Below are 41,966 nucleotides of genomic sequence, written 5' to 3'. Positions count from 1 at the left end.
GGCATGCGCCGCGCCGCCAGTTCCAGCAGTGCGCCATGCAGGGCGAGCGACAGCGCGCACAGGACGAGCAGGCGGCGGTTGGGTGACAGGAAAGCATTGGACCTCATCCCGCTAGTGTAGCGCCTGGGACCGTCCCTGCCCATCCGTGCGCCCAGGCATCGGCCGCCGCGCCATCATGCAGGCATGGATACCCCTCGCAAGCACAAGCTGCCCCTGCACCAGGTGCGGCGCTATCTCGAACCCGGCCCGGTGGTGCTGGTCTCCTCCGCCTGGCAGGGCCGGCGCGACATCATGACCATGGGCTGGCACACGGTCATGGAATTCTCGCCCTCGCTGGTCGGCTGCGTGATCGCTTCCAGCAACCACAGTTTCGAGCTGGTGCGCGGCAGCGGCGAATGCGTGGTCAACCTGCCCACGACGGCGTTGACGGAAGCGGTGCTGGGCATCGGCTCGACCAGCGGCGCCGACATCGACAAGTTCGACGCTTTCGGCCTGACGCCCCAGCCGTCGCGGCTGGTGGCCGCTCCCGCCATCCGCGAATGCCACGCGCAGTTCGAATGCCGGCTGCACGACGACAGCCTGGTCGAGCGTTATAACTTCTTCATCTGGGAAGTGGTGGCCGCGCGCGTGGCGTCGACCCCGGGCTACCCCGAGACCCTGCATTACCGCGGCGACGGGCACTTCATGCTGTCCGGGCCTACGGTCGACCTGAGCCGCCCCGGACTGAAGTAGGCTTGCCGGCCCTGCAGCTTCGATGACGAAGCGGCAAAGGCTTTGAGGGTTTTGCGCGACAGATAGGGAACAGGGCAGGCGCTTTCCTTGACGCAATACAGGGACTCCGGCACAGTTTCGCCTGCGCGGGGCTCGAACCCGCGCGCCGATTTCACCCAGCCTTTTCCCTACATGCCCATCGATTTCCAGCTTCCTTCCGATCCGCCCGCCCAGGTTCAGCCAGCCAGTGCCCCATCCTTCGACGACCAGTACGCCAGGGCGCGCGCCCTCGCCAACGGCGGCCAGCCGGCGCTGGCGCTGGCCGCCTATTCGGCGCTGCTGACCCGTTCGCCGGGCAATCCCGACGTCCTGCTGGGCCGCGGCATCGTGTATGCCCGCCTGGGGCGCTGGAGCGAAGCCGAGGCCGACCTCGGCGCGGCGGCGAAGGCCTCGCCCGATTATGCGGACGTGTGGGAAGCGCTCGGCAATACCTATCGCTGGAGCGAGCAGCCGGCGAAGGCGCTGGAAGCCTGGAACCGGCTTGTCGCCCTGCGCCCGAACGACCCGGCCGCCTATATCGCACGTGCGCGGTCCCGGCGCGCCCTCGGCCAGTCCGCCGAGGCGAAGGCCGACCTCGAACGCGCGCGCGCCCTCGGCGGCGAGGCCGGCGAGATCGACGGCCTGCTGGCCGACCTGCAGCCGCGTCCCGCAGTGCCCTCCGCCGGCAATCCGGACGCCACCAGCGCCGCCGGCTATGCCTGGGGCGCCAGCCTGGCCTCGAGCTGGACCGACGTCGGCAACGGCCCGCGCTGGAACGACCAGACCGCCAGCGTGCGTCGCTACCTGGCGAACGGCTCGATCGCCTTCGAAACCCTGCGCGCGCACCGCTTCGGCGAGCATGACTACGCCTGGGCGCTGGATGCCTATACCGGCCTGTGGCGCGGCGCCTATGCCAACCTGCGCTACCAGCATTCGGCCGCCAGCCGCCTGTTCCCGGCCAATTCCGGCCGCGTCGAGGTCTGGCAGGCCCTGGGCGGCGGCTGGGAGGCCTCGCTCAGCGACGACGTGCTGGGATTCGATTCGCGCGTCAACATCTATGGCGCCAGCATCGCCAAATACCTTGGCAATTTCTACGTCCAGCTGCGCCACCAGGACATCGTGTCGTCGGGTTCGCACAGCACCGGCGAGCGCCTGCTGGGACGCTGGTACTACCTCGGCGACGCCGACAACTACCTCGAAATGAGCGTCAACAGCGGCCGCAGCGACGATCCCCTCAGCCTGGTCGGCGGGCGCGCCCGTTCGGGCGGCGGCGGTCTTGCCTGGGTGCGCTACTTCAGCCCGCAATGGGGCGGCAAGATCGGCGCGACCTTCTCGCATACCGCCTCGGGTAACGGCGGCGACGAGCGCGGCCTGTCCTTCGCGCTGTACCGCCGATGGTAGCAGTGGCCGACAAGCCGGCCGCCGCACCGTCGAAACACCGCGGCCCGGCCGCCCGCGCCCTGGGCGCCGCCCTTGGCGAAGTGCTCAGCTGCCTGCCGGCCCTGGTGCTGGCCTGGCTCTGCCTGCGCGTGGCCGAGAGCTGGCATGCCGCCGGCGGCGACATGAAAGTCTCGATCCTGTTCGGGCCGGCGCTGGCGAACGATCTGCTGTCGCTGCTCCGTTACGGTTTCCTGTTCGTGCTGGGCGCGCCGCTGCTGGCGCTGGTGCCGGCCCCGCGCTGGCGCAGGGCGCTGCTGGGCGTCTGCTGGTCGCTGCTGCTGGTGGCCCAGGCCGGCCTGCTGCAATACCACTGGGTTGCCGGAGTGCCGCTGGGCGCCGACCTGTTCGGCTATACCAGCGCCGAAGTCGCGACCACGGTCGGCGGCGGCTGGCGCGCCGATGTGCCGCTGGTGGCGGCTCTGGCATGCGCGCTGGCCGTGCTGTGGCTGGCGCTGCGGGCCTGCGGCCGTCCCTGGTGGCCGCGCGCGGACGCGCGCAGTAGCTTGATCTTCGGCGCCGCGAGCCTGCTGGCCTTCGCCTTCCTGCCCGACCATTACGCGCCCACCGCCGCCCAGAGCGAAGCCAGCATCGACTACCTGCTGAACAAGACCGCCTACTTTGCCGACCGCAACCTGGCCCACCTGATGGGCAGCGGCGGCGGCACAGCGGTCGAACACCGCTCAGGCGAGTTGCCCTGGGCCGACAAGGACGCGCGCTATCCCTTCCTGCATCCGGAGCGCACGCCGGACACGCTCGGCCCGCTGTTCGAACGCCGCGCCGGTACGCCGCCGAACCTGGTCTTCATCATCGTCGAAGGCCTGGGCCGCAATTTCTCCGGTCCCGGCGCCCGCCTGGGCAGCTTCACGCCCTTCCTCGACGAACTGGCCGGCCGCAGCCTGTATTTCGAGAACTTCCTGTCCGGCCAGGGCCGCACCTTCGGCGTGCTGACCACGATGTTCGGATCGCTGCCTTTCGGCGAGAACGGCCTGGCCGCGCTCGGCGACAAGGCGCCGCGCCACGCGTCCATCCTGAGCGTGCTGAAGGCCCAGGGCTACCGCCTGGGGTTCTACAGCGGGTCCGACCTCGACTTCGACAACGAAGGCAGGTTCCTGCGCCAGGAAGGTGTCGAGCAGTTCGTCAGCGAGCGCGATTACGGCCCGCCGGCCCAGCGCAGCAACGACTGGGGCTATGCCGACGGCGAGCTGGTCGACATGACCCTGCGCAGGGAAAGCATTGCGGCAAAGGAGACGCAGGCGCCGTCGCTGACGATCATCCAGACCACCAGCATGCACGACCCCTTCACCTTCCCGGACAAACCGCGCTACATGGAGAAGGTGGGGCAGCGCCTGGCCCAGCTGGGCATCGCGCCGAACGCTAACCCGGGCTATGCGGCCCAGCGCGAGATCTTCGCCAGCGTCCTCTACACGGACGACGCGCTGCGCCGCTACTTCGACGGCGCGAAGAAGCTGCCGGGCTATGAGAACACCATCTTCGTGATCACCGGCGACCACCGCCTGCCCGAGCTGCCGATGGACACCCGCATCGAGCGCTACCACGTACCGCTGATCGTCTACTCGCCGCTGCTGAAGCAGCCGCGCGCCATCAAGTCGGTCAGTTCCCAGTTCGACATCGCGCCCTCGCTGCTGGCCTACCTCTCGAACAATCACGGCCTGAAATCGCCGCCGGCCGTGACCTGGCTCGGCACCGGCCTGGATACCGAGGCGGCTTTCCGCAACCTGCACGTGGTCCCGCTCAAGCAGACCAAGACCGAGCTGAGCGACTTCGTGTCCGGCACCGTCTACCTGGCGCAAGGCCGGCTGTATGCGCTGGCCGACGGCATGCGGACCGACCGCGCGCCGGAAGGCAAGGCGTTATCGGTGGCACGGGCCCAGTTCCAGTCCTTCCTGCAGGCGAACGCCGTGGCCGGCCGCTCTCCCGAGCTGGCGCCGCCGGATGCCGTCGACGCGCTGGCAGCCTATGGCGCCACCAGCCGCAATCTGCGCAGCGTGGCGCTGGCGGCCGAGGGCGGCGGTGTGGGCGTCTCCAATGTGCGCCGCGCGGCGGCGCCGGGACCCGACGGGGCGGCGATGGTCGAGGCGACCCTGCACAACGAGTCGACCACGGCCTCGCGCGCCTTCGTGCCGCTGCTGGTGATCAGCACTGCCGGCGGACTCGAAGTCGTCGAAGTCGCCGGCGCGCCGCGGACCATGGAAGCGGGCGCCACTCTGAAGATTGCGCTGCCGGCCAGGCTGGGCAAGCTGCCGCAGGGGACCTATTTCGTGTCCGTGATTCCTTCGCATCCCGAGACCGGGCGCTCGATCGGCATCGGCCAGTACCACGTGGAGATGCCGCTGTGAGGCAAATGCTGCGTACCGCGCTGCTGGCTGCGCTCGTCGCCGGCAGTGCGCATGCCGCAGAGACGGCCGGCCCGCGGGCGATCTGGACCTGGGAAGGCGAGTCCTACGCCATGCTCGAGAGCGAGGGCATGGCTGCCCAGGGCATCGCCTTCCTGAAGACGAAATCGATCGGCACCGTCTACCTGTACGCCGACGCCTGGCGCGGCCGCAACCTGATCGTTTCGCAACCGGAGCGCTACCGCCGCCTGCTGCGCCGCCTGCACGGGTCCGGCCTGAAGGTCTACGCCCTGCTGGGTTCGGGCTACCTGAACACCGAGCGCTATGTGCTGCCGCGCCACCGCGAGGAGGCCGTCGCCATGCTCCAGCGCGTGCTCGACTATAACAAGGCTGCGGCCCCCGAAGAACGCTTCGACGGCATCAACCTCGACATCGAACCTCATATCCTCGCCGAGTGGTCGACCCGCAAGATGGAGTTGCTGGCCAACTTCCTCGACATGTCGGATACCCTGATGCGGGTGAAGGCCCAGTCGGGCCAGGCGCTGCCGATCGGCCCCGCCATCCCGTTCTGGCTGGACGGCATCCAGCTCGACTGGCATGGCAGGCGCAAGCCGGTCAACCAGCACGTGCAGGACATCTACGACTACGTGGCGCTGATGGATTACCGCGACCATGCGGACGGCGGCGACGGCCTGGTCAGCCATGCGATGGACGAGCTGGCGTATGGCGAGACCATTGGCCGCCCGGTCCTGATCGGCATCGAAACCATGCCGAACGAGTTGAAGAAGGTGTCGTTCAATCACCTGGGCGAGCCCGACCTGGAGCGCGAGCTGGCGGCGACCTCGCGCAGCGTGGGCGGCATGCGCTCCTTTGGCGGCTTCGTGGTGCATCACTACGCCTCCTACCGCCGCTGGCTGGGTCTCGACTAGGATCCTCCGTTGGAAGGCCCGCGCACCACCAGCACCGGAATCGCGCAGATACTCAGCACCTTCCAGGTCTCGCTGCCCAGCAGCCGCGCGCGCAGGCCGCCGCGCCCGTGGGAGGCCATCACGATCAGGTCGCAATGGCGGTCGCGCGCGGTGTCGACGATGGCCGCGGCCGGGCTTTCATAGGGCAGCAGCAGGGTCTCGCAGGGGATGCCGGCTTCGGCGGCGCGGCGCGCGATCCAGGCCAGGGCGTCGGCGCCGTTGCGTTCGCGTTCCTTGAGCCAGGCGGCGCGCACCGGGTCTTCGTCGGCCAGGGGCTCCAGCCGTGCGGGCGGCCCGGCATGCAGGCCGAGGATGGAACCGCCGCCGAGCGCCGCCAGTTCGAGGGCGGCGGCGAGGGCACCGCTGCACAATTCGGTGCCGTCGGTGGGAACGAGGATGCGTTGGTACATGATGGTACCCCTGTCAGCGGTGGACCAGCACCGGGATCGTGCCGTGCACCAGCACCTTCTGGGTCTCGCTGCCCAGCAGCAGACCCTTCAACCCATGGCGTCCGTGCGAGGCCATCACGATCAGGTCGCAGCCCAGGCGCCGGGCGGCGCCGATGATGGCGGCCCAGGGATCGTCCTCGACCGCGTGTTCGCTGCGGCAAGGCACGCCGGCATTGCGCGCGGCGTCCTCGATGACGGCCAGGATGCGGCGGGCGCGGGCGCTGCTGGCGGCATCGAACTGCTGGGGCRTGTCTTCCAGCATGCCGCTGTCGGCGGTGACGACGCGGAAGGGCGGCGTCACGGTCAGCCCCACGACCTCGGCCCCGACTTCGCGGGCGAAATCGACGCCGGCCAGGATCGCGCGTTCGGAGGCTTCGGAACCGTCGCTCGGGATCAGGATGCGCTTATACATGGCTTTCCCTCCATGAATGTCCCAGTTGGCTGGTTCATTCAGGATGGTGGATATGCATCCAGTATAGTTTGACCTGAATCAAATGCAAATCCGCCCTCGACGGCCAGGCGTCCGCCGCTCTCGACCGTGTAGCGGCCGCCTTCGAGCTCGGCCGCCAGCGCCACCCGGGCGCCGAGTTCGATCGGCGCGCGGAAGCGGCCGTCCAGCCGGAGCACGCGGCGCCCGCCGGCGCGCTCCAGTTCGGCGCAGCTGCGGGCCAGGGTGTGCATGCCCTGGATGATCGGCGCCTTCAGGCCCATCAGCCGCGCGGTCCAGGGCCAGAGGTGAATCGGGTTCCAGTCGCCCGACACCGAGGCATACTCGCGTCCGCTGGTGGCGGACAGCTGCCAGCCGGCGATCGGCGCCGGCTTCGGCGCTTCCGGTGCGGCGGGGCGGTGGTGGTGGCCCGCGCGTGTGCCGCGCACCACCAGGTAGTTGCTGCGGCAGATAAACACCAGTTCGCCGTCCTGGATCGCGCGGGTGTCCAGCAGGGCGTGCACGGCGCCGTTGGCGGCCGGCGGTTCGACCTTCACCTCGGTCAGCAGTTCCAGCGGGCGGCCGGGCGCCGGCGTCCTCCCGGCTTCCAGCGCATTGTCGACGTGGATGGCGCCGACCACGCGGAAGGGGAAGGAGGCGCCCAGCATGGTCGCCAGGTGGGCGCGCTGGGCCGGCAGGTAGTACCAGGTGAGCGGGATGTGGGTGCCTTCGAAACCGAGGGCGGCGCGGTAGCGGGCCACGCTGGCCTCCTCGATGCGGTCGAGCCGGTAGCGGGTCGGCGCCGCCGTCGCGGCGGAGGAGGGCGCCGGCCGCTTGAACAGCGCGCGCAGCAGGGTCGCCGCGGACATCGGCGGCAGCGGAAGGGACAATGAAAGTTTCGACATGGCTTGTCAACAGTTGTTAGTTATGGCTTTCCGCTGTAACATATCGTTTTTGATATAAAGAATCACCTGTATATACGAGGATGGAATGAAGAAGTACGCGTTTGCCCTGGCTGCCCTGACGGCCGCAGGCCTGGCACCGGCCCAGGAAGTCGTTCGCATCGGCCACGTGGCCGCGATGACAGGACCGGTGGCCCACTTCGGCAAGGATAGCGAAAACGGCGTCCGCATGGCGATCGACGCGCTTAATGCACGCGGCGCAACGATAGGCGGACGCAAGGTCAAGTGGCAGCTGGTGGCCGAGGACGACGCCGGCGAACCGAAGCAGGCGACGGCGGCGGCCCAGAAGCTCGCCGATGCCAAGGTCAACGGCGTGATCGGCCACGAGACCTCGGGCACCACCATCCCGGCCTCGAAGATCTACTTCGATGCCGGCATCCCGCAGATCACCGCCTCCTCGACCAATCCGGCCTACACGCGCCAGGGCTTCAACACCACCTTCCGCGTGGTCGCCAACGACATCCAGCTCGGCCGCGCGCTGGGCCGCTACGCGGTCAAGAACATGGCCGCCAAGCGCGTCGCCGTGATCGACGACCGCACCGCCTACGGCCAGGGCCTGGTCACCGAGTTCGTCAACGGCTTGCGCCAGCAGGGCGTGAACGTGGTGGCGAAGGAGTTCACCAACGACAAGGCGACCGACTTCTCGGCGATCCTGACCCGCATCCGCGCCAGCAATCCGGACCTGGTGTTCTTCGGCGGGATGAACGCGGTGGCCGGTCCGATGCTGCGCCAGATGAAGCAGCTCGGCCTGAACGTCAAGATGATGGGCGGCGACGGCATCTGCTCGGACGAGATGCACAAGCTGTCCGGCGGCACCATGGCCGACGGCCAGGTGGTGTGTGCGGAAGCCGGCGGCGTGGAAGAATCGGGCAAGGCCGGCATGGAAAACTTCCGCGCTGCTTATCGCAAGCGCTTCGGCATCGACGTCCAGATCATCGCACCGTATTCCTATGATGCGACCATGCTGCTGGCCGAGGCGATGAACAAGGCCGGTTCCTCGGCGCCGGCGAAATACCTGCCGGAACTGGCGAAGATCCGTTACAAGGGCGTGACCGGCCATATCGCCTTCGATCCGCACGGGGACATCCGCGACGGCACCATCACCCTGTACACCTTCAAGGGCGGTCACCGCACCCAGCTCGCGGTCACAAAATAAGCCCCCACCGGGCGTCCGCGGGGCCTCAGCGCGCCGGGCTGTCCGCCGGCGCCACGATGCTCTCGCCGATCACTTTACGGGCCGCGCTCAGCACCCGTTCCGACAGCGCCGGGTCGCCCTTGGCGGCGCCGCGCGCCACGGCCTGGGCGCCCACCAGGGTCGCCACCAGGGTCAGCGCGCGGCCATGCGCGTCGTTGCCGGGCTGGGCGGCTTCGAGCTCGCGCTCGAAGGTGCGCACCATGTCCAGGTAACCCGCCGAAAACCGCAGGCTGATGGCGCGGTCCTGGCGGCCGATCTCGCTGGCCGAGGCCGAGATCGGGCAGGCGCCGGCGTAGTCGTCGCGGCAGTCGGCCGACAGGAAATGGTCGACGAAACGCGCCAGGCCCGGCATGCCGTCGCGCCCGTGTTCCTCGAGGCGCACGCGGGTCTGCTCGAGGCCGAACGACAGGGCGGCCATCGCCAGTTCTTCTTTCGAACGGAAGTGTGCGTACAGTGCCCCATGGGTCAGGCCGGCCTCCTTGCTGATCTCCGCCACGCCGACACCGTCGATGCCGCGCTCGCGAATGAGCTTGCTGGCGGCCCGGACCAGGGAAGCCCTGTTTTCGGCGCTTTTTTCCTTGCTGCTTCTCATGTCACTATTATAACTCCCGGGGTGGGCGCGCCGCGTCGCAGAATTGGCGACAGCCTGCGCGGCAAGCGTAATCGGCCCTTCGTCAGCAACTGCTATCCTGTAAAGACGCCAGCGAGCAGGAGGACAGTTTCACGATGGTCATGCAGGATCCCCGGCCCGATGCGCCGTTTCATATCGTGCTGAATGCCGGTTCGGGCCGCACCGACACCGGCCTGCGCTGCGCCACCATCCGCGAGGTGATCGAACGGGCCGGCCGGCGCTGCGAGCTGGAGGTCGTGAAGGACGGCTCCCGCCTGCCGGAAATCGCCGCCGCGGTGGCGGAGCGGGCCGCGCGCGAAGGCGGCGTCCTGGTGGCGGCCGGCGGCGACGGCACTCTCAACGCGGTAGCGCACGAGGCGGTGTGCCGCGGCTGCGTGTTCGGCGTCCTGCCGCAGGGCACTTTCAACTACTTCGGCCGCACCCACGGCATTCCCGAAGACCTGCGCGAGGCGGTGCATGCGCTGCTGCGCGCGCGGGTGCGCCATGTGCAGGTGGGCCTGGTCAACGGCCGCAGCTTCCTGGTGAACGCCAGCGTCGGCCTGTATCCGCGCCTGCTCGAGGAGCGCGAGCACGACAAGCACCAGTTCGGGCGCAGCCGCGTCGTGGCCCTGCTGTCGGCGCTGAAGACGGTATTGGGACGGCACCGCAACCTGCGTATCGCGATCGATCTGGACGGGCATACGCAGCGCCTGAGGACCCCGACCCTGTTCGTCGGGAACAACCGCCTGCAGATGGAACAGGTCGGCATGCAGCCGCTCGACCACGCAGTGGAGGAAGGGCGGCTGGCGGCGATCGCCCCGCGCCCGGTGGGACGGCTGCGCATGCTGGCGCTGGTGCTGCGCGGTGCGCTGGGACGGCTCGGCCAGGCCGAGGACGTGCGGGCCTTCGCCTTCCGCGGCATGACGGTGCGCGCGCCGCTGATGTCCGGGCGCCGCCGCGTCAAGGTGGCGGTCGACGGCGAGGTCTGCCAGCTGGCATTGCCGCTGCGCTTCGAGGCGCTGGAAGGCCGGCTGGCGCTGCTGGTGGCGGATGCGCTGGAACAGCCGCCCGGCGCGGCCTGATCAGCCCTGCAACAAGGCGCGCAGATCCGCCAGCGGCAGCGGACGGCCGAGCAGATAGCCCTGGGCCTCGTCGCAGGACGCCGCGCGCAGGAAGTCCAGCACCTCGGCGGTCTCCACGCCTTCCGCCACCACCGACATCTGCAGCGCGTGGGCCATGTCGACGAAGGCCTTCACGAAATCGAAGGCGCTGATGCGGCCGTCGTCCTGCAGCACGAAGGAGCGGTCCAGCTTGAGCACGTCGATCGGCAGGCGGCGCAGGTAGGCCAGGCCGGAATAGCCGGTACCGAAATCGTCGACCGCCAGCTTGACGCCGAGCGCCTGCAGCTCGGCCAGCATGGCGGCGGTGCGTTGCAGGTCTTCGATCAGGGCGCTCTCGGTCAGCTCCAGTTCCAGGCTCGACGGCGCCAGGCCGGCGTCGGCCAGCGCTTCGCGCACTTCGGCCACGAAGCCCGGCTGGGCCAGCTGGCGTGCCGAGACGTTCACCGACACGCGGATCGGCCTGTCGAACTCGTCGACCAGGCGGCGCGTCTGGCGGCAGGCTTCGCGCAGTACCCAGCGTCCGATCGGATTGATGAGCCCAGTCTCTTCGGCGATGCCGATGAACTGCTGCGGCGGCACCATGCCCTGCTGCGGATGGCGCCAGCGGATCAGCGCCTCCATGCCGACTACCGCCATGCTGCGCAGGTCGACGCGCGGCTGGTAGTGCAGCTCGAACTCCTCGCGCGCCAGCGCCGGCCGCAGCGACAGTTCGAGCGCCATGCGGGCGCGCGCCGCCACCGTCATCTCAGGCTCGAAGAATCGGTAGCGGTTGCGGCCCTCGGCCTTGGCACGGTACATCGCGGTGTCGGCGGTCTGGAACAGCAGCTCGCGGGTGGCGGCGTCGCGCGGGTACATGCTGATGCCGATCGAGGCACCGACCACCACGTCCTGGCTCCCGACCGCCACCGGCAGGGTCAGCGCCTCCAGCAGCTTGGCGGCGATGCGCGCGGCGGCGCGGCCGGCATCGGCCGCGCCGCCGGTGCAGGCGGCCACCACCACGAATTCGTCGCCGCCCAGGCGCGCCACCATGTCGGCCGGGCGCAGAATCCTGCGCAGCCGGGCGGCGACTTCGCACAGCAGCACGTCGCCGTGGTCGTGGCCGAAGGAGTCGTTGACTTCCTTGAAGCGGTCGAGGTCGAGGAACATCACGGCCACCGCCTGGCCGGGCGCGCAGTTCGCGAGCATGTGTTGCAGGCGGTCGTGCAGCAGGGCGCGGTTCGGCAGGCCGGTCAGGGTGTCGTGGGTGGCCAGTTCCTGCAGGCGGCTCTCGGCCTGCTTGCGGCCGGTGATGTCGGTCAGCAGGCCGGTGATGGACTCGAGGCGGCCGTCGGCATCGCAGCGCGTGCTGCCGTTCAGCAGCACGTGCAATGTGTGGCCGGCGGCATGGCGCAGCACGGCGTCGAAGCCCTGCACGGTCGCATGGCCCTGCTGGCCGGGTTCGAACTCGTCCCAGGGAAAGGTTTCGAACAGGCGCGCCAGGCGCGAGCCGACCAGGGTCTCTCGCGGGTAGCCCGAGAGCGCGCACAGGGCCGGGTTGACGTCCAGGATGCGGCCTTCGGCATTCGCCACCACATAACCGGCCGGCGTCATTTCGATCACTTCGCGGAAGCGCTGTTCGCTGTCGCGCAGCTGGCGTTCGGCTTCCTCGCGTTCGGTCAGGTCGCGGATGATCGCCTGGAAGAATTCCTGGTCGCCGTCCTCGAAGCGCGATACGTGCACCTCGGCCGGGAAGGTGCTGCCGTCCTTGCGCCGCTTGGTGATGCGCAGCAGGTGGGTCCGGCCCTGGCGCAGGCTGTCCAGCAGGTGCGGGCCGTAAGTGAAGCCGCTGTCGATCGCGCGCGCCGAGAGGCCGATCATCTCGTCCTCGCGGTAGCCGAAGTGGGCGCAGGCGCGCCCGTTGGCGGCGATGATGCGCAGCTCGCGGTCGGTGATCAGGATGCTGTCGCCGGCCTGCTGGAACAGGTTGCGGAAACGTTGCTCGCTCTTGCGTACCGCTTCGGTGGCGCGGCGCTTTTCGGTGATGTTGTGGAAGTAGACCGACAGGCCGTCCGGGGTCGGGTAGGCGCGCGCCTCGACCCACTCGCCGGTCGGCCCCCAGCAGGCTTCGACGATGCCGGGCTGCCCGCTGGCCATCGCCTGGCGGTAGCAGTCCATCAGCGAACTGCCTTCGAGCGCGGGCGCCACTTCCAGCAGGGGCAGGCCGAGGGCATCGCCGATTTCGATGTCGACGAAACTGGCGGCCTTGCGGTTGGCGTAGATGATGCGCCAGTCGCGGTCGACAGCGAAGAAGGCGTCGCCGATGTTCTCCAGCATGGCGTCCATGCGCTCGCGCGAACGTTTCAGCTCTTCGAGGGCATCGTCGATGCGCAACTGCGCATTGGCGGCAAGGGCAATCGGGGCCGGCGCATTCATGTTGTGGTTCCGTTCGGGGAGCGACTGGGGATGGGGGGCGGAGCTTATGCGCACCAGGTAGAATCTGCGCGGCCGAGTATAATCATTCCACATGGAAACTTCCAGCGGACTGGTGCGTGTTAGCGACAGTTCAGAATCTTCCGACGTCGGCGGAAGGGGAGACGCGGCGGGCAGGGCGCCCGCCGCTCGAGGTGGTCAAGGTTGCTGTTTGTCTTGCTTGCCCTGTTGCTGATTACTTAATCCTCCTTGCTGGCTGTTGCCCGGATTCGCCTGCCCGCGCTGGGAGCTACCCTGGGCCGGGGTGCCGCCCGGCTGGCCGGCGTTGGCCGATTGCAGGTTGCCCGAGTCGGCGAGGTCGGGCGATCCGATGCCGCGATCGCGGCCGCCGTCGTTGAGGTTGCCAGCGGTGCCGGTCCTGCCGGCGCTGCTGGTGCCTACGCCGCTGAGTTCATCATGGTTGCGGCCTTTGGTGCCTTTGCCTTTGTATTCCTGGTTACTGGGCATATGCGCTCCTATTCCGTGCCGAAGCCTCCATGGTAGGCCGCCCACGGCGGCGGACAATCGGAAAACAGGCGGACGGTGCGTAGGATCACTCGGACATGACATTGACAAACCTGCCAGGGCATGGCGCAATCCAGGGTCGGACGAAATCGATGAGCAGTAGCGGCACAGGCAAGGGACGAGGTGCTGGACGGGGTTCGGGCAGGGCCACGCTGGAGCAGGTGGCGGTGCGCGCCGGGGTCTCGACGATGGACGCTTCGCGCGCCATCGGCCAGCCGGAACTGGTGCCCTCGCTGACCACGGTCGAAACCCCGCGCTACCAGGTCGGCTACCGCGCGGCGTCGCTGCTGCTGGACGTCATCGCGGGCAAGACGCCGCCGGCGCGCCGCATCGACCTCGGCTTCACCCTGCGCGAACGCGAGAGCGCCTGAATGAGGGTCCGGAGTCCGTATTACTGAAACACTGTTTCGCGGGGACGACGGTAACGCGCCGCCTACGCCGCCGCCACCGCCAACGGAAAACGCAGCGTAAAAGTACAACCCATCCCCGGACCAGCGCTGCGCGCATCCACGCTGCCGCCGTGCAGCGCGGTGAGCTCCTTCACCAGCGCGAGCCCGAGCCCGAGTCCACCTTGTGACCGGTCGATCGCGGTCGGTCCCTGCACCAGCACGTCGAAGATGGTCGGCAGGACCTCGGCGGCGATGCCGACCCCGGTATCGGCCACTTCGATCACGGCTTGCGTCCCGGCGGCGCGGGCGCGCACCGCGATGCTGCCGCCGGCCGGCGTGTACTTGATCGCGTTATGCAGCAGGTTGGCGAAGATCTGCTCGAGGCGGGTCGGGTCGGCGTCGATCCACAGCGCGCCGGCTTCGACCTTCCAAACGTGGGCGCCGGCATCGGCCAGTTCGCGCGTCGCGCAGCACTGGCGCAGCAGGGCGCCGGCATCGATGCGCGAGCGTTTGAGTGTCACCTTGCCGGACAGGATGCCGCGCACGTCGAGCAGGTCGTCGACGATGCGGGTCAGGTGGCGCACCTGGCGCCGGCCGATCTCGCGCGCGTGGGCGGCCAGCTCCGGCTTCACGCCCGGCAGGTCGAGCACCTGCAGCGCGCCGGCGATCGCCGCCAGCGGGTTGCGCAGCTCGTGGCTCAGCATGGCGAGGAAGGCGTCCTTGGCATGGCTCTGGCCCTCGGCCTCGCGCCGCGCCTCCTGTTCGCTGCGCAGCAGGGCTTCGCGCTCGTCCTGCAGCTGCTGGCGGGCGCCGCGTTCGCGCGCGAGGTCGCTGCTGGTGCGGCGCAGGCCGTCGAGCAGGGTGTCGACTTCGACGACCCGGGTCGGCGCACCGGCCGGTTCGGCGCCGCCGGCCAGGGCCTGGGCCGCCGCGTGGGCCTGGTCCAGCGATACCGAGAGCCGCTTGGCCAGGAACACGGCGATGCCGATCGCCAGTCCCATCACGCCCAGCAGGGCCAGGGCCGCGTACAGGGTGGCGGTGCGCGCCGGTCCCTCGATCTCGGGCGCCGGCACCCCGATCGCGAGGGTCCAGCCGGACAGCGGCGCGCGGGTGTAGACGCTGTAGACGTCGACGCCGTCGTGGGTGGTGTGGCGCAGGATGCCGTTCGGCTGGCGCCGCGAGGCCTGGTACAGCTCGGGGCGCACCGGCTTGCCGACCAGCTCTTCGGCGTTGCGGTTGCGGGCGATCGAGATGCCCCTGGCGTCGAAGATCGTGATCACCCAGTCGCGGCCGATGGCCGGGTCGTCGAACACACGCGCAAAGTAGGCGGCATCGAAGATCTGGCTGACCACGTAGCGCTCGCCGAGCACGCGCGGCACCGGCACGTCGATCGAGACCGTGGGACGCTTCGCCAGGATGCCGAGAAAGTAGCCGGAGACGCGGGTCTTCTGGGCCTCGTAGACATCGCCGACCCATTTCGCCTTGTAGTCCGGCAGCGGCGAGCCCCAGGGCACCAGGGTGTTCAGCCTGGGCGTGCCGTCGTAGTCCATCAGCAGGGTCCAGGACCAGGGCGTGCCGCGGTTCATGGCGCTGGCTTCGCGGTGCAGCTGGGCGAAGTCGGCGCGGCGCAGGGCCTCGGAGTTGACGATCCCGCGCAGCGAAGCGTCGGCGACGGCGATCTCGCGGTCGATCACGAGGGCGGTGGCGCGTCCGGTCTCCTGCACGCCGCGGATGCGCGATGCCCGTTCCGAGTCCAGCAGCCGGCTCAGGCCCACCGAGGCGATCAGCACCACGGGCACCAGGATGGCCGCCGCCATCAGGATCAGGTAAGTACGGGCTTTCATCCGGCTTAAGAAATTGCTAAGAAGCTACATTGTACGTGCACTCCCGTGACCGTGCTCGGCATTTCACGCGCGCGTCCCGGCCCGGCGCTTTGGGATAGCATGAGGCCCGGCACTGACACATCTACCCGGGAGGACGGCATGGCGAAAGTACTGGTTCTGTATTACTCCACCTACGGCCACATCGAAAAGATGGCGGAGGCGGTGGCCGAAGGGGCGCGCGCGGCCGGGGCCACGGTGGCACTCAAGCGCGTGCCGGAGACCGTGCCCGAACACATCGCGCGGCCGGCGCACTTTAAGCTCGATCAGCAGGCGCCGATCGCCACCGTCGACGAGCTGCCGGATTACGACGCCATCATCATCGGCGCGCCGACCCGCTACGGCCGCATGCCCTCGCAGATGGCGGCCTTCCTCGACCAGACCGGCGGCCTGTGGGCGCGCGGCGCCCTGCACGGCAAGGTCGGCGCGTCCTTTACCTCGAGCGCGACCCAGCACGGCGGCCAGGAGACCACCCAGTTCTCCATCATCACCAACCTGCTGCACCTCGGCATGGTGGTGGTCGGCCTGCCGTACAGCTTCGCCGGCCAGATGACCCTCGACGAGATCACCGGCTGCAGTCCCTACGGCGCCAGCACCATCGCGGGCGGGCAAGGGCAGCGGCAGCCCAGCCAGCTGGAGCTGGACGGGGCGCGCTTCCAGGGGGACCTGGTGGCGAAGACGGCGGCGAAGTTGTTTGGGTGATCCCGAGACAGCGCGTTCACGGTTGCGCCCTCGTCTCGGTCCACATGCCGTGGCGCGAGATGACCCAGAACGGCATCAACGCGCTGCTCAACCTGTACTACGACATGAAGCGTCCGGTGACCCGCAAATTCCCGGTCAGCGTGAGCCTGCGCGCATCGCTGTCGGAGGCTGCCGGATGCCGACGCAAGGCCGCCTGAAAGCGCCGGGAGGGCGTTTTTTGAACCCGCACTGGAAGTCTGAGAAGGCGTCAATAGAGATAATGGTCGAGGCACCGGATTCCCTGGCAGCGGCTTCACGAAGGGCGAGCATGTCCATAATGGCTGTGACTACGCGCGATAGATCCAGCCGTGCCGCAACGCCCCGCTGTGTTTTTTATGAGGCTTCGTGTAAGATATCGGCACCCATTGGGGAGTAGCCTGCTTCCGCGTCATGCGGAAGCGCTCGTATCAACATACTCGTCGCCGTTTGACTGCACCGTCGCGACGTGGTACGGGCAGCCGTCTCGGTTGGCAAGACCTTTGGCATTCCGCGTGCTCAGGCTGGGCCGTGCGGGTATGCCATCGTCTCTGCCCGGCCAGTGAGATATTCATGAATGTAGCCGCCACGCTAGCCATCGCGCTTGCCATGTCCACCGACGCCTTCGCCGTCGCCATCGGCAAGGGCGCAGCCCTGCATCGTCCCCACCTCAAGGAAGCACTGCGCACGGGCCTGATCTTCGGCGTGATCGAAGGCCTGACGCCTCTGGTCGGCTGGGCCATGGGGAAGGTGGCGGCCCCCTACGTCGAAGCCTGGGATCATTGGATCGCCTTCACCCTGCTGGGGGCGCTGGGGCTGCGCATGATCTACGCCAGCCTGAGCGCGGACGATGAGGATGAGGAAAAGCCGAGCAGTCACGCCTTCTGGCTGCTGGCGATCACCGGTTTCGCCACCAGCATCGACGCCATGGTGGTCGGCGCCAGCCTCGCCTTCATCGACGCGAATATCGTCGCCACCGCCGGCGCGATCGGCCTGGCCACCTTCGTGATGGTGACCATCGGCGTGATGCTTGGGCGCGGCCTGGGGCACCTGGTCGGCAAGCGGGCGGAGCTGATCGGCGGTTTCGTGCTGATTGCGATCGGTGCGCTGATCCTGTACGAGCACCTGGGCGCGGGTTGATTCAGGCGCCGTGGCCGGCGCGCGACTTCATCAGGCCGCGGATCGACCGGTGGAAGTCCTTCAGCACCAGCGTACCCCAAGGGGTGCCGTCGACCTTCACGCGCGACTTGTTCACGAAGCAGGTGGTCTAGTTGGGGACTTCGCCGCCGACCTTTCCGACGACTTCCACGTGTATGCGGTGGAATCGGAGCCGCGCGAGATCCGCAGGTACCGCGACGGCATCCTCTACCACAGCGCGCCCCGACCTGGTCATGGGCGAGCGGGTGTTCGAGCAGCTTTCCGCAACCCATGCTGGTCGACTACGTGCGGGTCTACCGCCCTTCCGCTTCGGCGCCCTCCGGCACTGGCAGGTAACGCTCGCGGGTCTCGCGCGTGAGCTGGGCGATGGCGCGCAGGCAGTCGAGGGTGGGTGCGCCGGCGTTGGCATCCGCGCCCTTGGCGTACATGCGGGCCAGCCTGGTCGCGACCTCGGCTGCCCCGGGGATCTGGTCGCGGAACAGCTTGATCAGGCCGACCACCGATTCGTGCACGGCAGCGTGCAAGGCGCGCGCGATGTGTGTGCCGCCGGGATCGGTTGCCAGCGATTGCGCGATGGTCTGTTCGAACTGTGTTTCCGCGCGCTGGATGAGCATGCGGAGCTGTCCTGGTGTGAACTGGTGTCGCATGATGGTCTCGTCTTTCCTACTGGTCCGCCAGGCTCTGCCCGCGCTGCGGTTCCGGATACAACTCGGGCCGCATGCGCGCATGGAGCTTTCCCGGCCGCACCCGCAGCGGTGCGCGCGGCGTGTTGGAGCGGATCGGCGTCAACGGTCCCTCGTAGGGAGGGGTGGTGTGGTCGATTTCGGTGGGTTCCGCACCACGGCCTTCGCCGGCCAGGAACTGGGCGATGGCGATCTTGACGATGGCACGGTTGCTGAGTTCGGCCGTGAGCCGCATCTTCCGGTTGTAGTACAGGAAAGTGGCGGTCATGCCGCCTGCGGTGACGATGTCGACCTTCTTCGGCAGGGAGAAGCCGTAGCGCCCGCTGGCCCACAGCTTGACGGCGCAGACGCCGGCGTCGGTTGAAGAAAAAGTAAAGTTCATGCAGGAATCGTAATCCTGCAGTCAGCCGCGCACGGAACGAAATTGTTCCAAACTATTACGAAGGGAACAGTTCTTTCCTGCGGTCAGCGATTCAGGCTATCGCGCCGTCTTCAGCATCGACGGATAGCCGACGTCTTCGGTGGCCTTCTTGAGGTCGGCCACGGTGGCCTGGGCGTCGTCGTAGACGATCACGGCTTCGCGCTTCGCGTAGCTGACCTGGACCTTGCTCACGCCCGGCACCTTGGACAAGGACGCCTTGATCGTGATCGGGCAGGTGGCGCAATCCATGGTCGGCACGTTCAGCTTGACGGTCTGCTGCTTGGCCAGCGCGAAGGGCGCGGCGCCCAGCAGGACGATGAGGGAAACGGCGTTCAGCGTTTTCATGGTCGTGGTCTCAATAGAACAGGGGAGCGATCAGCGGGAAGCCCAGCAGCAGGGCGATGAACACGGCGCAGCCGGCGAAGAGTTTGCGCATGGACGGGCGGGTGGTGGCGCAGGCCGGGTCGTCGACCGCGCAGGCCGCGGCCGGCCGGAACAGCAGCCAGCCGGCCCAGCCGAGCGCGCCCAGGGTGAGCGCGATCGCGTACGGGGTCAACGGCTTCAGCGCCGTCAGGTGGACCATCCAGGCGCCGGTAATGCCGACCAGGACCAGCACCAGCGGCAGCACGCAGCAGGTGGAGGCCAGGATCGAGGCCAGCACGGCAAACGCCATGATGCCCCCGAGTTTGCGGTCGGTCGGTTGGCGCATCGTCGGCTCGCGCTCAGATGGCGCGCGCGGTGATGGTGTACGCGAAGCTGTCCGGCGCCAGCGAGTCGTAGGCCTCGCCATGGCTTTCGGCCTGCGGGTACATCAGGAAGCCGACCTTGCCGGCGCTCGAGCCGGGCAGGCGTACGTCGTGGGCGAAGTTGTAGCCCATCCAGTTGCCTTCCCAGCCGCCGAACAGGGCCTGGCGGACCGGCGCGACCAGCGGGTGGTCCGGATCCTTGATCCAGCTCGGGGTTTCCTGGCGCATGACCTTGGCGACGTCGGCCGGATCCATCGCAACCCAGCCGTGCTGCTTCAGATAGACCTCGGCGCGGCAGTGCTGGGCACCCTGCAGGGACGCCGGCTTGCCGCCCAGTTCGCGGTAGCCGAAGGCGCTCGGTGCGATGCGGATGCCGTAGACGTCGCGCGCCGGCACGCCGGCGGCGCGGCACAGGCCGACGAACAGGCCGTTCAGGTCGGCGCACTTGCCGCCGAAGTTGCCGGTCTCCAGCATGGTCTTGATGTCGCCGGTGCCGCAGCCACGCACTTTCGGTTCGCGGAAGGTGTTCAGCACGATCCAGTCGTAGATGCGCTGGACCTTGCCTTCATCGGTCTTCGCGCCGGAGGTGATCTGCAGCGCGGTCTTTTTCACGATGCCGTCCAGCGGCATCAGGTCGGTCGGCTGCAGCCACAGTTTCAGGTCGTCCGAGGATTCGACGCCCGGGGTGCGGGTCCTCCAGTTCTCGGCGCGGTCGCGGGTCTGGATGCGCGAGACCACTTCCAGCCTGGGCGGTGCGGAGCCGTCGAATTCGGCCACCAGGAAGCGGGCGCCGTAGTGCGGGTCGTTGCCCACCTTCATGCTCTTGGCGTTGCCCGACCAGTTGTTCGACAGCGTGCGCTGCCAGTCGGTGTCGACCGAGGGCAGTGGAATCCAGACCGTCGACGGGCCGGAGGCTCGCTGCAGGTTCACGCGGGTGACCACTTCGTAGCTCTTCCAGTCGCCCGGACGCGGGTCGAAGTGGCGCTCCGCTTCGGCGGCGGTGGTCTGCGCCAGCAGGGTGCGCGGCAGGGCGCCGGCCAGCAGGACGCCGGTGGCGGCCTTGAGCAGGTGTCGGCGGTTCGTCGGTTTGCTGTCTTTCATGGTCGATTCTTCCTGTCTGGATGTCGTTGCTTATTGGCGTTGCTTATTGTCGTCGCTTATGCGTTGTTCCTGGTGCTCTTCATTCTGCCACGAGGGCGTCGATCGCCGCCTTCAGGCGGGTATCGCCGGCCCCGATCTCGCCCACGCTGCGCCAGCGTGCGCGGCCCTGGCGGTCGACCAGGATGGTGGTCGGCATCACACCGGCGGTCCACTGCCGGAACATGTCGCCGGAGCGGTCGCGCAGCACCGGGTAGGCGAAGGGATGGGCGCCGGAGAAGCGCTCGATGGTGTCGAGCGGTTCCTTGTAGTTGACGCCCACCACGGCCACCTTGTCCGGATCCTGGCGCGCCAGCGCATTCAGCACCGGCAGCTCGTCCACGCAGGGACCGCACCAGCTGGCCCAGAAATTCACCACCACCACCTTGCCGCGCAACTGGCTCAGCAACCATTCCTTGCCCTGCAGGTCTCTCAGGCGCAGGGCAGGTGTCGCCTGCATGGCCGGCCAGGGCTTCAGCATGGCATCGGCGGCGCCTGCCGTGCCCGCCAGCAGGCATGCTGCAAGCGCGAAGAAACGGCGGATGGTCCTGGTCTGCATCGGCGTCGCTACGGCTGGGAGAAAGGGCGTCATGATACCAGACTGGCGCCTGCCGGGTTCTGCACGGATAATCGCGCTTTCGCTCATGAATATGGTGTCAAGATGAATAACTGGGTCTTCCTGGCGATCGCCATCCTTGCCGAAACCGTGGCCACCACGGCCCTGAAAGCCAGCGCCGGCTTTACCCGCGTGCTGCCTTCGGCACTGGTGGCACTGGGCTATGGCATTGCCTTCTATATGCTGGCGCTGACCTTGCGTTCAATACCGCTGGGAGTGGCGTACGCGGTGTGGTCGGGGGTCGGGATCGTGCTGATTGCGTTGGCGGGCTGGTTGCTGTACGGGCAGCGGCTGGATGCCGGGGCGCTGGTGGGGATGGCGCTGATCGTGGCCGGGGTGCTGGTGATGAATCTGTTTTCGAAGACGGCTGGGCACTAGGCCTGCTGCAGGTGCCTGTCGTTCCCGCGAAAGCGGGAACCCATACTGAGCGGGCAGGGAACTTCAGCATGGATTCGCGCTTTCGCGGGAATGGCGGGTGCAGGAGGTGGCCGCCGCACTTGATCCTTGTTTTCAAACGTGCAACAGCTCGCCACTCACTGCGGTATTCTCTTCGGCAAAAATCAAGGAGACGTCATGCCCCACGTCCGTTCCCTGTTTGCGCACCTGCACGCATTGCTGCTCGCGCTGCCCCTGCTGGCCGCCGCCGAACCCGCTCCCGCCACCCGCGCCTACCACAATCCCCTGACCGTACGCCTGGCCAGCGGCGAACTGGCCCAGAACTGCGCCGACCCGGCCGTGCTGCGCGACCCGCGGGCCGAGGCGCCTACCTGGTATCTGTACTGCACCAGTGACCCGGTCAGCAAGCGCGAGCGCGACCCGCAGGGCAAGGACGGCGGCTGGCATTTCCGCATGATCCCGATCTACCGCTCGACCGACCTGGTGCACTGGGATTTCGTCGCCGACGCTTTTTCCGACCGCCCGGCCGGACTGGCCGCGCCGACCTCCGGCCTGTGGGCGCCGGAGCCGGAATACCTGAACGGGCGCTACTACCTCTACTTCACCGTCACCGACGTGGTCGACGCGCACAGCCCCGAGAAGGGCTGCGAAAACGACAGCGCGATCGGCGTGGCGACCTCGGATTCGCCCGCCGGTCCATGGAAGGCGAGCACCACGCCGGTGGTGATGCCGCGCCGCGCCGGGCCGGGCTGCAACTTCCACTGGACCTTCGATCCTAAGGTGATCGAAGACGGAGGGCGCAAATACCTCTACTACGGCAGCTATGGCGGCGGCATCTTCGTGACGCGGCTGAGCGACGACGGCCTGCGCGCCATCGGTGTGGCCACGATGGTCGGCGCGCCGGGCCGCTACGAGGGCGCCGAGGTCAAGCGCCACGACGGCTGGTGGTATCTGTTCGCATCAAGTACCGATTGCTGCAACGGCCCGCTGACCGGCTACGCCGTCTTCACCGGCCGCGCACGCACGCCGGAAGGCCCCTTCCTCGACCGCTACGGCAACGACATGGCCAAGGGACGCGCGGGCGGCACGCCGCTGCTGCTCCAGAACGGCAACCGCTGGGTCGGGGTCGGCCACAACACCGTGTTCACGGACGCCGCCGGCCAGTGGTGGACCATCTACCACGGCATCGACGTCAACGAGCCCTTCTTCAGCGCCAAGGACAAGCTGACCCGGCGCCTGGCGCTGCTGGACCGTATCGACTGGGTCGGCGGCTGGCCGGTGGCGGGTGGCGGACTGGCCCCGAGCGACCAGGCGATGGCGGCACCGATCGTGCTCGAGGGCGCGCGCGCCGAGGCGCATCCGCTGGCGGTGCAGGTGGCGCCGCGTGTGCGCCCGCTGTGGCACGACGACTTCCGGGGCAAGGCCCTGAAACCGCGCTGGCACTGGCTGCGCCCGCGCGCCGACGGCGGCTGGTCGCTCGGCGGCAAAGGCTTGACGATGGCGACCCAGGACGCCGACCTCTACGTCGACCGCAACACCGCCAGCGTGCTGCAGGCGGCGCTGCCGGATGGCGACTACCGCGTCGAGGCGGAGATCCGCCTTGATGCGCCCGAGGACTGCTGCGCCACCGCGGTGCAGGCCGGCCTGGTGGTCATGCGCGACGACGACAACTACGTCAAGCTGGTCGAGATGGCGCGCGGTGGGCTGCGCCAGGTCGAGTTCGCGAAGGAAGTCGCGCCCGTCGAGCAGTACCAGCCGCGCTACGGGAATACCCTGGCCGGCACGCCGGGCCCCACCACCTGGCTGCGTCTCGATGTCCACCGCACAGGGGGGCAGGAACGTTATATGGCTTATTCGAGCCAGGACGGGCGCACCTGGACCGGCGGCGGAACCTGGACGCACCGCCTCGGCAAGGACGCCCGCCTCGGGCTCGTCGCGATGGGCGGCGCCGGACGGCACGCTACCTTCGTGCGGGTCGCCGTCGGCAGCCTGTCGCCTTAAAAACACAGGGCGTGAAACCGTTTGTAACGGTGTTCGAAAGCGCTTGCTTTCATGGACGGCGGGTCATTAAATAGACTTCATAAGAACACCGAAGACCAGGAGTTCATCGTGGAATACCCCCGCCCCCAACTGCGGCGCGCCGCCTGGCGCAGCCTGGATGGCCCATGGCAGGCCATGCTCGACGACATGGCCGCCTGCGCCGACCCTCCCGAAGTGAACTGGGACCGCACCATCGTGGTGCCGTATCCGCCCGAGGCGCGCGCCAGCGGCGTCCACGACCGCGGCTACCGGCGCCGGGTCTGGTACAAGCGCCAGATCCAGCTCGACCCGTCGATGACACCGTCGCGCGAGGAACGCCTGATGCTGCACTTCGGCGCCGTCAACTACCGCGCCAGGGTGTGGGTGAACGGGCGTTTCGCGGTCGAGCACCGCGGCGGCCACAGCCCGTTCTCGATCGACGTCAGCCGCCACCTCGACGGTTCGCTGCTCGAGGTGGTGGTGCAGGCCGAGGACGATCCGCAGGACATGCACAAGGCGCGCGGCAAGATGGACTGGGAGCCGGAGCCGCACAAGATCTGGTATCCGCGCACCAGCGGGATCTGGCGCACGGTGTGGATCGAGAAGGTGCCGCGCGCCCACGTGAGCCAGCTGCGCTGGATCGCCGACGTCGCGTCCTGGCAGATCCGGCTCGATGCCGACATCGCCCACGTGCCCGACGGCGGCATCGCCAACGTGACCCTGCGCCTCGGCGACAAGCTGCTGGTGGCCGATCGCTGCCTGCTGACCGGGCCGCGCCTGTCGCGCATCTTCCAGCTGCCCGACCCCGGCATCGACGACGCCCGTGCGCTGTGGATGTGGAGTCCGGAAAGCCCGCAACTGATCGACGCCGAGATCGAGATCCGCTCGGCCGACGGCAACCTGATCGACAGCGTGCAGAGCTACACGGCGCTGCGCACGGTGAGCGTCGAGGGCGACCGCTTCGTCCTGAACAGCCGTCCGTATTTCCTGCGCATGGTGCTCGACCAGGGCTACTGGCCGGACAGCCTGATGGTGGCCTCCAGCGACCAGCTGCGCCACGACGTCCTGCTGATCAAGCGGCTGGGCTTCAACGGCGTGCGCAAGCACCAGAAGTCCGAGGACCCGCGCTGGCTCTACTGGTGCGACGTGCTGGGCCTGTGCGTGTGGGGCGAGATGCCCTCGGCCTACGGCTTCTCGAGCGCCACCGTGCACGGCGTGATGGAGGAGTGGAAGGAACTGGTCGAGCGCGACATCTCCCATCCCTGTATCGTGGCCTGGGTGCCGACCAACGAATCCTGGGGCGTGCCGGAGCTGATGAACGACCGCCGCCAGGTCGACTTCGTGCGCGCGCTCTACCACATGACCCGGGCGCTGGACGGCACCCGTCCGGTGGTCGGCAACGACGGCTGGGAGATGCCCTGCGGCGACCTGGTCTGCGTCCACGACTACGAGCAGGACCCGAAGGTGCTGGTCGAGCGCTACGGCAGCCGCGACGCCGTCGCCTACACCCTGCAGCACGTGCAGCCGGACCGCCGGCGCCTGGTCATCGACGGCTTCACCGGCGTCGGCAAGCCGCTCTTCCTGTCCGAATTCGGCGGCATCGCCGTCATGAAGAACAGCGAGGAGCCGGGCTGGGGCTATTCGGTGGCGAAGGACGGCAAGGAGCTGCTGGCGCGCTACCAGCTCTTGATGTCCGCGATCCACGCCTGCCGTCCGCTGTCCGGTTTCTGCTACACCCAGCTGGCCGATACCTTCCTCGAAAAGAACGGCCTGCTGAGCGAGGACAGGGTGCCGAAGGCGCCCGTGGACGCGCTGGCGGCGGCCACGCGCGGCCCTGACGCCCACCTGCACGACTGGCACCTCGACCCCCTCGGGCACGCGAAACGCTGGCTGGCTCGGCGCGGACCGGATTTCCCGATAGAATGGACGCGCGTCGGAGAAATTGCAGAAGTGATAGCCTATCCGGGCGAGCGCCAGGCCAGCGGCGGCGTATCGAACGGCAGCGGATCGAACGGTCCGGGGCCGGACGATCCACCGGCAACGCCGCCGGCAGGAGCTGGGGGATTCGAGCGCCGGGGCCGTGGTGGCGCGGGAGCGCGGCCGCGGCGTCGGGTAGCCTGAAGGGCAGGCGAGGCAGGCGACGGCGCTACGGTCAAAACAACGAGAAGATTGGAGACGATGTGGCGAGACGAGGCTGCAGCCTCGCCGCCGCCGTCGCGCTGCTGGTGACGCTGGCCGCCGGGCCGGCGCCGGCGTGGGCGCAGGTTGAAGTCAGGATGTGGACCCTGCTGAGCGGGGGCGACGGCGCCCGCATGCGGGCCCTGGTCGATGACTTCAACGCCAGCCAGCGCGAGGTGCGCGTGGTGAGCACGACCCTGAAATGGGGTGAGCCGTTCTATACGAAGCTGATCACCTCCTCGGTGGTCGGCGCCGGGCCGGACCTGGCCACGATCCATTTGTCGCGCCTGGTCAACCTGGCCGGCGGCGGCGTGCTGCGGCCGATCTCGGACGCCGAGCTGGCCCGGGTCGGCCTGAAGGGCAGCGACTACCTGCCGCGCCAATGGGAGAAGGCGCGCTGGCAGGGCAAGACCTGGGCGGTGCCGCTGGACGTGCACCCGCTGGTCCTCTACTACAACAAGAAACTCGCCGGCCAGGCCGGCCTGCTGGGCGCCGACGGCAGTCTCAAGCCCATCGAGGGCGTCGACGCACTCAGCGATGCCTTCCGCGTCGCCACCGAGCGCACGGGCCGCCACGGCCTGACCATGGAGAGCAGCCAGAGCTCGTTCGCGATCTGGCGCCTGTGGCTGACGATGCTGGCCCAGCAGAACATCGCCATCGTCCGCAACGGCCAGTACAGCTACGGCCCGGCCGGCGAAGCCACGTTGGCCCGCATCAGCGACTGGTTCCGCAAGAGCTATGCCCAGGCCGGCCTCGACTACCCGGCTTCCACCAGCCAGTTCATGGGCGGCAGCGCCACCTTCATGCTGAACGGCGTGTGGGAAGTGCCGGAACTGGTGCGCGCCACCAGGGCCGGCACGCTGGGCTTCGACTACGGCATCGTCCCGCTGCCGAAGATGTACGCGAACGCCAGCACCTGGGCCGATTCCCACGCCTTCGCCATTCCCGCGAACGCCGGCAATCCGGCCTCAACGGCCAAAGTGAACGCCGTGCTGCGCTTCGTCGCCTACGTCGGCAAGCATTCCCTCGGCTGGGCCGAGGGCGGCCACATCCCGGCCTACCGCTCGGTGGCGGAGTCGCCGGAGGCGCTGGCGCTGCAGCCGAACGCCCAGTATGCGGAGGCGGCGCATAAGGTGGTCTACGATCCGGATGGCTGGTATATGGGCGCGGCGGGTCCGCTGGAAGCGATCGCCTCCAAATTCCTGCCGGCCGCGCTGTACGGCTACATGACGCCGGCCCAGGCCATCAAGCGCTTCGAACAGGAAGGCGCGCGCCTGATCCGCAAGCAGCCGCCACGCTACTGAGGAGATCGATGAAACCGAACGACTTCGTCCTGGCAAGCGCGCGCCGCGAGGGCCTGCCGGCGACCCTGCTGCTGGCGCCTTTCGTGATCGCCTTCCTGCTGTTTTTCCTGATCCCGGCCGGCATCACCTTCTGGATGAGCCTTACCGAGAGCAGCCTGACCCGTACCAATGCCTTCATCGGCCTGGACAACTACCACACCCTGCTGAACGACCCCTCGTTCTGGGATTCGGTGCTGAACACCTTCTATTTTGCCCTGCTGACCGTGATCCCGCTGACGGTGCTGGGGCTGGTCATGGCGCTGCTGGTCAACCGTTTCGTCAAGGCCCAGGCCTGGCTGCAGGGCGTGTTCTTCCTGCCCTTCGTGCTGCCGATCTCGGTGATGACCCTGATTGCGGACTGGATGCTGCAGCCCTCGTCCGGCGTGATCAACCACATCCTCGGCGGCCAGCGTCCCTGGCTGGCGGATCCCTACTGGGCGCTGCCGGCGGTGGCGATCGGCACGGTCTGGTGGACGGTCGGCTTCAACATGCTGCTGTTCCTGGCCGGCCTGCGCAATATCCCGGCCGATCTCTACGAGGCGGCGGCGCTGGACGGGGCGCGCGGCTTCAAGCTGTTCCGCTCGATCACCTGGCCGGCGCTGCGCCCGGTGGCGACCACCGCCCTGATCCTGCAGATCATCGCCTCGCTGAAGGTGTTCGGCCAGACCTATATCCTGACCTCCGGCGGGCCCTTCAACACGACCCGGGTCACCTTGCACTACATGTACGAAACCGCGTTTACCCAGAGCGACGCCGGCTATGCGGCGGCCATCGCGATGGCGTTCGTGACCATCGTGATCCTGCTGTCGATACTGCAGGCCGGCGTCGTGCGCTTGCTGGCGAGGAGGGAAGCATGAGGGAGAGCATCACGCGCCGTTCCAACCTTGGCTGGACCATCGTCGGCGTACTGGCCGCCGTGCTGCTGGCCGCGCTGTGGGCGGCACCCCTGCTGTGGGCGCTGTCGACGGCCCTGCGGCCCGAGCTGGAGACCGTCTCCGCCGACTTCCACTGGCTGCCGCAGACCTGGACCCTGGACGCCTTCGCCAGGACCCTCGGCGCCGGCAACGTGGTGCGCTGGCTGTTCAACAGCTTCCTGGTGGCGCTGCTGGTAACCGTCGTCACGATGGCGATCAGCCTGATGGCGGCCTATGCTTTCTCGCAGCTGCGCTTCCGCGGGCACACCGTGCTGTTCGGCGTCGCCATGCTGGCGTTCCTGCTGCCGTTCGAGGCGCTGCTGGTGCCGCTGTTCCGCACCATGAACCAGCTCGGGCTGATCAACACCTATGCCGGCATCGTGCTGCCGCAGGTGGTGTCGCCGGTGGTGATCTATGTGTTCAAGCAGTTCTTCGACGAGATCCCGGCCGACTTCCGTGAAGCCGCGACGATGGACGGCGCCGGCCCGCTGCGCGTATTGTGGAGCGTCTACCTGCCGATCTCGGGAAATATCGTGTGGGCGATGGCGATCGTGACCTTCATCGCCGCCTGGAACAACTTCCTGTGGCCCTTCATCATCGTCACCTCGAACGACATGATGACGATCCCGCTGGGGCTGACCCAGACCTACGACGCCTTCGGGGTGCGCTACGCCCAGCTGATGGCGGCGGCGCTGCTGGGCGCGATGCCGGTGGCGCTGGCCTATATCGCTTTCCAGCGCCGGGTCACGCAGGGCTTCCTGGCGGCGAGCGGCTTGAAGGGATGATGGAACAAGAAGAGGAGCGGGTATGGCATCGGTAAGGCTGCGCGGCATCAGGAAGGACTACGGAAACAATCCCGTCATCAAGGGCATCGACCTGGACATCGGGGACGGCGAGTTCGTCGTCTTCGTCGGCCCCTCGGGCTGCGGCAAGTCGACCCTGCTGCGCATCATTGCCGGGCTCGAGGACGTGACCGAGGGCGAACTCGAGATCGGCGAGGTGCCCAGCAACGACGTCGACCCGTCCCGGCGCGGCATCGCCATGGTATTCCAGAGCTATGCGCTGTACCCGCACATGACGGTGGCCGAGAACATGGGTTTCGCCCTGAAGCTGGCGAGGGTAGCCCGGGACGAGATCCGCGAACGGGTCGGGCGCGCCGCCGAGATCCTGCAGATCGCCCACCTGCTCGACAGGAAGCCGAAAGCCCTGTCCGGCGGCCAGCGCCAGCGGGTGGCGATCGGCCGCGCCATCGTGCGCAAGCCCGAGGTCTTCCTCTTCGACGAGCCGCTGTCGAACCTGGACGCGGCGCTGCGCGCCCAGACCCGGGTCGAACTGGCGCGCCTGCACCGCGAACTGGCCACCACCATGATCTACGTGACCCACGACCAGGTGGAGGCCATGACCCTGGGCCAGAAGATCGTGGTCTTCAACGGCGGCCGCATCGAGCAGGTCGGCACGCCGCTCGAACTTTATGAACGGCCGGCCAACCTGTTCGTGGCGGGCTTCCTGGGTTCGCCGCGCATGAACTTCCTGGACGCCAGCCTGGTGGGCGAGCAGGGCGCCATCGCCACGGTCCGGCTGGCGGGCGGCGCCGAGGTCGAGGTCGCCGCCGACGCCGCCAACGCGCCGGTCGGCGCCAGGGTGACGCTGGGCGTGCGGCCCGAACACCTGCGCCTGCAGCGGGCGGAAGGCGGCGCCGGCGGGGAGGGCATCCTGGGCACGGTGGGCCTGGTCGAATACCTGGGCGACGTCATGCTGGCCTATGTGCAGGTCGAGGGCGTCGCCGAGATGGTGGCAGTGAAGTGCAACGGCGGCCAGGCGCTGCCGGCGCTCGGCAGCCGCGTCCTGCTGGCTTTCGACCCGGCCGCGGCCTATCTGTTCGGCGCCGACGGCGCGGCGATGCCGGCGCGCAGCCGCGCCGTGCTGGCGGCGGCCACGGCGGGCTAGGGGCGCGTCATGACGAAGGCGGTGCGCGGGCGGCCGACCATGACCGACATCGCCAAGCTGGCCGGCGTCTCGCAGTCGACGGTCTCGCTGGTGATCAACCACCTGAGCGGGGCCAAGGTCTCGCGCGCCACCCGCGAGACCGTGCTGAGGATCGCCCGCGAACTCGGCTACCCCCTCGAGCGCCACCAGGGCCGGCACGACAATCGTCCGGGGCAGGCGCCGAACCTGATCGTCTACCTGACCGACGAGCTGACCACCAGCCCGCATGCGATGCAGACCATGGATGGCGCCAAGGACGGCGCCTGGGACCAGGACTGCCTGGTCGCCGCGTTCGCGACGCGTGGCGACCCCGGGCGGGAGCAGGCGGTGCTGGCCCGCATGCTCGACCATCCGGCGCTGCTGGGCGTGATCTACGCCACCATCTTCACCCGCGCCGTCACGTTGCCGGCGGCGCTGGACGGCGTGCCGACCGTGCTGCTCAACTGCCACGAGCGCGAGTGCCGGCACCCGGCGGTGGTGCCGGCCGAACAGCAGGGCGGCTACAGCGCCACCATGCACCTGGTCGCCGGCGGCCACCGCCGCATCGGCTTCATCAACGGCGAAGGCTGGATCGAGGCCGCCGCCGACCGCCTGAAGGGCTACCGCCATGCGCTGCTCGATGCCGGCATTCCCTTCGACCCGGCCCTGGTGCGCGAAGGCGACTGGCAGGTGGAGAGCGGCTATGCGCATGCGCTGTCCCTGCTCGACGGCCCCGACCGTCCCAGCGCGCTGTTCTGCGCCAACGACCTGATGGCGCTGGGCGCCCTGGACGCGGCCCGCGAACGCAAGCTGGCGGTGCCGCGCGAGCTGTCCGTGGTCGGCTACGACGACCAGGACCTGGCCCGCTATACCCATCCGCCGCTGAGCACAGTGTTGTTACCAAACTACGAAATGGGCCGCTGGGCGGCCGAGACCCTGATCGCGCTGGCCCGTGGCGGCAAGGTTTCCAACGCCGTTTTCCAGAGTGAGTGCCCTCTGGTGAGCCGCGATTCGGTGGCGCCGCCGGCCTCTTAGTGACGGGCCCAAGCGCGCGCCGCCGCGCCCGGTTTTGCGTTAGCTTCCTGCTAAGAATTATTACTAATTTTTTTTCGGAGACTCGCATGACCACATTCCAGCTGCGGCCCGTGTGCGTGGCCGTCCTCGCCCTGATCGCCCACGCGGCGGCCTGCGCCCAGAGCGGTACCGGCACCCCGCCTTCGCAGCCCGACCAGGCCACGCTGCAGGACCCCGCCTCGCAATCCCAGGACCAGGTGAGCCCGGCGGCCCCGGCCCAGCCGGGCCAGATCGTGCAGGTGCAGGTGACCGGCCTGCGCAGCAGTATCCGCAGTGCCGAGGCGATCAAGCGGAATGCGGACCAGGTGGTCGACTCCATCAACGCCGAGGACATCGGCAAGTTCCCCGACCGCGCCACCGGCGACGCCCTGCAGCGCATCGCCGGCGTGCAGGTGGGCCGCGACCGCGGCGAGACCAGCAGCGTCATCATCCGCGGCCTGCCGGACGTGGTCACGACCCTCGACGGCAACCAGATCTTCACAGGCAACGGCCGCCGCCTGTCCTACCAGGACCTGCCGGTGCAGTCGATCGGCGGCCTCGACGTGTACAAGAGCGCCACCGCCAACCAGCTCGAAGGCGGCATCGCCGGCGCCGTCAACGTGCGGCTGCGCTCGCCCTTCGACGTCAAGGGCTTCAACGCCACCGCCTTCATCGAAGAACGCCGCCAGAAGGTGAACGGGTCGAGCGCGACCAGCGACAAGAACAATCCGAACGGCGGCTTCGCGGTCAGCAACCGCTGGAACACCAGCTACGGCGAGATCGGCGCGCTGTTCGACGTCCAGTTCAACCGCGAGCACTGGGGCTATCCGGTGCAATGGGTCGACCGTCCCGACCGCATCTTCTCGGTCAGCCCGGACGGCACCGCGGTGCGCCTGAACGACGACCAGCCGATCGCCCCGCTGAAACCCGGCGACCGCCTCGGCGAGCTGCCCAACGTCGGCGGCATCTACAACCAGGGCAAGCGCGACCGCGGCAGCATCCACGGCGCCCTGCAGTGGAAGATCAGCCCGCAGATGGAAGCCAGCGCCCAGTACCTCGGCACCGGCTACCGCGCCCGCAGCGCGGTCGACTACATCCTCGGCATCGTCACCTGGACCCCGCGCCTGACCAATGTGGTGATGGCGCCCGAAGGCAGCTATTGCAACACCCCGAACGGCTCGATCTGCCCGATCCAGTCGGCCCATGCCGGCGCCGCCCGGTTCGGCGGCCCCTACGACTGGGATCCCTACACCGCCACCTCGACCTGGGGCGTGAAGGAGCACACGGTCACCCATTACCTGAACCTCGGCGTGCAGTACAAGGACGGCCCCTGGAAGCTGGCATCGAACTACGCCTGGTCCAAGTCGACCTTCGTGAACGATACCGTGATCGTCGACCAGCAGATCCCGGGCGCCAGCATCGACGTCTACACCTATGGCCGCGACGGCCACGGCGGCTACAACATGGTCACGACGCCCACCAGCAGCCAGGCGCTGCGCGATCCGACCCAGTTCGTGCTGCGCGGGATGGTGCAGAACTGGGGCATCTCGACCGGCGAGCAGTCGCAGTGGCGGCTCGACAGCAGCTACCGCCTGGGCGACGGCTTCTTCAGCAGCATCGACAGCGGCATCCGCCTGTCGCAGCGGCGCGCCGGCTTCAAGGGCGCCGAAGGCCACAGCGACATCAACGGGCCCACCCGCGCCAGCCCGATCGGCGCCTTCGGTCCGTCCTTCGAGACCCTCGTTCCAGGGCTGGACCGGCTCGGCGGTCCCTGGGTCACGCCGTCGCATGACTTCCTGATCGACCAGGCCGACGCCGTGCGCGCCTTCTACGGGGCCGCCCCGGGCCGCGTGGTGGAAGACCCGACCCGCGCCTTCAGTCAGAACGAGAACAACACGACCCTCTACCTGCAGGGACGCTGGCAGACCAGGATGGGCGACATCGACGTCAGCGGGACCGTCGGCGCCCGTTACGCCCACATCACGCGCAGCCTGGTGGGCAACAGCCGCATCGGCGACGTGATCAGCCCGATCGACCAGTCCTCGCGCGAAAACAACTTCCTGCCGAGCCTGTCGGCGGTGATCGGCTGGCGCAAGGACCTGCAATCCCACCTGTCCTTCGGCAAGACCCTGACCTATCCGGACTTCGCCTCGCTGAACCCGGCGCTGTCGCTGATCCCGCCGACCGTCAACGCGCCGGGCACGGGCTCGGCCGGCAACCCGAATTTGCGGCCGACCAAGTCGAAGAACATCGACGCCACGCTGGAATATTATTTCCCGAAAAATGGATATGCCCAGATCGCGCTGTTCCACCGCGATATCGACGGCTACCTGCAGAACATGGAGTCGAACGAGACCATCGGCGGCTTGAACTACCGTGTGACGCGTCCGCAGAACTCGGGCTCCGGCAAGCTGAAGGGCGCCGAACTCGGCATCCAGAAGTTCTTCGACTTCCTGCCTGCGCCCTGGAGCAACTTCGGCGCCCAGGCAAACTACACCTGGATCTCGGGCGAGAACCAGACCCTGGTGTCCTCGACCGGCAACACGTTCGCGACCACCCCGCTGATCGGCGTGGCGAAGAAGAACTACAACTTTGCTCTGCTGTACGAGGGCAATGGCATCACCGGCCGCCTGACGTCCACCCACCGCGGCGACTACGTCGAGCAGATCGCCGAGCCGCGCTTCGGCCAGGACCGTTACGTGAAGGCTGCAACTTTCGTGGACCTGAGCTTGTCCTACGCAATCAACAAGAACGTGTCCCTGCAGTTTGACGCGATCAATATCACGAAGGAGAACTACGAGAGCTACCTGAACGATCCGATCCGTCCGCGCGACATCCGCTACAATCCGACCACCTACGGGCTGGGCCTGCGCTTCTCGCTCTAAGCTCACATCTCGCTCCAGGGTCTCATGATGCAGAAGACTTACCGGAATCCGGTCTATCCGGACATCTTCGCCGATCCCTTCGTGCTGCGGCACGAAGGGGTTTATTACGCCTACGGCACCGCCCCCGGCGGCGATGACGGCCGCCAGATCCCGGTACTGCGCTCGAACGACCTGGTGGACTGGGAAGCGCTCGGCCACGCCCTGATGCCGGCCGCGGGCATGGAGGCCGGGCAGGGCTGGCATTTCTGGGCGCCGGAAGTGGCCAGCCACGACGGCCGCTTCTACATGTACTACTCGTCCGGCAACGCGCCCGAGGGCACCGACCAGAAGCTGAGAGTGGCGGTGGCCGACCATCCGGCCGGCCCCTTCCTCGACGCCGGCAAGCTACTGGTGCCGGACCAGCCCTTCTCGATCGACGCCCATCCCTTCCGCGACCAGGACGGGAATTGGTGGCTGTACTACTGCGTCGATTTCCTGGAGATGGCGCACGACGAGCGGATCGGCACCGGCATCGTGGTCGACCGCCTGCTCGACATGTGCACCCTGGCCGGCGAGCCGCGCACGGTGGTGCGCCCGCACCACGACTGGCACGTGTTCCGCAAGGACCGCTCCATGTACGGCAAGGTTGTCGACTGGCACACGGTCGAGGGTGCGGCGGTGCTGTACCACGACGGCCACTATTACTGCTTCTACAGCGGCGGCGCCTGGGAGAAGGAGAACTACGGCGTCAGCTACGTGATCGCCAAGCACCCAGAAGGGCCGTACCGCCGGCCCGAAGGCGGCCACGAGGCACTGCTGATGCGCACCCCGGCCTCCGGCGAGCTGCTGGGGCCGGGACACAATTCCTTTACGACGTCGCCGGACGGCGGCGAGACCTGGATCGTCTACCACGCCTGGGATCCGGCGCGGACGGCGCGCCGGATGTGCATCGACCGCATCGACTGGGTCGATGGGAAGCCGGTGAGCGGCGGGCCGAGCTGGACGGAGCAGGCGGCACCGCGCTGACCCTGCCACTTGCCGCGAAGGTGTAGATCGGAGGCCGGAGTTCGCGCTGCCTTCAGCGTCCGCCAAGGAATTCCTTTACCTCAGCCTGGAACCGCACCGGCTGATCCCACATGATGAAGTGGGCACTGTCCGGAATGCGCTTCAGGCTCAAGGCCGGCACCGGCGCAAACACGCCCTTGTAGACCGCATCGAACTGCTCGGCCGGAATCGGTACGCTCTTCGGCTGGACGTACAGCACGGTCACCGGCACTGAAATCTTCGGCAGTTCCGGCCCCAGGTTGGTCACCAGCAGTTCGCGGTAGGCGCGGGCGCCGACGTCGACGTCGCTGCGCATCGAGTCGTCGATCGCGCCGGCACGCATGGACTCGGTGGCGACCATGCCGTTGATGGTCTCGACGGCGCGCTTGCTGCGCTCCTCGGGCGCGGCCGTCCGGATACCGGTGGCGATGCGGTCAGCAATCGGCTCGACGCTGGCGACGGTGGCGCCGGGGCCGCCGAAGAACATGCCCAGGAAGGGCACCATGTCGACCACCATCAGGCGCGACAGGTCGGCCGGATGGCGCGCGGCCAGCATCATGCCGATCGTGCCGCCCATCGAGTGGCCGATCACGGCCGGCTGCTTCAGGCCGGCTTCCCTGATGTAGCGGTCGATGTCTTCGGCCACCGGCGCGGCGACCGGACCGTCGGCGTTGCCGCCTTTCGGCTGGCCGGCGAAGCCCGAGACTTGCACCAGGTGGTAGCGGTAGCCGGGCACGGCCTTGATCATTTCGGCCCAGACGCGCGGCGAGGAGTTCAGGCCGGGAATCAGGATCACGTCCGGTCCGGCGCCTTCGGTGCGGACCGTGATGCGGGTCGATTCGAAGGGCGCGGCCCAGGCGCCAGCGGATGCGCCGAGGAGGGCGAGGGCTGCCACCGCTGTGGCGGTCTTGAGGGTGAAACGGCGGGAAAGCATAGTGAGCTGCATCTTGTCTCCTGGTTCGTGATCGGAAGCCGCCGCATGCGCTGCGGGGCAGGTGGACAGGATGCTAACGTGGGGCGCCGGAAAAAGCTGCCTGAAAGATATGATAGTGTCCTGAACAAGGAAGCCCGCACGTGGCGGGCTTCCGGTCGGCGATCGCAATGATTACGCTTTGCGGCGCAGGGCAGCCATGCCGGCGAAGCCCAATCCCAGCAAGGCCAGCGACGCCGGCTCCGGGACATCGCCGGTCGACGGCGAAAACGCTGCCTTGAATGCGACGTCGCCGAAGCCGCACTCGCGGCACTCCCAGGCCTGGGTCGTCAGCGCTCCGAAGTCCAAGCCGTTATTGAAATAGACGAAATCGCCACCGGCATAGCTGTTGTTCGTCGCAGGCATGTTGTAGGTACTGTATTCCTGGGTGCCGAGGTCGGAGACCGAGAGGAACATCACATATTTCTGGCCCGCCGTCAGGCTCAGGGAGCCGGTGTCGAAGGAGAATTCCATCAGCCCCTGGCCAGGGGTCACCGAGCGTGTTGGGCTCGTGTAGAGAATGCTGGTGGCCTTGCTGCCGTCCCAGCCGGCCACATAGCCGCGGAAATCGAGTGACTGGTTATTGCCGTACAGGTACATCGAGAAGCTGTTCAACACATTATCGGCACCGACCGTGAAGGTCTGGCCGTATGTGGCTGTGTCGGGATAGCCAAACGGAGAAATGCTGGAGACGATCGACGTGTTGTCGATGACCGAGGCAGTCGCGTCTGCGGCAAAAGCGCCGAGGACGGCACAAAGAAGCATGGAGGCTTTCAGGTAGCTTGGTTTCATAACATTCCCTTTTTTATGGTGGACTCGCCATTGACTCTTAGCAAATACCGTGCCATAAAACAATTGCTTATAAAAATCAATTGTTTAGCGGAACATGGAATGTATTTGTGTAAATAAATCCGACATTCATCGGGCTAGTCCCAGTCATGCCGGGTTTCGCCTTCCTGCGCTTGGCGATCGCGCGCAATCATCTCTTCCAGCTCTTCGCGCGCCCGTTTGGCCATCGACACATACTGTTCGCGGTCCTTATAGTAGGGATAGACCGCCTGCACGTTGGCGATATTGAGCTTCCGGAACTTCAGCGCGGCCTGGCGGATGCGATAGGCGTTATGGCCGAGACCGGCCGTGAGCACGGTGCGGCCCAGCTGCAGGGCCGATTCGAAGGTCTCCCTTTCGATCATGGTGACGCCGCGGTCCATCAGCTGGTACCAGTGGGTGACGTTGCGGGCGCGGGCGAAGATCTGCAGTTCCGGCCACTCGCGGCGCACGGTCTCGACCAGGTCGAGGCTGTCTTCGATGTCGTCGATCGCCACCACCAGCGCTCGGGCGCGCGCGGCGCCGGCGGCGCGCAGCAGGTCGGCGCGGGTGGCGTCGCCGTAGAAGACCTTGAAGCCGAAGCGGCGCAGCACCTCGATCTGGTCGGGGTCGTGGTCCAGCACCGTCAGCTTGACCCCGTTCGCGTTCAGGAAGCGACCGACGATCTGGCCGAAGCGGCCGAAGCCGGCAACGATCACATGGTCCTCGTTCGGTTCGATGGCGTCGGCTTCGGGCTTGGCGCCGGCGGCTTCGCGGCGGGCCGACAGCTTGTCGTAGGCCATCAGCACCAGCGGCGTGACCACCATCGACAGTGCGACCACGACCACCAGCATCGAGGCGGTATCTTCGCTGAACACGCGTGCGGTGGCGGCCGCGCCGAACACGACGAAGGCGAATTCGCCGCCCTGGGACAGCAGCAGGGCGAACTGCAGGTGCTGGCCGCGGGCCATGCCGAATACCCGCGACAGAATGTAGAGCACGGCGGTCTTGATCAGCAGGAAGCCGGCCACCAGTCCCAGGATCAGCCCGGGATGGGCGAGGAAGACGGCGAAATCGACCGACATGCCGACCGCGATGAAGAACAGGCCGAGCAGCAGGCCCTTGAAGGGTTCGAGGTCGGTCTCCAGCGCGTGGCGGTACTCGGAATCGGCCAGCAGCACGCCGGCCATGAAGGAGCCGAGCGCCATCGACATGTCGATCCACTGCATCAGCAGGGCGATCGCGATCACCAGCAGCAGGGCGAAGGCGGTGAAGATCTCGCGGGTATCGGTGCGGGCGATGACCTGCAGCAGCGGACGCACCAGGTAGCGGCCGCCGACGATGATCCCGGCCAGCACGCCGACGACCTTGAAGGTGGCCAGCCAGAAGTTGCCGCTCGAACCGGCTTCGTCGGGAATGCCGAGCAGCGGCACGATGGCGATCATCGGGATCGCGGCGATGTCCTGGAACAGCAGGATCGCGAAGCCGGCCTGGCCCGCCGGGGTCGGCATCAGGTTGCGTTCCTCCAGCGAGGCGAGGGCGATGGCGGTCGACGACAGCGACAGGCCGAGCCCGCCGATCAGGGCCAGCTTCCAGTTGACGCCGGCCAGCAGCGCGGCGCCGAACAGGGCAGCGGCAACCACGACCACCTGCGCGCCGCCCCAGCCGAAGATGGGCCGGCGCAGCGCCCACAGGCGGTCCGGCTCGAGTTCCAGGCCGATCAGGAACAGCAGCAGCACCACGCCGAACTCGGCGAAATGCAGGGCGTCCTCGACGTTGGCAATCAGTTTCAGGCCGTAGGGGCCGATCAGGATGCCGGCGGCCAGGTAGCCGAGCACGGTGCCCATCCCCAGGCGTTTCGACAGCGGCACCGCGACCACGGCGGCGGCGAGATAGACCAGAGCATTCGTCAGCAGGCTGTGTTCCATCCGCTCACCCCGCGTAGCCGCGCAGGCGGCGTGTGAATTCGGCCACGTGGGCTTCGACCGCCGCTTCGCCGGCCTTTGCCGCGCCGTGCATCAGCAGCGGTTCGATCCAGTTCATCCCGCACAGGGCGGCGGTCTGCTCGAAGGGCGCGAGGAAATCGGCGAAAGGGCGTCCGTGCAGCCCGCCGGGCTGGTAGGCGTCAAGGCCGCTGCCGGTGGTCGCGACCAGCCAGTAGCCTTTGCCGCGCAGGACGGAGTCCGGCTTGCCGTAGGCCCAGCCCGGCACCATCACGACGTCCATCCATTCCTTGAGCAGCGAAGGCATGCCGTACCAGCGGATCGGGTGCAGGAAGACCAGCACGCTGGCGTCGCGGACCAGGGCGCGCTCGCGCTCGGCGTCGATGTCGAAATCGGGGTAGGTATTGTAGAGGTCTTCCACGATGACCCCTTGTGTGGCCCGGGCGGCATCCGCCAGGCGCCGGTTGACCGGCGAACGGTGCGGGGCAGGGTGGGCATACAGGACAAGGATGTGTTGTTCGTTCATAACTTGATTATTCCACAATGGCCCGCCCGACATGTCCTACAATTCGGCCGGGCGCGGGCCTATTCGCCGTGCCGAGGCGTGCGACTATGATGACCGGAAACCTCACCGTCAAGGAGATCGGCATGTCGATGCAAAGCGAAGGCAAGGATGCGAAAGGCCGCAACTACGATCAGGTCACGAAGGACGGCACCAGCTCGGCGGGCACCATGGGCACCGGCGGGACCGGCGACATCGGCTGCATGTCGGGTGCCGTCGACACCGGCAGCGCGCAGTCGGATGCGCGCACGGACGACCTCCTCGCCACCGGCACCGACGAGGAACGCCGCCAGGGTTACCGCCCGAGCGAACCGGGCGCCGTCGAAACCGGCCTGGAAGGCGTGGGCAACAAGATCGGCGGCAACCCGGGGAACCGGCAGTCGAACAAGGACGGCCAGCGGTAAAGCTGGGCACAGGAGGCTTTCATGAGCGTGCAGAACGAACCGCAGAAACCGAAGGGCGGCGCCGACATCGGCGGCGCCGGCAACCAGCACAACGATTGGGGTCACAGCGACGTCGGCAACAAGCAGTCGGATTCGCGGCTGGACGATGTGGTCGGATCGGATACCGGGGTTCCGTCCGAGGAGGCGGGCGAGTTGCAGACCGGCCTGGGTGGGATCGGTAGTCTGAGTACGGGGAATGCCGGTAGCCGGCAGTCGGAGGAGGAGATGCGGCCGGGTGGGCAAGGTAGCCGCAAATAGCCAAGGTCGTACTCGCGAAACAAAAACCGTCGTTCCCGCTTTCACGGGAACGACGGCAGCTCAAATATGCAGCGCGTGCCCCAAAGCCCGCAGCGCCGCTTCCTGCACCGCCTCACCCAAAGTCGGATGCGCATGGATGGTGCCGCCGATGTCTTCCAGCTGCGCCCCCAGCTCGATCGACTGCACGAAGGCCGTGCTGAGCTCGGCCACCGCGCTGCCGACGGCCTGCCAGCCGACGATCAGGTGGTTGTCCTTGCGCGCGACCACGCGCACGAAGCCCTCCGTGCCTTCGATGGTCATGGCGCGGCCGTTGGCGGCGTAGGGGAAGCTTGCACTGATGCAGTCCAGTCCCTGCTTGGCCGCATCCTGCGGGGTCAGGCCGACCACCACCACTTCCGGATCGGTGAAGCACACGGCGGGAATCGCCGCCGGCATGAAATGGCGGCGCTTGCCGGCGATGATCTCGGCCACCATTTCGCCCTGCGCCATCGCGCGGTGGGCCAGCATCGGTTCGCCGGTCAGGTCGCCGATGGCCCAGACGTTGCGCATCGAGGTGCGGCACTGGTTGTCGATGCGGACCGCGCGGCCGTTCATGTCGAGCATCAGGCTTTCCAGGCCGAAGCCGGAGGTGCGCGGGCGGCGGCCGACGGCCACCAGCACGCGGTCGGCGTCGATCGCCACTTCTTCGCCGCCGCCGTTCTTCATGCGCACCGACTTGCCGTCCTCGCTGAGGCCCAGTACGCTCGATTCCAGGTGCAGGTCGACGCCGAGTGCCCTCAAACGCGCCGCCACCGGCCGCGCCAGTTCGTCGTCGTAGGCCGGCAGCACACGGCCGGCCGCTTCGACCACGGTCACGCGCGCGCCCAGCTTGCGGTAGGCGGTGCCCAGTTCCAGGCCGATATAGCCGGCGCCGACGACCACCAGGTGGCCGGGCAGGGTCTCGGGCGACAGCGCCTCGGTGGCGGACACCACGTTGCCGCCGAAGGGCAGGAAGGGCAGCTCGACCGCTTCCGAACCGGTCGCCAGCAGCAGGTGCTCGCAGCGGATGCGGGTGGTCTGTCCGCCGGCATCGTTGGCGGCGCCGGTGCCGCCGCCTTCGGCACCCGTCACTTCGACCGTCTTGCCGTCCAGGATCCGGGCCCAGCCGCGCACCACCTGCACGCCGTTCTTCTTGAGCAGGGCGCCGACGCCACCGGTCAGGCGCTTGACGATGCCTTCCTTCCAGGCCACCGTGCGGGTGATGTCGATGCTGGGCGCGGCCGTGCGGATGCCCAGCGCGCTTTCAGCGCCGCCTTCGCCGGCGTAATGCGTCGCCTTATGAAATTCCTCGGCCGCATGGATCAGGGCCTTGGACGGGATGCAACCCACGTTCAGGCAGGTGCCGCCCAGCTGGCCGCCCTCGACCAGCACGGTCTTGATGCCCAGCTGCCCGGCGCGGATGGCGGCCACGTAGCCGCCGGGGCCGCCGCCGATGATGAGTAAAGTCGTCGTTTCCATCGTCATCTTGTTGATGTCCTCTGTCCCTTATTCCACGAACAGCGTTGCCGGCGCTTCCAGGTAAGCGCGCACGGCCTGGATGAACTCGGCCGCCACCATGCCGTCGATGACCCGGTGGTCGAAGGACGACGACAGGTTCATCAGCTTGCGCGCCACCAGGCCGCCGTTCTTCACGACCGGACGGTCGAGGATGCGGTTGACGCCGACGATCGCCACTTCCGGATGGTTGATCACCGGCGTGCTGACGATGCCGCCCAGTGGACCCAGGCTGGTGATGGTGATGGTCGAGCCGGACAGCTCGTCGCGCGCCGCCTTGCCGGTGCGCGCGGCTTCCGCCAGGCGCAGGATCTCGCGGGCGCTGTTCCACGGGTCGCGGGCTTCGGCGTTGCGGATCACCGGCACCATCAGGCCGGCGTCGGTCTGGGTGGCCATGCCGAGGTGGACCGGCTGGTAGCGGGTGACGATGCCGGCCTGGTCGTCGAAGCGGGCGTTGACCTCGGGGAACTTGCGGATTGCCAGCACCACGGCGCGCATCAGCAGCGGCAGCAGGGTCAGCTTGCCGCGTTCCTCGCCGTAGCGCGCGTTCAGCTGGGTGCGCAGGGCTTCGAGTTCGGTGACGTCGACTTCCTCGACATAGGTGAAGTGCGGGATCTGGCGCTTGGACAGCTGCATCTTTTCGGCGATCTTGCGGCGCAGGCCGATCAGCGGCACCGC

At 67.9% G+C, this 41,966-nt stretch carries 41 protein-coding genes and 1 riboswitch (1 of these 42 running past the window's edge); of the genes, 22 read left to right on the top strand and 19 right to left on the bottom strand.

From position 1 onward, the window contains the following. Positions 1 to 183 precede the first annotated feature (183 nt). From AB4Z32_RS09145 to AB4Z32_RS09130, 4 genes are all read left to right on the top strand, one after another. Positions 184 to 732, top strand: a complete 549-nt coding sequence (locus tag AB4Z32_RS09145) for a flavin reductase family protein (RefSeq protein ID WP_442121531.1) — start codon at positions 184 to 186, stop codon at positions 730 to 732. 171 nt (positions 733 to 903) lie between these two features. After that, entirely contained in the window at positions 904 to 2,151 is a 1,248-nt protein-coding gene (locus AB4Z32_RS09140; RefSeq protein WP_442121530.1) for a YaiO family outer membrane beta-barrel protein, read from the top strand. After that, positions 2,145 to 4,547, top strand: a complete 2,403-nt coding sequence (locus AB4Z32_RS09135) for an LTA synthase family protein (protein WP_442121529.1) — start codon at positions 2,145 to 2,147, stop codon at positions 4,545 to 4,547. Before AB4Z32_RS09140 ends, AB4Z32_RS09135 begins: the two co-directional genes overlap by 7 nt. Before the next feature lie 5 nt (positions 4,548 to 4,552). Further along, positions 4,553 to 5,473 (top strand): hypothetical protein, encoded by a 921-nt coding sequence (locus AB4Z32_RS09130; RefSeq protein WP_442121539.1) that lies wholly within the window; start codon positions 4,553 to 4,555, stop codon positions 5,471 to 5,473. Here the strand turns inward: AB4Z32_RS09130 and AB4Z32_RS09125 are convergent. The 3 genes from AB4Z32_RS09125 to AB4Z32_RS09115 are packed head-to-tail and all read right to left on the bottom strand — an operon-like array spanning position 5,470 to position 7,293. Continuing rightward, complete coding sequence (locus AB4Z32_RS09125; RefSeq protein ID WP_442121528.1) at positions 5,470 to 5,922, bottom strand: universal stress protein; 453 nt, start codon at positions 5,920 to 5,922, stop codon at positions 5,470 to 5,472. The two genes, AB4Z32_RS09130 and AB4Z32_RS09125, sit on opposite strands and share 4 nt — an antisense overlap. Positions 5,923 to 5,935: 13 nt before the next feature. Next, entirely contained in the window at positions 5,936 to 6,373 is a 438-nt protein-coding gene (locus AB4Z32_RS09120) for a universal stress protein (RefSeq protein WP_442121527.1), read from the bottom strand. Between the two features lie 38 nt (positions 6,374 to 6,411). Continuing rightward, the gene (locus AB4Z32_RS09115) at positions 6,412 to 7,293 is read right to left on the bottom strand and encodes a MaoC/PaaZ C-terminal domain-containing protein (protein WP_442121526.1); all 882 of its coding nucleotides are present in this window, start codon (positions 7,291 to 7,293) and stop codon (positions 6,412 to 6,414) included. Positions 7,294 to 7,378: 85 nt separating this feature from the next. On the opposite strand from AB4Z32_RS09115, the gene AB4Z32_RS09110 reads away from it, so the two are divergent. Next, positions 7,379 to 8,506: a branched-chain amino acid ABC transporter substrate-binding protein gene (locus tag AB4Z32_RS09110; protein WP_442121525.1), complete on the top strand. Its 1,128-nt coding sequence runs from the start codon at positions 7,379 to 7,381 to the stop codon at positions 8,504 to 8,506. A 25-nt stretch (positions 8,507 to 8,531) separates the two neighbouring features. Here AB4Z32_RS09110 and AB4Z32_RS09105 read toward each other — a convergent pair whose 3' ends face one another. Further along, the gene (locus AB4Z32_RS09105) at positions 8,532 to 9,137 is read right to left on the bottom strand and encodes a TetR family transcriptional regulator (protein ID WP_442121524.1); all 606 of its coding nucleotides are present in this window, start codon (positions 9,135 to 9,137) and stop codon (positions 8,532 to 8,534) included. A gap of 134 nt (positions 9,138 to 9,271) precedes the next feature. On the opposite strand from AB4Z32_RS09105, the gene AB4Z32_RS09100 reads away from it, so the two are divergent. Next, the gene (locus AB4Z32_RS09100; RefSeq protein ID WP_442121523.1) at positions 9,272 to 10,237 is read left to right on the top strand and encodes a diacylglycerol/lipid kinase family protein; all 966 of its coding nucleotides are present in this window, start codon (positions 9,272 to 9,274) and stop codon (positions 10,235 to 10,237) included. Here the strand turns inward: AB4Z32_RS09100 and AB4Z32_RS09095 are convergent, their stop codons facing one another. Both AB4Z32_RS09095 and AB4Z32_RS09090 read right to left on the bottom strand, forming a co-directional pair. Next, positions 10,238 to 12,688: a sensor domain-containing protein gene (locus tag AB4Z32_RS09095; protein WP_442121522.1), complete on the bottom strand. Its 2,451-nt coding sequence runs from the start codon at positions 12,686 to 12,688 to the stop codon at positions 10,238 to 10,240. It lies immediately after the preceding gene. 195 nt (positions 12,689 to 12,883) lie between these two features. Then, positions 12,884 to 13,192, bottom strand: coding sequence for a hypothetical protein (locus AB4Z32_RS09090; RefSeq protein ID WP_442121521.1), 309 nt, complete (start codon positions 13,190 to 13,192; stop codon positions 12,884 to 12,886). A 149-nt stretch (positions 13,193 to 13,341) separates the two neighbouring features. Here AB4Z32_RS09090 and AB4Z32_RS09085 point away from each other — a divergent pair, with 149 nt between their 5' ends. Next, complete coding sequence (locus AB4Z32_RS09085; protein WP_442121520.1) at positions 13,342 to 13,620, top strand: substrate-binding domain-containing protein; 279 nt, start codon at positions 13,342 to 13,344, stop codon at positions 13,618 to 13,620. A 62-nt stretch (positions 13,621 to 13,682) separates the two neighbouring features. On the opposite strand, the gene AB4Z32_RS09080 is transcribed toward AB4Z32_RS09085, so the two are convergent. Continuing rightward, on the bottom strand, positions 13,683 to 15,482 hold the full coding sequence (locus tag AB4Z32_RS09080; RefSeq protein WP_442121519.1) for an ATP-binding protein: 1,800 nt from the start codon (positions 15,480 to 15,482) through the stop codon (positions 13,683 to 13,685). Between the two features lie 138 nt (positions 15,483 to 15,620). On the opposite strand from AB4Z32_RS09080, the gene wrbA reads away from it, so the two are divergent. The 3 genes from wrbA (at position 15,621) to mntP (ending at position 17,375) form a co-directional block, all read left to right on the top strand. Continuing rightward, a complete protein-coding gene (gene wrbA / locus AB4Z32_RS09075) occupies positions 15,621 to 16,220 on the top strand; it encodes an NAD(P)H:quinone oxidoreductase (protein WP_442121518.1) in 600 nt (199 codons plus the stop codon). After that, a complete protein-coding gene (locus AB4Z32_RS09070) occupies positions 16,217 to 16,417 on the top strand; it encodes a hypothetical protein (RefSeq protein WP_442121517.1) in 201 nt (66 codons plus the stop codon). The genes wrbA and AB4Z32_RS09070 overlap by 4 nt, the downstream gene beginning before the upstream one ends. Positions 16,418 to 16,614: 197 nt before the next feature. After that, positions 16,615 to 16,799, top strand: a riboswitch (yybP-ykoY riboswitch). Positions 16,800 to 16,808: 9 nt separating this feature from the next. Next, on the top strand, positions 16,809 to 17,375 hold the full coding sequence (mntP, locus tag AB4Z32_RS09065) for a manganese efflux pump MntP (RefSeq protein ID WP_442121516.1): 567 nt from the start codon (positions 16,809 to 16,811) through the stop codon (positions 17,373 to 17,375). Between the two features lie 311 nt (positions 17,376 to 17,686). Here the strand turns inward: mntP and AB4Z32_RS09060 are convergent, their stop codons facing one another. From AB4Z32_RS09060 to AB4Z32_RS09035, 6 genes are all read right to left on the bottom strand, one after another. Beyond that, on the bottom strand, positions 17,687 to 18,007 hold the full coding sequence (locus tag AB4Z32_RS09060) for a hypothetical protein (protein WP_442121515.1): 321 nt from the start codon (positions 18,005 to 18,007) through the stop codon (positions 17,687 to 17,689). Positions 18,008 to 18,056: 49 nt separating this feature from the next. Beyond that, a complete protein-coding gene (locus AB4Z32_RS09055; protein WP_442121514.1) occupies positions 18,057 to 18,458 on the bottom strand; it encodes a hypothetical protein in 402 nt (133 codons plus the stop codon). A gap of 96 nt (positions 18,459 to 18,554) precedes the next feature. Beyond that, complete coding sequence (gene merP / locus AB4Z32_RS09050) at positions 18,555 to 18,842, bottom strand: mercury resistance system periplasmic binding protein MerP (RefSeq protein WP_442121513.1); 288 nt, start codon at positions 18,840 to 18,842, stop codon at positions 18,555 to 18,557. Between the two features lie 10 nt (positions 18,843 to 18,852). Beyond that, the gene (locus AB4Z32_RS09045) at positions 18,853 to 19,206 is read right to left on the bottom strand and encodes a mercuric transporter MerT family protein (RefSeq protein ID WP_442121512.1); all 354 of its coding nucleotides are present in this window, start codon (positions 19,204 to 19,206) and stop codon (positions 18,853 to 18,855) included. A gap of 13 nt (positions 19,207 to 19,219) precedes the next feature. Next, positions 19,220 to 20,344, bottom strand: coding sequence for a transglutaminase-like domain-containing protein (locus AB4Z32_RS09040; protein ID WP_442121511.1), 1,125 nt, complete (start codon positions 20,342 to 20,344; stop codon positions 19,220 to 19,222). Positions 20,345 to 20,423: 79 nt separating this feature from the next. Continuing rightward, on the bottom strand, positions 20,424 to 20,972 hold the full coding sequence (locus tag AB4Z32_RS09035; protein ID WP_442121510.1) for a TlpA family protein disulfide reductase: 549 nt from the start codon (positions 20,970 to 20,972) through the stop codon (positions 20,424 to 20,426). A 69-nt stretch (positions 20,973 to 21,041) separates the two neighbouring features. Between AB4Z32_RS09035 and AB4Z32_RS09030 the strand changes: the two genes are divergently transcribed. The 10 genes from AB4Z32_RS09030 (at position 21,042) to AB4Z32_RS08985 (ending at position 34,754) form a co-directional block, all read left to right on the top strand. Next, positions 21,042 to 21,374 (top strand): DMT family transporter, encoded by a 333-nt coding sequence (locus tag AB4Z32_RS09030; RefSeq protein WP_442121509.1) that lies wholly within the window; start codon positions 21,042 to 21,044, stop codon positions 21,372 to 21,374. Positions 21,375 to 21,569: 195 nt separating this feature from the next. Next, complete coding sequence (locus AB4Z32_RS09025) at positions 21,570 to 23,393, top strand: family 43 glycosylhydrolase (protein ID WP_442121508.1); 1,824 nt, start codon at positions 21,570 to 21,572, stop codon at positions 23,391 to 23,393. 108 nt (positions 23,394 to 23,501) lie between these two features. Next, entirely contained in the window at positions 23,502 to 25,532 is a 2,031-nt protein-coding gene (locus tag AB4Z32_RS09020; RefSeq protein WP_442121507.1) for a glycoside hydrolase family 2 protein, read from the top strand. A 59-nt stretch (positions 25,533 to 25,591) separates the two neighbouring features. Then, positions 25,592 to 26,893: an extracellular solute-binding protein gene (locus AB4Z32_RS09015; protein ID WP_442121506.1), complete on the top strand. Its 1,302-nt coding sequence runs from the start codon at positions 25,592 to 25,594 to the stop codon at positions 26,891 to 26,893. Positions 26,894 to 26,901: 8 nt separating this feature from the next. Continuing rightward, the gene (locus AB4Z32_RS09010) at positions 26,902 to 27,789 is read left to right on the top strand and encodes a carbohydrate ABC transporter permease (RefSeq protein ID WP_442121505.1); all 888 of its coding nucleotides are present in this window, start codon (positions 26,902 to 26,904) and stop codon (positions 27,787 to 27,789) included. Continuing rightward, entirely contained in the window at positions 27,786 to 28,631 is an 846-nt protein-coding gene (locus tag AB4Z32_RS09005) for a carbohydrate ABC transporter permease (protein WP_442121504.1), read from the top strand. The genes AB4Z32_RS09010 and AB4Z32_RS09005 overlap by 4 nt, the downstream gene beginning before the upstream one ends. Positions 28,632 to 28,653: 22 nt before the next feature. Next, the gene (locus AB4Z32_RS09000) at positions 28,654 to 29,793 is read left to right on the top strand and encodes an ABC transporter ATP-binding protein (protein ID WP_442121503.1); all 1,140 of its coding nucleotides are present in this window, start codon (positions 28,654 to 28,656) and stop codon (positions 29,791 to 29,793) included. 9 nt (positions 29,794 to 29,802) lie between these two features. Next, on the top strand, positions 29,803 to 30,846 hold the full coding sequence (locus tag AB4Z32_RS08995; RefSeq protein ID WP_442121502.1) for a substrate-binding domain-containing protein: 1,044 nt from the start codon (positions 29,803 to 29,805) through the stop codon (positions 30,844 to 30,846). An 86-nt stretch (positions 30,847 to 30,932) separates the two neighbouring features. After that, complete coding sequence (locus AB4Z32_RS08990; RefSeq protein ID WP_442121501.1) at positions 30,933 to 33,749, top strand: TonB-dependent receptor; 2,817 nt, start codon at positions 30,933 to 30,935, stop codon at positions 33,747 to 33,749. 24 nt (positions 33,750 to 33,773) lie between these two features. Beyond that, positions 33,774 to 34,754 (top strand): glycoside hydrolase family 43 protein, encoded by a 981-nt coding sequence (locus tag AB4Z32_RS08985; protein WP_442121500.1) that lies wholly within the window; start codon positions 33,774 to 33,776, stop codon positions 34,752 to 34,754. Positions 34,755 to 34,806: 52 nt separating this feature from the next. On the opposite strand, the gene AB4Z32_RS08980 is transcribed toward AB4Z32_RS08985, so the two are convergent. The 4 genes from AB4Z32_RS08980 to kefF all read right to left on the bottom strand — a co-directional run bounded on the left by AB4Z32_RS08980 (position 34,807) and on the right by kefF (position 39,018). Beyond that, on the bottom strand, positions 34,807 to 35,718 hold the full coding sequence (locus AB4Z32_RS08980) for an alpha/beta fold hydrolase (RefSeq protein ID WP_442121499.1): 912 nt from the start codon (positions 35,716 to 35,718) through the stop codon (positions 34,807 to 34,809). 159 nt (positions 35,719 to 35,877) lie between these two features. After that, positions 35,878 to 36,534, bottom strand: a complete 657-nt coding sequence (locus tag AB4Z32_RS08975) for a PEP-CTERM sorting domain-containing protein (protein ID WP_442121498.1) — start codon at positions 36,532 to 36,534, stop codon at positions 35,878 to 35,880. A gap of 134 nt (positions 36,535 to 36,668) precedes the next feature. Beyond that, positions 36,669 to 38,477: a glutathione-regulated potassium-efflux system protein KefC gene (gene kefC, locus AB4Z32_RS08970; RefSeq protein WP_442121497.1), complete on the bottom strand. Its 1,809-nt coding sequence runs from the start codon at positions 38,475 to 38,477 to the stop codon at positions 36,669 to 36,671. A gap of 4 nt (positions 38,478 to 38,481) precedes the next feature. Continuing rightward, entirely contained in the window at positions 38,482 to 39,018 is a 537-nt protein-coding gene (kefF, locus tag AB4Z32_RS08965; RefSeq protein ID WP_442121496.1) for a glutathione-regulated potassium-efflux system oxidoreductase KefF, read from the bottom strand. Positions 39,019 to 39,104: 86 nt separating this feature from the next. On the opposite strand from kefF, the gene AB4Z32_RS08960 reads away from it, so the two are divergent. Both AB4Z32_RS08960 and AB4Z32_RS08955 read left to right on the top strand, forming a co-directional pair. Continuing rightward, positions 39,105 to 39,458 (top strand): hypothetical protein, encoded by a 354-nt coding sequence (locus tag AB4Z32_RS08960; RefSeq protein WP_442121495.1) that lies wholly within the window; start codon positions 39,105 to 39,107, stop codon positions 39,456 to 39,458. Between the two features lie 21 nt (positions 39,459 to 39,479). After that, positions 39,480 to 39,755, top strand: a complete 276-nt coding sequence (locus tag AB4Z32_RS08955; protein WP_442121494.1) for a hypothetical protein — start codon at positions 39,480 to 39,482, stop codon at positions 39,753 to 39,755. Positions 39,756 to 39,815: 60 nt separating this feature from the next. On the opposite strand, the gene lpdA is transcribed toward AB4Z32_RS08955, so the two are convergent. Next, a complete protein-coding gene (gene lpdA / locus AB4Z32_RS08950; protein ID WP_442121493.1) occupies positions 39,816 to 41,258 on the bottom strand; it encodes a dihydrolipoyl dehydrogenase in 1,443 nt (480 codons plus the stop codon). Between the two features lie 21 nt (positions 41,259 to 41,279). Next, positions 41,280 to 41,966 carry the 3' portion of a dihydrolipoamide acetyltransferase family protein gene (locus AB4Z32_RS08945; protein WP_442121492.1) on the bottom strand. The gene runs 669 nt beyond the window's last position, so the window shows 687 of its 1,356 coding nt (coding positions 670-1,356); the start codon falls outside the window, past its right edge — the gene reads right to left on this strand; the stop codon is at positions 41,280 to 41,282.

Origin of the sequence: Massilia sp. 2TAF26, from assembly GCF_052115005.1 — a bacterium.
Lineage (GTDB): Bacteria > Pseudomonadota > Gammaproteobacteria > Burkholderiales > Burkholderiaceae_D > Telluria.
This window is presented reverse-complemented; position numbering and strand designations above follow the sequence as displayed.

Coding starts and splice junctions, on each gene's coding strand:
- AB4Z32_RS09010 (WP_442121505.1), top strand. CDS start 26,902: ATGAAACCGAACGACTTCGTCCTGGCAAGCGCGCGCCGCGAGGGCCTG.
- wrbA (WP_442121518.1), top strand. CDS start 15,621: ATGGCGAAAGTACTGGTTCTGTATTACTCCACCTACGGCCACATCGAA.
- AB4Z32_RS08995 (WP_442121502.1), top strand. CDS start 29,803: ATGACGAAGGCGGTGCGCGGGCGGCCGACCATGACCGACATCGCCAAG.
- AB4Z32_RS09095 (WP_442121522.1), bottom strand. CDS start 12,688: ATGAATGCGCCGGCCCCGATTGCCCTTGCCGCCAATGCGCAGTTGCGC.
- AB4Z32_RS09105 (WP_442121524.1), bottom strand. CDS start 9,137: ATGAGAAGCAGCAAGGAAAAAAGCGCCGAAAACAGGGCTTCCCTGGTC.
- AB4Z32_RS09140 (WP_442121530.1), top strand. CDS start 904: ATGCCCATCGATTTCCAGCTTCCTTCCGATCCGCCCGCCCAGGTTCAG.
- AB4Z32_RS09130 (WP_442121539.1), top strand. CDS start 4,553: ATGCTGCGTACCGCGCTGCTGGCTGCGCTCGTCGCCGGCAGTGCGCAT.
- AB4Z32_RS09145 (WP_442121531.1), top strand. CDS start 184: ATGGATACCCCTCGCAAGCACAAGCTGCCCCTGCACCAGGTGCGGCGC.
- mntP (WP_442121516.1), top strand. CDS start 16,809: ATGAATGTAGCCGCCACGCTAGCCATCGCGCTTGCCATGTCCACCGAC.
- AB4Z32_RS09040 (WP_442121511.1), bottom strand. CDS start 20,344: ATGAAAGACAGCAAACCGACGAACCGCCGACACCTGCTCAAGGCCGCC.
- AB4Z32_RS09030 (WP_442121509.1), top strand. CDS start 21,042: ATGAATAACTGGGTCTTCCTGGCGATCGCCATCCTTGCCGAAACCGTG.
- AB4Z32_RS09080 (WP_442121519.1), bottom strand. CDS start 15,482: ATGAAAGCCCGTACTTACCTGATCCTGATGGCGGCGGCCATCCTGGTG.
- AB4Z32_RS09025 (WP_442121508.1), top strand. CDS start 21,570: ATGCCCCACGTCCGTTCCCTGTTTGCGCACCTGCACGCATTGCTGCTC.
- AB4Z32_RS09115 (WP_442121526.1), bottom strand. CDS start 7,293: ATGTCGAAACTTTCATTGTCCCTTCCGCTGCCGCCGATGTCCGCGGCG.
- AB4Z32_RS08955 (WP_442121494.1), top strand. CDS start 39,480: ATGAGCGTGCAGAACGAACCGCAGAAACCGAAGGGCGGCGCCGACATC.
- AB4Z32_RS09060 (WP_442121515.1), bottom strand. CDS start 18,007: ATGCTCATCCAGCGCGCGGAAACACAGTTCGAACAGACCATCGCGCAA.
- AB4Z32_RS08985 (WP_442121500.1), top strand. CDS start 33,774: ATGATGCAGAAGACTTACCGGAATCCGGTCTATCCGGACATCTTCGCC.
- AB4Z32_RS09035 (WP_442121510.1), bottom strand. CDS start 20,972: ATGACGCCCTTTCTCCCAGCCGTAGCGACGCCGATGCAGACCAGGACC.
- AB4Z32_RS08990 (WP_442121501.1), top strand. CDS start 30,933: ATGACCACATTCCAGCTGCGGCCCGTGTGCGTGGCCGTCCTCGCCCTG.
- lpdA (WP_442121493.1), bottom strand. CDS start 41,258: ATGACGATGGAAACGACGACTTTACTCATCATCGGCGGCGGCCCCGGC.
- AB4Z32_RS08960 (WP_442121495.1), top strand. CDS start 39,105: ATGATGACCGGAAACCTCACCGTCAAGGAGATCGGCATGTCGATGCAA.
- AB4Z32_RS09055 (WP_442121514.1), bottom strand. CDS start 18,458: ATGAACTTTACTTTTTCTTCAACCGACGCCGGCGTCTGCGCCGTCAAG.
- AB4Z32_RS09000 (WP_442121503.1), top strand. CDS start 28,654: ATGGCATCGGTAAGGCTGCGCGGCATCAGGAAGGACTACGGAAACAAT.
- AB4Z32_RS08975 (WP_442121498.1), bottom strand. CDS start 36,534: ATGAAACCAAGCTACCTGAAAGCCTCCATGCTTCTTTGTGCCGTCCTC.
- AB4Z32_RS09090 (WP_442121521.1), bottom strand. CDS start 13,192: ATGCCCAGTAACCAGGAATACAAAGGCAAAGGCACCAAAGGCCGCAAC.
- AB4Z32_RS08980 (WP_442121499.1), bottom strand. CDS start 35,718: ATGCAGCTCACTATGCTTTCCCGCCGTTTCACCCTCAAGACCGCCACA.
- AB4Z32_RS09085 (WP_442121520.1), top strand. CDS start 13,342: ATGAGCAGTAGCGGCACAGGCAAGGGACGAGGTGCTGGACGGGGTTCG.
- kefC (WP_442121497.1), bottom strand. CDS start 38,477: ATGGAACACAGCCTGCTGACGAATGCTCTGGTCTATCTCGCCGCCGCC.
- AB4Z32_RS09110 (WP_442121525.1), top strand. CDS start 7,379: ATGAAGAAGTACGCGTTTGCCCTGGCTGCCCTGACGGCCGCAGGCCTG.
- AB4Z32_RS09135 (WP_442121529.1), top strand. CDS start 2,145: ATGGTAGCAGTGGCCGACAAGCCGGCCGCCGCACCGTCGAAACACCGC.
- AB4Z32_RS09045 (WP_442121512.1), bottom strand. CDS start 19,206: ATGCGCCAACCGACCGACCGCAAACTCGGGGGCATCATGGCGTTTGCC.
- kefF (WP_442121496.1), bottom strand. CDS start 39,018: ATGAACGAACAACACATCCTTGTCCTGTATGCCCACCCTGCCCCGCAC.
- AB4Z32_RS09100 (WP_442121523.1), top strand. CDS start 9,272: ATGGTCATGCAGGATCCCCGGCCCGATGCGCCGTTTCATATCGTGCTG.
- AB4Z32_RS09125 (WP_442121528.1), bottom strand. CDS start 5,922: ATGTACCAACGCATCCTCGTTCCCACCGACGGCACCGAATTGTGCAGC.
- AB4Z32_RS09005 (WP_442121504.1), top strand. CDS start 27,786: ATGAGGGAGAGCATCACGCGCCGTTCCAACCTTGGCTGGACCATCGTC.
- merP (WP_442121513.1), bottom strand. CDS start 18,842: ATGAAAACGCTGAACGCCGTTTCCCTCATCGTCCTGCTGGGCGCCGCG.